The 54,590-nt window shown below is 72.2% G+C and carries 58 protein-coding genes, 1 tRNA gene and 1 pseudogene (1 of these 60 running past the window's edge); 41 read left to right on the forward strand and 19 right to left on the reverse strand.

The window, feature by feature from the left end:
• Positions 1 to 145: 145 nt before the first annotated feature.
• On the reverse strand, positions 146 to 388 hold the full coding sequence (locus tag P3T35_RS35380) for a chaplin (protein WP_101381306.1): 243 nt from the start codon (positions 386 to 388) through the stop codon (positions 146 to 148).
• 277 nt (positions 389 to 665) lie between these two features.
• Between P3T35_RS35380 and P3T35_RS35385 the strand changes: the two genes are divergently transcribed.
• The 3 genes from P3T35_RS35385 (at position 666) to P3T35_RS35395 (ending at position 1,863) form a co-directional block, all read left to right on the forward strand.
• Positions 666 to 905: a chaplin gene (locus P3T35_RS35385; protein ID WP_101381307.1), complete on the forward strand. Its 240-nt coding sequence runs from the start codon at positions 666 to 668 to the stop codon at positions 903 to 905.
• A gap of 149 nt (positions 906 to 1,054) precedes the next feature.
• A complete protein-coding gene (locus P3T35_RS35390; protein WP_101381308.1) occupies positions 1,055 to 1,333 on the forward strand; it encodes an RICIN domain-containing protein in 279 nt (92 codons plus the stop codon).
• Between the two features lie 41 nt (positions 1,334 to 1,374).
• Positions 1,375 to 1,863 (forward strand): GNAT family N-acetyltransferase, encoded by a 489-nt coding sequence (locus P3T35_RS35395; protein WP_101381309.1) that lies wholly within the window; start codon positions 1,375 to 1,377, stop codon positions 1,861 to 1,863.
• 70 nt (positions 1,864 to 1,933) lie between these two features.
• Here the strand turns inward: P3T35_RS35395 and P3T35_RS35400 are convergent, their stop codons facing one another.
• Positions 1,934 to 2,086, reverse strand: coding sequence for a LuxR C-terminal-related transcriptional regulator (locus P3T35_RS35400; protein ID WP_101381310.1), 153 nt, complete (start codon positions 2,084 to 2,086; stop codon positions 1,934 to 1,936).
• Positions 2,087 to 2,124: 38 nt separating this feature from the next.
• On the opposite strand from P3T35_RS35400, the pseudogene P3T35_RS35405 reads away from it, so the two are divergent.
• Positions 2,125 to 2,736 (forward strand): annotated as a pseudogene (locus P3T35_RS35405) (CapA family protein); the annotation flags it as partial.
• Positions 2,737 to 2,773: 37 nt separating this feature from the next.
• On the opposite strand, the gene P3T35_RS35410 reads toward P3T35_RS35405, so the two are convergent.
• Positions 2,774 to 3,256 carry a hypothetical protein gene (locus tag P3T35_RS35410; protein WP_101385127.1) on the reverse strand — a complete coding sequence of 161 codons (483 nt, stop codon included), beginning with the start codon at positions 3,254 to 3,256 and terminating at the stop codon, positions 2,774 to 2,776.
• 402 nt (positions 3,257 to 3,658) lie between these two features.
• Here P3T35_RS35410 and hemL point away from each other — a divergent pair, with 402 nt between their 5' ends.
• The 7 genes from hemL to P3T35_RS35445 all read left to right on the forward strand — a co-directional run bounded on the left by hemL (position 3,659) and on the right by P3T35_RS35445 (position 10,573).
• Positions 3,659 to 4,981, forward strand: coding sequence for a glutamate-1-semialdehyde 2,1-aminomutase (gene hemL / locus P3T35_RS35415; protein WP_101381312.1), 1,323 nt, complete (start codon positions 3,659 to 3,661; stop codon positions 4,979 to 4,981).
• An 11-nt stretch (positions 4,982 to 4,992) separates the two neighbouring features.
• Positions 4,993 to 5,670, forward strand: a complete 678-nt coding sequence (locus P3T35_RS35420; protein ID WP_101381313.1) for a histidine phosphatase family protein — start codon at positions 4,993 to 4,995, stop codon at positions 5,668 to 5,670.
• 110 nt (positions 5,671 to 5,780) lie between these two features.
• Positions 5,781 to 6,377 (forward strand): TlpA disulfide reductase family protein, encoded by a 597-nt coding sequence (locus P3T35_RS35425; protein ID WP_101381314.1) that lies wholly within the window; start codon positions 5,781 to 5,783, stop codon positions 6,375 to 6,377.
• Complete coding sequence (locus P3T35_RS35430) at positions 6,374 to 7,138, forward strand: cytochrome c biogenesis protein CcdA (protein WP_101381315.1); 765 nt, start codon at positions 6,374 to 6,376, stop codon at positions 7,136 to 7,138. The genes P3T35_RS35425 and P3T35_RS35430 overlap by 4 nt, the downstream gene beginning before the upstream one ends.
• A gap of 2 nt (positions 7,139 to 7,140) precedes the next feature.
• Complete coding sequence (locus P3T35_RS35435) at positions 7,141 to 8,847, forward strand: cytochrome c biogenesis protein ResB (protein ID WP_180356528.1); 1,707 nt, start codon at positions 7,141 to 7,143, stop codon at positions 8,845 to 8,847.
• Positions 8,848 to 8,850: 3 nt separating this feature from the next.
• Positions 8,851 to 10,005, forward strand: coding sequence for a c-type cytochrome biogenesis protein CcsB (gene ccsB / locus P3T35_RS35440; RefSeq protein ID WP_280709187.1), 1,155 nt, complete (start codon positions 8,851 to 8,853; stop codon positions 10,003 to 10,005).
• Positions 10,006 to 10,168: 163 nt separating this feature from the next.
• Positions 10,169 to 10,573 (forward strand): hypothetical protein, encoded by a 405-nt coding sequence (locus tag P3T35_RS35445; RefSeq protein WP_101381316.1) that lies wholly within the window; start codon positions 10,169 to 10,171, stop codon positions 10,571 to 10,573.
• A gap of 140 nt (positions 10,574 to 10,713) precedes the next feature.
• Here the strand turns inward: P3T35_RS35445 and P3T35_RS35450 are convergent, their stop codons facing one another.
• Complete coding sequence (locus P3T35_RS35450) at positions 10,714 to 10,917, reverse strand: acyl-CoA carboxylase subunit epsilon (protein WP_101381317.1); 204 nt, start codon at positions 10,915 to 10,917, stop codon at positions 10,714 to 10,716.
• A 71-nt stretch (positions 10,918 to 10,988) separates the two neighbouring features.
• Positions 10,989 to 12,575 (reverse strand): acyl-CoA carboxylase subunit beta, encoded by a 1,587-nt coding sequence (locus P3T35_RS35455; RefSeq protein ID WP_101381318.1) that lies wholly within the window; start codon positions 12,573 to 12,575, stop codon positions 10,989 to 10,991.
• 485 nt (positions 12,576 to 13,060) lie between these two features.
• Here P3T35_RS35455 and P3T35_RS35460 point away from each other — a divergent pair, with 485 nt between their 5' ends.
• The 3 genes from P3T35_RS35460 (at position 13,061) to P3T35_RS35470 (ending at position 15,952) form a co-directional block, all read left to right on the forward strand.
• Positions 13,061 to 14,518 carry a menaquinone biosynthesis decarboxylase gene (locus P3T35_RS35460; RefSeq protein WP_101381319.1) on the forward strand — a complete coding sequence of 486 codons (1,458 nt, stop codon included), beginning with the start codon at positions 13,061 to 13,063 and terminating at the stop codon, positions 14,516 to 14,518.
• Between the two features lie 67 nt (positions 14,519 to 14,585).
• Positions 14,586 to 15,494, forward strand: a complete 909-nt coding sequence (mqnP, locus tag P3T35_RS35465) for a menaquinone biosynthesis prenyltransferase MqnP (protein WP_101381320.1) — start codon at positions 14,586 to 14,588, stop codon at positions 15,492 to 15,494.
• Between the two features lie 68 nt (positions 15,495 to 15,562).
• Positions 15,563 to 15,952, forward strand: a complete 390-nt coding sequence (locus tag P3T35_RS35470; RefSeq protein WP_101381321.1) for a VOC family protein — start codon at positions 15,563 to 15,565, stop codon at positions 15,950 to 15,952.
• Here P3T35_RS35470 and P3T35_RS35475 read toward each other — a convergent pair.
• Both P3T35_RS35475 and P3T35_RS35480 read right to left on the reverse strand, forming a co-directional pair.
• Positions 15,938 to 16,648 (reverse strand): MOSC N-terminal beta barrel domain-containing protein, encoded by a 711-nt coding sequence (locus P3T35_RS35475; RefSeq protein ID WP_101381322.1) that lies wholly within the window; start codon positions 16,646 to 16,648, stop codon positions 15,938 to 15,940. The two genes, P3T35_RS35470 and P3T35_RS35475, sit on opposite strands and share 15 nt — an antisense overlap.
• Before the next feature lie 72 nt (positions 16,649 to 16,720).
• Positions 16,721 to 17,476, reverse strand: a complete 756-nt coding sequence (locus tag P3T35_RS35480) for a cyclase family protein (protein WP_280709188.1) — start codon at positions 17,474 to 17,476, stop codon at positions 16,721 to 16,723.
• Between the two features lie 61 nt (positions 17,477 to 17,537).
• On the opposite strand from P3T35_RS35480, the gene P3T35_RS35485 reads away from it, so the two are divergent.
• The 6 genes from P3T35_RS35485 to P3T35_RS35510 all read left to right on the forward strand — a co-directional run bounded on the left by P3T35_RS35485 (position 17,538) and on the right by P3T35_RS35510 (position 23,032).
• The gene (locus tag P3T35_RS35485) at positions 17,538 to 18,191 is read left to right on the forward strand and encodes a UbiX family flavin prenyltransferase (RefSeq protein ID WP_101381323.1); all 654 of its coding nucleotides are present in this window, start codon (positions 17,538 to 17,540) and stop codon (positions 18,189 to 18,191) included.
• 63 nt (positions 18,192 to 18,254) lie between these two features.
• Positions 18,255 to 18,713 (forward strand): Lrp/AsnC family transcriptional regulator, encoded by a 459-nt coding sequence (locus P3T35_RS35490; protein WP_101381324.1) that lies wholly within the window; start codon positions 18,255 to 18,257, stop codon positions 18,711 to 18,713.
• 34 nt (positions 18,714 to 18,747) lie between these two features.
• Positions 18,748 to 19,710, forward strand: a complete 963-nt coding sequence (locus P3T35_RS35495) for a threonine/serine dehydratase (protein WP_101381325.1) — start codon at positions 18,748 to 18,750, stop codon at positions 19,708 to 19,710.
• 54 nt (positions 19,711 to 19,764) lie between these two features.
• Entirely contained in the window at positions 19,765 to 20,928 is a 1,164-nt protein-coding gene (gene mqnE, locus P3T35_RS35500; protein ID WP_101381326.1) for an aminofutalosine synthase MqnE, read from the forward strand.
• 94 nt (positions 20,929 to 21,022) lie between these two features.
• Positions 21,023 to 21,970, forward strand: coding sequence for a hypothetical protein (locus P3T35_RS35505; protein ID WP_101381327.1), 948 nt, complete (start codon positions 21,023 to 21,025; stop codon positions 21,968 to 21,970).
• 117 nt (positions 21,971 to 22,087) lie between these two features.
• A complete protein-coding gene (locus P3T35_RS35510; protein ID WP_101381328.1) occupies positions 22,088 to 23,032 on the forward strand; it encodes a beta-ketoacyl-ACP synthase III in 945 nt (314 codons plus the stop codon).
• Positions 23,033 to 23,236: 204 nt separating this feature from the next.
• Here P3T35_RS35510 and P3T35_RS35515 read toward each other — a convergent pair whose 3' ends face one another.
• Positions 23,237 to 23,884: a TetR family transcriptional regulator gene (locus P3T35_RS35515; protein WP_101381329.1), complete on the reverse strand. Its 648-nt coding sequence runs from the start codon at positions 23,882 to 23,884 to the stop codon at positions 23,237 to 23,239.
• A 405-nt stretch (positions 23,885 to 24,289) separates the two neighbouring features.
• Between P3T35_RS35515 and P3T35_RS35520 the strand changes: the two genes are divergently transcribed.
• Both P3T35_RS35520 and P3T35_RS35525 read left to right on the forward strand, forming a co-directional pair.
• A complete protein-coding gene (locus P3T35_RS35520; protein ID WP_280709189.1) occupies positions 24,290 to 26,752 on the forward strand; it encodes a serine/threonine-protein kinase in 2,463 nt (820 codons plus the stop codon).
• 133 nt (positions 26,753 to 26,885) lie between these two features.
• Positions 26,886 to 28,013, forward strand: a complete 1,128-nt coding sequence (locus tag P3T35_RS35525) for a trypsin-like peptidase domain-containing protein (RefSeq protein ID WP_280709190.1) — start codon at positions 26,886 to 26,888, stop codon at positions 28,011 to 28,013.
• 66 nt (positions 28,014 to 28,079) lie between these two features.
• Here the strand turns inward: P3T35_RS35525 and P3T35_RS35530 are convergent, their stop codons facing one another.
• Positions 28,080 to 29,255 carry a sensor histidine kinase gene (locus tag P3T35_RS35530; protein ID WP_101381331.1) on the reverse strand — a complete coding sequence of 392 codons (1,176 nt, stop codon included), beginning with the start codon at positions 29,253 to 29,255 and terminating at the stop codon, positions 28,080 to 28,082.
• Between the two features lie 249 nt (positions 29,256 to 29,504).
• Between P3T35_RS35530 and P3T35_RS35535 the strand changes: the two genes are divergently transcribed.
• The 12 genes from P3T35_RS35535 (at position 29,505) to P3T35_RS35590 (ending at position 40,762) form a co-directional block, all read left to right on the forward strand.
• Positions 29,505 to 29,921 carry an NADH-quinone oxidoreductase subunit A gene (locus tag P3T35_RS35535; RefSeq protein WP_101381332.1) on the forward strand — a complete coding sequence of 139 codons (417 nt, stop codon included), beginning with the start codon at positions 29,505 to 29,507 and terminating at the stop codon, positions 29,919 to 29,921.
• On the forward strand, positions 29,912 to 30,553 hold the full coding sequence (locus P3T35_RS35540; protein ID WP_101381333.1) for an NADH-quinone oxidoreductase subunit B: 642 nt from the start codon (positions 29,912 to 29,914) through the stop codon (positions 30,551 to 30,553). The genes P3T35_RS35535 and P3T35_RS35540 overlap by 10 nt, the downstream gene beginning before the upstream one ends.
• Positions 30,550 to 31,584: an NADH-quinone oxidoreductase subunit C gene (locus tag P3T35_RS35545; RefSeq protein WP_101381334.1), complete on the forward strand. Its 1,035-nt coding sequence runs from the start codon at positions 30,550 to 30,552 to the stop codon at positions 31,582 to 31,584. Before P3T35_RS35540 ends, P3T35_RS35545 begins: the two co-directional genes overlap by 4 nt.
• 47 nt (positions 31,585 to 31,631) lie before the next feature.
• On the forward strand, positions 31,632 to 32,540 hold the full coding sequence (locus P3T35_RS35550) for an NADH-quinone oxidoreductase subunit H (RefSeq protein WP_280709198.1): 909 nt from the start codon (positions 31,632 to 31,634) through the stop codon (positions 32,538 to 32,540).
• Positions 32,541 to 32,593: 53 nt separating this feature from the next.
• Positions 32,594 to 33,076 (forward strand): 4Fe-4S binding protein, encoded by a 483-nt coding sequence (locus tag P3T35_RS35555; protein ID WP_101385133.1) that lies wholly within the window; start codon positions 32,594 to 32,596, stop codon positions 33,074 to 33,076.
• Positions 33,073 to 33,735 carry an NADH-quinone oxidoreductase subunit J gene (locus P3T35_RS35560; protein ID WP_101381335.1) on the forward strand — a complete coding sequence of 221 codons (663 nt, stop codon included), beginning with the start codon at positions 33,073 to 33,075 and terminating at the stop codon, positions 33,733 to 33,735. The genes P3T35_RS35555 and P3T35_RS35560 overlap by 4 nt, the downstream gene beginning before the upstream one ends.
• A gap of 6 nt (positions 33,736 to 33,741) precedes the next feature.
• Positions 33,742 to 34,113 carry an NADH-quinone oxidoreductase subunit NuoK gene (gene nuoK, locus P3T35_RS35565; protein ID WP_101381336.1) on the forward strand — a complete coding sequence of 124 codons (372 nt, stop codon included), beginning with the start codon at positions 33,742 to 33,744 and terminating at the stop codon, positions 34,111 to 34,113.
• On the forward strand, positions 34,110 to 36,071 hold the full coding sequence (locus tag P3T35_RS35570) for an NADH-quinone oxidoreductase subunit L (RefSeq protein ID WP_101381337.1): 1,962 nt from the start codon (positions 34,110 to 34,112) through the stop codon (positions 36,069 to 36,071). The genes nuoK and P3T35_RS35570 overlap by 4 nt, the downstream gene beginning before the upstream one ends.
• Positions 36,072 to 36,194: 123 nt before the next feature.
• Complete coding sequence (locus tag P3T35_RS35575; protein ID WP_101381338.1) at positions 36,195 to 37,754, forward strand: NADH-quinone oxidoreductase subunit M; 1,560 nt, start codon at positions 36,195 to 36,197, stop codon at positions 37,752 to 37,754.
• A 182-nt stretch (positions 37,755 to 37,936) separates the two neighbouring features.
• Positions 37,937 to 39,451, forward strand: coding sequence for an NADH-quinone oxidoreductase subunit N (locus P3T35_RS35580; RefSeq protein WP_101381339.1), 1,515 nt, complete (start codon positions 37,937 to 37,939; stop codon positions 39,449 to 39,451).
• Between the two features lie 141 nt (positions 39,452 to 39,592).
• Positions 39,593 to 40,450 (forward strand): zinc metalloprotease HtpX, encoded by an 858-nt coding sequence (gene htpX / locus P3T35_RS35585; RefSeq protein ID WP_101381340.1) that lies wholly within the window; start codon positions 39,593 to 39,595, stop codon positions 40,448 to 40,450.
• A 15-nt stretch (positions 40,451 to 40,465) separates the two neighbouring features.
• The gene (locus P3T35_RS35590) at positions 40,466 to 40,762 is read left to right on the forward strand and encodes a YciI family protein (protein WP_101381341.1); all 297 of its coding nucleotides are present in this window, start codon (positions 40,466 to 40,468) and stop codon (positions 40,760 to 40,762) included.
• Between the two features lie 126 nt (positions 40,763 to 40,888).
• Here the strand turns inward: P3T35_RS35590 and P3T35_RS35595 are convergent, their stop codons facing one another.
• Together P3T35_RS35595 and P3T35_RS35600 are read right to left on the reverse strand one after the other, a co-directional pair.
• The gene (locus P3T35_RS35595; RefSeq protein ID WP_101381342.1) at positions 40,889 to 41,905 is read right to left on the reverse strand and encodes an MASE1 domain-containing protein; all 1,017 of its coding nucleotides are present in this window, start codon (positions 41,903 to 41,905) and stop codon (positions 40,889 to 40,891) included.
• 54 nt (positions 41,906 to 41,959) lie between these two features.
• Positions 41,960 to 42,775 carry a PP2C family protein-serine/threonine phosphatase gene (locus P3T35_RS35600; protein ID WP_101381343.1) on the reverse strand — a complete coding sequence of 272 codons (816 nt, stop codon included), beginning with the start codon at positions 42,773 to 42,775 and terminating at the stop codon, positions 41,960 to 41,962.
• Between the two features lie 131 nt (positions 42,776 to 42,906).
• Between P3T35_RS35600 and P3T35_RS35605 the strand changes: the two genes are divergently transcribed.
• A complete protein-coding gene (locus tag P3T35_RS35605) occupies positions 42,907 to 43,311 on the forward strand; it encodes a YccF domain-containing protein (protein ID WP_101381344.1) in 405 nt (134 codons plus the stop codon).
• A gap of 10 nt (positions 43,312 to 43,321) precedes the next feature.
• Here P3T35_RS35605 and P3T35_RS35610 read toward each other — a convergent pair whose 3' ends face one another.
• A complete protein-coding gene (locus P3T35_RS35610) occupies positions 43,322 to 44,473 on the reverse strand; it encodes a citrate synthase/methylcitrate synthase (protein WP_101381345.1) in 1,152 nt (383 codons plus the stop codon).
• 173 nt (positions 44,474 to 44,646) lie between these two features.
• Here P3T35_RS35610 and P3T35_RS35615 point away from each other — a divergent pair, with 173 nt between their 5' ends.
• Entirely contained in the window at positions 44,647 to 45,876 is a 1,230-nt protein-coding gene (locus P3T35_RS35615) for a citrate synthase (protein WP_101381346.1), read from the forward strand.
• Between the two features lie 147 nt (positions 45,877 to 46,023).
• On the opposite strand, the gene mug is transcribed toward P3T35_RS35615, so the two are convergent.
• The 4 genes from mug to P3T35_RS35635 form a co-directional block, all read right to left on the reverse strand.
• Positions 46,024 to 46,581, reverse strand: coding sequence for a G/U mismatch-specific DNA glycosylase (mug, locus tag P3T35_RS35620; RefSeq protein ID WP_101381347.1), 558 nt, complete (start codon positions 46,579 to 46,581; stop codon positions 46,024 to 46,026).
• Positions 46,578 to 47,624 carry a phosphatase PAP2 family protein gene (locus P3T35_RS35625; RefSeq protein ID WP_101381348.1) on the reverse strand — a complete coding sequence of 349 codons (1,047 nt, stop codon included), beginning with the start codon at positions 47,622 to 47,624 and terminating at the stop codon, positions 46,578 to 46,580. The genes mug and P3T35_RS35625 overlap by 4 nt, the downstream gene beginning before the upstream one ends.
• Positions 47,625 to 47,895: 271 nt before the next feature.
• Positions 47,896 to 48,576, reverse strand: a complete 681-nt coding sequence (locus P3T35_RS35630; protein WP_101385134.1) for an alpha/beta hydrolase — start codon at positions 48,574 to 48,576, stop codon at positions 47,896 to 47,898.
• A gap of 306 nt (positions 48,577 to 48,882) precedes the next feature.
• Positions 48,883 to 49,341: a MarR family transcriptional regulator gene (locus P3T35_RS35635; protein WP_101381349.1), complete on the reverse strand. Its 459-nt coding sequence runs from the start codon at positions 49,339 to 49,341 to the stop codon at positions 48,883 to 48,885.
• 94 nt (positions 49,342 to 49,435) lie between these two features.
• On the opposite strand from P3T35_RS35635, the gene P3T35_RS35640 reads away from it, so the two are divergent.
• Entirely contained in the window at positions 49,436 to 50,695 is a 1,260-nt protein-coding gene (locus P3T35_RS35640; RefSeq protein WP_101381350.1) for an alpha/beta hydrolase, read from the forward strand.
• Positions 50,696 to 50,815: 120 nt separating this feature from the next.
• On the opposite strand, the gene P3T35_RS35645 is transcribed toward P3T35_RS35640, so the two are convergent.
• A complete protein-coding gene (locus tag P3T35_RS35645) occupies positions 50,816 to 51,304 on the reverse strand; it encodes a YajQ family cyclic di-GMP-binding protein (protein ID WP_101381351.1) in 489 nt (162 codons plus the stop codon).
• A gap of 189 nt (positions 51,305 to 51,493) precedes the next feature.
• Here P3T35_RS35645 and P3T35_RS35650 point away from each other — a divergent pair.
• A tRNA-Tyr gene (locus tag P3T35_RS35650) sits at positions 51,494 to 51,574 on the forward strand.
• A 232-nt stretch (positions 51,575 to 51,806) separates the two neighbouring features.
• Here P3T35_RS35650 and P3T35_RS35655 read toward each other — a convergent pair.
• Positions 51,807 to 52,430, reverse strand: a complete 624-nt coding sequence (locus P3T35_RS35655) for a hypothetical protein (RefSeq protein WP_101381352.1) — start codon at positions 52,428 to 52,430, stop codon at positions 51,807 to 51,809.
• Between the two features lie 435 nt (positions 52,431 to 52,865).
• Between P3T35_RS35655 and P3T35_RS35660 the strand changes: the two genes are divergently transcribed.
• Complete coding sequence (locus P3T35_RS35660; RefSeq protein ID WP_101381353.1) at positions 52,866 to 53,360, forward strand: universal stress protein; 495 nt, start codon at positions 52,866 to 52,868, stop codon at positions 53,358 to 53,360.
• A gap of 3 nt (positions 53,361 to 53,363) precedes the next feature.
• The gene (locus P3T35_RS35665; RefSeq protein ID WP_143676860.1) at positions 53,364 to 53,816 is read left to right on the forward strand and encodes a hypothetical protein; all 453 of its coding nucleotides are present in this window, start codon (positions 53,364 to 53,366) and stop codon (positions 53,814 to 53,816) included.
• Here the strand turns inward: P3T35_RS35665 and P3T35_RS35670 are convergent.
• The gene (locus P3T35_RS35670; RefSeq protein ID WP_143676861.1) at positions 53,806 to 54,294 is read right to left on the reverse strand and encodes a hypothetical protein; all 489 of its coding nucleotides are present in this window, start codon (positions 54,292 to 54,294) and stop codon (positions 53,806 to 53,808) included. The genes P3T35_RS35665 and P3T35_RS35670 overlap by 11 nt on opposite strands.
• A 185-nt stretch (positions 54,295 to 54,479) precedes the next feature.
• Here P3T35_RS35670 and P3T35_RS35675 point away from each other — a divergent pair, with 185 nt between their 5' ends.
• On the forward strand, positions 54,480 to 54,590 hold the start of the coding sequence (locus P3T35_RS35675) for an APC family permease (protein WP_101381356.1). The gene runs 1,770 nt beyond the window's last position; only the first 111 of its 1,881 coding nucleotides appear in the window; the start codon lies at positions 54,480 to 54,482; the stop codon falls past the right edge of the window.

The raw sequence follows: 54,590 nt of genomic DNA on the forward strand, positions 1-54,590 counted from the left end.
ACGCCCTCGGCGCCCGCGCTGGCCAGCGCCGAGCCGGCGGAGCCGAGCACGATGCCGACGGCGGCGGTGGACAGGACCGCGATCTTCTTCGCGTTCATGGGGGACCTCCTGTGGATCTGAACTGTGGAGCCGAACTGAGGCCGGCTCAGTCGTTGTTGATGCAGGTGTTGCCGAACGCCGGGTTCAGGACGCCGACCACGTCGACGGTGTCGCCGCAGATGTTGATCGGGATGTGGATCGGAACCTGGATCAGGTTGCCGGAGAGCACACCCGGGGAGCCGACCGCGGCGCCTTCGGCACCCGCGCTGGCGGCGGCCACACCGGCGCCGCCGAGCAGCAGGCCGGCAGCCGCGGCGGACATGACCAGAGTCTTCGAGAACTTGCGCATGGGGGTATTCCTCCGTTGATTGCCCAGGTCGGATATCCCGGGGCCTCTTTCCCGAGCGGGAAGGTTTCCCGAGGCGGTTCGTGAAAGCGCTTCGGGAAGGAGAACGATGATGCGGCGGCGCGGAAACGGGTCGCGGTCAGGAACATCACCCGATCGCTACCGAAAGGCCCTCGGTTCGTACGAACGGGTGGTTGCGGACAGCCGACCCGCAACCAGCTTGCCCGGCAATCGTTTTGCCGGTCACGCACGCATCGTGCTCAGCAACAAGGAGACTGAAATGAGCGTCAAGAAGGCTGCCGCTGTCGGCGCCGCCGTGGTCGGCATCGTCGCCGCGGGTGCCGGTTCCGCCATGGCCAGTGCGGGTGCCGAGGGTGCCGCGGTCGGCTCCCCCGGCGTGCTCTCCGGCAACCTGATCCAGGTTCCGGTGCACATCCCGATCAACATCTGCGGCGACAGCGTCAACGTGATCGGTCTGCTGAACCCGGCGTTCGGCAACACCTGCATCAACAACGACTGAGCCGGCCGCGCGCAAGCCGCCGTCCACCGCTCCTCCTCCTGAGGCGGCCCGGGCGGCGGCTTCGCGATGCCCGGCAGATGTGAGGGGATGCGAGACAACCTCAACTCTCGCTACCGGAAGCCTTGTTGATCTACTTGTCAGTACCTGGCATGTGGCTTCGCTCATTCGCACCACTCCGACCCCCACACACCCCCGGCACCCGGCTGGAGCAGTGGGGCTGCGACGGCGGCGCCAACCAGCACTGGCTGGTCGAGCCCGCCGGCAACGGCAGCTACAAGCTGGCCGACTCCCAGGACCCGACCGAGGTGGCCACCCTGAGCGGCGACCACGACGCCCAGGGCAACCCGCTCGTCGAACTGGCCGCCGACAGCGGCTCGGCCGCCCAGCAGTGGCAGCTGACCAAGCTCGGCATCGTCTACCTGGGCTGACCCCGCATCATCCCGTCGAACGGGGGCGCTACCGTAGGCCGGTGATCACGACAGCACGCCTGCGGTTGCGCCCCCTCACCCTCGCCGACACCGACTGGTGGGTGGAACTGCACAGTGACCCCGAGGTCAACCGGTTCGTCGGCGCCTACACCCGCGAGCAGGCCACCGCCCGGCTCACCGCCATCGAGGAGCAGTGGCAGACCCGCGGCCACGGCCTGTGCGCCGTCGAACTCGCCGCCACCGGCGAGCAGATCGGCCGCAGCGGTCTCAACCACTGGTCCCAGTTCGACGAGGTCGAGGCCGGCTGGACCTTCGCCCGCGCCCACTGGGGCCAGGGCTACGCCGTCGAGGCCGCCCGCGCCGTCGTCGACTGGGGCTTCACCACCCTCGCCCTCCCGCGCATCACCGCCATGATCCACCACGGCAACACCGCCTCCACCGCCGTCGCCGCCCGCCTCGGCTTCACCGTCCTGCGCGAGGACACCCTCGCCGGCTGCCCGATCACCGTCCACGCCCTGGACCGGGACTGAGCAGCGTCCCGGAGGAACGGCCTTGCGCCGCAGCGGACCTGAGCGCTGATCAAGGCGGCACCGACGGACTTCACCGCACCCGCGTGCCGAGGTCGACCGCGCCGAGGCCGGCGTCGCGGGCCTGGACGGCCACGGCGGTGCGGTCGTGCACGTCGAGCTTGGTGAAGATCCGGGAGACGTAGTTGCGGACGGTCTTCTCGGCGAGGAGGAGCCGGTGGGCGATCTGCTGGTTGCAGCACCGAGTGCGACCCGAGGGACCTCGACGGGATCGCCGGCTGGGTGGCCGAGGCCCGCCGCCGGGCGGACGTGGTCGTGGTCAGCGTGCACTCCCATGAGCCCGGCGAGTCCCGGCGGGACCCGGCCGAGTTCCTGCGGGCCTTCGCACACCGGATGATCGACGAGGGCGCCGACGCGGTGGCCGGGCACGGCCCGCACTTCCTGCGCGGCGTGGAGCTGTACCGGGGCAGACCGATCTTCTACAGCCTCGGGAACGTCGTCAGCCAGCTCGAACTGTCCGACCACGTCCCGGCCGAGGACTACGCGAGGCTCCCGCTCCCCGGTCCGGTCACCCCCGGGCGCTACTTCGACGAGTTCGGCGGCCACGGCCGCCGCCTGTTCGCCCCGCACCGCGAGTACTGGCAGTCCGTGGTCCCGCTGCTCACCTTCCTCGACGGCGACCTGGTGGACGTCCGGCTCCACCCGGTCTCCCTCGGCTTCAGCCAACCGGTGCACCGCCGCGGCCGCCCCCGCCTGGCCGACCGGGGCGAGGCCGCGGAGATCCCCACCGACCTGGCCCGCCTCGCCGAGCCGTACGCCACCACCGTCACGGTGCCGGACGCCGGCCCGGGCGAGCTGCTGCTCGACGGGCCGTGAGATCCGACCCCCCGCCAGGAAGTGACCCGCACTCAGCTCAGGGCCACACCAAGCAGTACAGCTGGTGCCCCGCGTCGTGCAGGCGGTTGGCGAAGTCCTGCCACTCGTGGAGCATCGTGTAGATGACGAAGGCGTCGCGCGGGCCGCGCCGGTCGGGGACGGTCGACCAGATGAAGGCGGCGGCGCCGAGTTCGGTGTCGTCGGCCTTGCGGAGGGGTTCGACGACGGTGTGGGGCAGCTGGACCACGGCGTAGTCGGGGTGCAGGACGACCAGTTCGAGTGGCGGGACCTGGTGCAGCGGCACGCCCTCGATGCCGGTGAGCACCATGGCGCTCATGGTCTCCGGCTTGATCTTGGTGGAGAGGTGGCCGTTGGGGGAGCCGCTGGTCTCCATGAGGTCGCCGAGCCGGCCGAGCGAGCCGAGCTCGCCGGCGTCCAGGCCGAGCCCGCCCGGGCCCAGCGCGGTGGGGACTCTCGCGGCGGTGGCCCGGTCGGGTGCGCCGAAGTATTTGTACGTCACCCCCACGCGACCTTCACCCCGCCTTCCCCTTCCCGCGCGGGCCGCCTTGTGGCCTGCCCCCGCGGCCTCCTCGAAGCCGTCCTGCTCCTCGGACACTCGGACCATCCTCACCGGAATTCGCCGGAATCGACAGACCCCCGGGCCTGCCGGTGTCCCGCCGGAGGCCCCATTTTCCCGTTATGTCACTCTTGTCACGACTGTTATGACCGAAATCAGACACGACCGACCAGATCGCGTCACATCGCGTCACGCCCGCGCCGGGATGCGGTGGTCGTGACCTCCAGTGTGCGGGATGAATCGACCGGCAACCGCACACGGATCATCGTTCCAGATGATCGGGTCCGACATGCAGAGGTAAAGGACACGATTTGAGACCGGAGCGGTTTGAGAGGATGGAGCCTTGTGAGCTACCCGTATGAAGCCCCCCAGTCCCAGTCGCTCTTCGAGCGCGCCTCGGTCGTCACCCCCGGCGGGGTCAACTCGCCGGTGCGAGCCTTCCGCGCGGTCGGCGGTACCCCGCGGTTCATGGTCTCGGGCAGCGGCCCGTACCTGACCGACGCCGATGGGCGCGAGTACGTCGACCTGGTCTGCTCCTGGGGTCCGATGATCCTGGGCCACGCGCACCCGGCGGTGCTCGAGGCCGTGCGGCAGGCGGTCTCCCACGGCACCTCGTTCGGCACGCCCGGCCAGGGCGAGGTGGAGCTGGCCGAGGAGATCGTGGCCCGGGTGGCCCCGGTCGAGCAGGTCCGGCTGGTCTCCTCCGGCACCGAGGCCACCATGTCCGCGATCCGGCTGGCCCGCGGCTTCACCGGCCGCGCCAAGATCGTCAAGTTCGCCGGCTGCTACCACGGCCACGTGGACGCCCTGCTGGCCGCCGCCGGCTCCGGGCTGGCCACCTTCGCGCTGCCGGACACCCCCGGCGTGACCGGCGCGCAGGCCGGCGACACCATCGTGCTGCCGTACAACGACCTGGCCGCCGTCGAGCAGGCCTTCCGGGCGCACCCGGGCGAGATCGCCGCGGTGATCACCGAGGCCTCGCCGGGCAACATGGGCGTGGTCCCGCCGCTGCCGGGCTTCAACGCGGGCCTGGCCAAGCTCTGCGGGGAGAACGGCGCGCTGTTCATCTCCGACGAGGTGATGACCGGCTTCCGCGTCTCCAAGGCCGGCTGGTACGGCCTGGAGGCGGCGCACGAGGGCTGGGCGCCCGACCTGCTCACCTTCGGCAAGGTGATGGGCGGCGGCTTCCCGGCCGCGGCCTTCGGCGGGCGGGCCGACGTGATGGCCCACCTGGCCCCGGCCGGCCCGGTCTACCAGGCCGGCACCCTCTCCGGTAACCCGATCGCCACCGCCGCCGGCCTGGCCCAGCTGCGGGGCTGCACCGACGAGGTCTACGCCACCGTGGACCGGGTCGCCGACACGGTCTCCGGCCTGGTCACCGACGCCCTCGCCAAGGAGGGCGTGGCGCACCGCGTGCAGCGGGCCGGCAACATGTTCTCGGTCTTCTTCACCGACCAGCCGGTCACCGACTACGACGCGGCGAAGCGTCAGGAGTCGTTCCGCTTCACCGCGTTCTTCCACAGCCTGCTGGCCGACGGGGTCTACCTGCCGCCGTCCGCCTTCGAGTCCTGGTTCGTCTCGTCCGCCCACGACGAACGCGCGATCGATAGGATCGCCGCCGCGCTGCCGGCCGCCGCCCAGGCCGCCGCGCGCGCGACCGCGAGCTGAGAGGACGCCAGATGACCGAGACCACGGTGGTGCACCTGATGCGCCACGGCGAGGTGCACAACCCGGAGGGCGTGCTCTACGGCCGGCTGCCCGGCTACCACCTCTCCGAGCTGGGCCGGCAGATGGCCGACCGGGTCGCCGAGCACCTCGCCGACCGGGACATCACCCATGTGGTGGCCTCCCCGCTGGAGCGGGCCCAGGAGACCGCCGCGCCGATCGGCAAGGCGCACGGCCTGGACATCGCGGTCGACGGGCGGCTGATCGAGGCGGGCAACGTCTTCGAGGGCAAGGTCTTCGGCGTCGGCGACGGCGCGCTGAAGAACCCGTCCGCCTGGAAGTACCTGACCAACCCGTTCCGCCCGTCCTGGGGCGAGCCGTACATCGACCTGGCGGTGCGGATGATGGCCGCGCTGGCCGCCGCCCGGGACGCCGCCCGCGGCCACGAGGCGGTGGCGGTCAGCCACCAGTCGCCGATCTGGATCGCCCGCTCGTTCGCCGAGAAGCGCCGGCTCTGGCACGACCCGCGCAAGCGGCAGTGCTCGCTGGCGTCGCTCACCAGCTTCACCTACGAGGGCGACAAGCTGGTCTCGATCGGCTACTCGGAGCCGGCCCGCGACCTGCTGCCGGCCCACCTGGCCGGCAAGGGCAAGCGCGGGGACGCGCCGGTGGCCAAGAGCTTCGGGGCCTAACCACCGGCGCTGCGTCTTAGAAGTTCTTTACAGCCACAGGTCAGCGGGGGTCCGACACACAAGGGCGGACCCCCCTGAACCGGCTGAAAGTGCCATGCGAAACTTTTCACATGTCTGGTACGCCTCGCCTCCGCATGGCCGCCGTGCTCACCGCGGCAGCCGCCCTGACCCTCGCCGGTTGCAGCTCCTCGGGCTCCGGCGGAAGCGGTGACGCCCAGGCCGGGTTCGTCATGGGCAGCGGCGGCATCGCCACCGTGCCGGTGACGGCCCGCACGGCGGCACCCGCGATCAGCGGCAACGACCTGGAGGGCAAGCCCACCGCGTTGTCCGACTTCCAGGGCAAGATCGTGGTGCTCAACATCTGGGGCTCCTGGTGCTCGCCCTGCCGGGCCGAGGCCAAGGGCCTGGAGCAGGTCTACGAGAAGTACAAGGGCCAGGGCGTCCAGTTCCTCGGGATCAACACCCGCGACACCGACGTGACCAACGCCAAGCGGTTCGAGGACCTCAACGGGATCAGCTACCCGAGCATCTACGACCCGGACGGCACCCAGATCCTCAAGTTCCCCAAGGGCAGCCTCAACCCGCAGTCGATCCCGACCACCGTGGTGATCGACCGCCAGGGCCGGCTGGCCGCCCGCGCGATGAAGGGGCTCACCCCGGACGAGCTGGACTCGATGGTCTCGCCGATCCTCGCGGAGAAGTCGTGATCCTCGCCGACGACGTCAACCAGACGGTGCTCAGCGGCCCGCTGCTGCTCGCCGTGCCGGTGGCGGTCGCCGCCGGGTTGGTCTCGTTCTTCTCGCCCTGCGTGCTGCCGCTGGTGCCGGGCTACCTCTCCTACGTGACCGGCTTCTCGGCGGCCGACCTGGCCGATGCCCAGGGGCGCAGGCGCGGCCGGATGCTGCTCGGCGCGCTGCTCTTCATCCTCGGCTTCACCGCCGTCTTCGTGTCGTTCGGCGCGGCCTTCGGCGAGTTCGGCCAGACTCTGCAGGAGTACCGGCACACCATCAACATCGTGCTGGGGTGCTTCACCATCCTGATGGGCCTGGCGTTCGCGGGCGTGCTGCCCGGGTTCTCCACCAGGGAGGTCCGCTCGCACCGGCGCCCCGCGGTCGGCCTGATCGGTGCACCACTGCTCGGCGTGGTCTTCGGGCTGGGCTGGACCCCGTGCATCGGGCCGACCATGGCCTCGCTCCAGGCGCTCTCGTTCAACCAGGCCAGTGCCGGTCGTGGCGCGTTCCTGATGGCGGTCTACTGTGTGGGCCTCGGCCTGCCGTTCGTGCTGGCGGCGCTCGCCTTCCGCAAGGCGGTCGGCGCCTTCGGCTTCATCAAGAAGCACTACCAGTGGGTGATGCGGATCGGCGGCGCGATGCTGGTCGTCGTCGGTGTGCTGCTGATCACCGGTGGCTGGGACTACCTGGTCAACCAGCTCCAGTACCTGGCCCCCAGCGGCGAGATCGGAATCTGATCGTGAGTGACACCGAGCTGCGCACCGAGCAGCCCGAAGACGCAGCCGCCGAGCGGCTGACCAGCGCCCCGGTGGAGTCGGACGGCCCCACCGGGATAGGGGTGCTGGGCTGGCTGCGCTGGATGTGGCGTCAGCTGACCTCGATGCGGGTCGCGCTGATCCTGCTCTTCATGCTGTCGCTGGCAGCCATCCCGGGCTCGCTGATCCCGCAGACCAGTGAGAACGCCTTCAAGGTGCAGACCTGGAAGGCCACCCACAAGGGGCTGGCCCCGCTCTACGACAAGCTCCAGCTGTTCAACGTCTACAGCTCGGTCTGGTTCTCCGCGATCTACATCCTGCTCTTCATCTCGCTGGCCGGCTGCATCATCCCGCGCACCTGGCAGTTCGTCGGCGTGCTGCGGGCCAAGCCGCCGGCGGCGCCGGCCAACCTGACCCGGATGCCGGTCTACGCGGCCTGGCGCACCGACGCCGACCCCGAGGCCGCGGTGGCGGCGGCGCAGCGGCTGCTGCGCAAGCGGCGGTTCCGGGCGCACGTGTCCGGTGGCGCGGTGGCGGCCGAGAAGGGCTATCTGCGCGAGGTCGGCAACCTGCTGTTCCACCTCTCGCTGTTCGCCCTGCTGGCCGGTTTCGCCTGGGCCGCCCTGGCCAGCGGCCAGGGCGGCAAGCTGGTGGTCGAGGGCGACGGCTTCTCCAACACCATGACCCAGCTGGACGACTTCTCCGGCACGGCCTTCTACACCTCCCAGGACCTGGACCCGTTCGGCTTCAAGCTGGACGGCTTCACCGACACCTACCAGCTCACCGGCCCCCAGATCGGCCAGCCCCGGGAGTTCACCGCCCACATCCACTACTGGCAGGGCGAGGACCCGACCAAGCTGAAGGCCGGCGACATCTCGGTCAACAACCCGCTGGAGATCGGCGGCAGCAAGGTCTTCCTGATCGGCCACGGCTACGCGCCGGTGGTCACGGTCAAGGACGGCAGCGGCAAGGTGGTCTACCACGACGCGGTGCCGTTCCTGCCCCAGGACAGCAACCTGACCTCCACCGGTGTGGTCAAGGTCGGCGACTACGGCCAGAAGGACGGCAAGAAGGTCGAGCTCGGGTTCTCGGGCTTCTTCCTGCCCACCCCGCCGGCCAACTTCGACGCCACCACCGGCCCGCGCTCGCTCTTCCCGGGCGCCACCGAGCCGGCGCTGGTGCTGACCGCCTACTCGGGCGACCTGGGCACCGAATCCGGCGTGCCGCAGAACGTCTACCAGCTCGACATGAGCCACCTGACCCAGATGGTCCAGGACGGTCAGCCCGCCAAGGTCAAGCTGGCCGTCGGCCAGGGCTGGACCCTGCCGGACGGCTACGGCTCGATCAGCTTCGACGGCTACAAGAAGTGGGCCACCTTCTCGGTGTCGCACCGCCCCGGCAACTCGGTCGCGCTCACCGGCGCGGTGCTGGCGATCGTCGGCCTGGTCGGCTCGCTCTTCGTGCAGCGCCGCCGGATCTGGGTGCGGGCCGTCGCCACCCCGGACGGCCGGACCCTGGTGGAGCTGGCCGGCCTGGGCCGCAGCGAGTCGGCGAAGATCGCCGAAGAGCTCGCCGAACTCGCCGTCGACCTGCAGGACGATGCCCCGGCGCTAGAGGACGATGCCCCGGCAGACGACGAATCCGAACCGGCTGACGCCGTGTCAGCCCCGGTCGATGAAACCAAGGAGTAGACGGTGTCCCTCCTCGCCTCCGGGGTGAACTCCCATCTGGCTGACCTGTCCAACAAGTGCATCTGGTCGGCCATGGGCGTGTACGTGCTGGCCATGTTCGCGCACATGTTCGAGTGGACCTTCGGCAGCAAGGGTGCGGTGGCCCGCCGCTCGGTCGAGCAGGCCAGCCTCGCCGACGCCGCCGCCGCGGCGGCCTCGCCGACGGCAGCCGCCAAGAAGGCCAAGAAGGTCACCGTCACGGTGGCCGCCGCCGGCGGCGGCACCACCACGCTGACCCGCACCGCGCTGGCCGGCGAGGGCGCCACCGTGGTGACCAGCGGCCGCGGCGACGGCGAGCAGGCCGTGGACGGCCCGGGCGCCGCCGGCAGCAGCGAGCGGGCCGACATGTTCGGCCGGATCGCCATCTCGCTGACCGTGCTGGGCGCGCTGCTGAACGTCGCCGGGGTGGCCTTCCGCGGCTTCTCGGTGATGCGTCCCCCGTGGGGGAACATGTACGAGTTCTCCTGCGCCTTCGCGCTCACCACGGTCGGCGCGTACCTGATCCTGCTGGCCCTGGGCAAGAACGTCCGCTGGCTCGGCCTGCCCGCCGTGCTGGCCGCCGCCCTCACCCTGGGCCTGGCCACCAGCGTGCTCTACACCGACTCCGAGCAACTGGTGCCGGCGCTGCACTCCTACTGGCTGGCCATCCACGTCAGCACCGCGATCATCTGCGGTGGTGCCTTCTACGCGGCCTTCGCCAGCACCGCGGTCTACCTGGCCCGGGAGTCCTACGACAAGCGCAAGGCGGCCGGGCTGCCGAACGGCCCGTTCAAGATCCCGGCCTCGGTGTTCGAGCGGATGCCCGCCACCCCGACCCTGGACAAGCTCTCCTACCGGATCAACGCGATGGTCTTCCCGCTGTGGACCTTCACCATCATCGCGGGCGCGATCTGGGCCGAGGCGGCCTGGGGCAAGTACTGGGAGTGGGACCCGAAGGAGACCTGGTCCTTCATCACCTGGGTGGTCTACGCGGCCTACCTGCACGCCCGCGCCACCGCCGGCTGGAAGGGCCGCAAGGCGGGCTACCTGGCGCTGCTGGCCTTCGCCTGCTTCCTGTTCAACTTCTACGGCGTGAACATCTTCATCACCGGCAAGCACTCCTACGCCGGCGTGGGCTGACGGGCCGCCAACGGGCGGCACCTGCACTGGTGCCGCCCGGCGTTGCCCCGAAGTGAGTGAGAGTCGGCACAGTGCGGCATGGCGGCCGCCGAACTGGGCAGGGTCACAGCGTTTGCAGCGGCCGCGCCGAAGCAGAACGTACCGGAGTGAGGAGGACCGCGCCGTGGACGGCGACGAGATCATGCTGACGGTCCGGATCACGGTGGCGGAGCGCCGGCTGCTGCGCAGCCTGGCACAGGGCCACCGCAGCGACCTCTCCGAGGTGGTCGCCGACGGACTGCTGGACATCCTGCCCACCCTGCACGGCACGGCCCGCGCCTACCGGCTGCTGGCCGCGCTGACCGAGCCCGCGCCGTGCGCGCTGACCGTCTGGCTGCCCGGCCCGCTGGCCGACCTGCTGGTCCCGGCGGCCGACGCGGTGGCCGGCGCCACCGGGGTGCGGCTCGGCTCCGGCTGCGCGATGCTGGGCGCCGCGCTGCGGCTCTGGCTCGACCAGGACCCGCACCTGCTCGCCGCCCACCTGCAGCTGATGCACGCCGGGCGCTCCTCGGCCCTGGTCGCCGCCTGACCGGACGGCCGCCTGACCCAAGAGGGATAGCCGCCCGACCCGAAGGGCCAGCCGCCCGACCGGGAAAACGGTGCCGCCCGCCGCGATCGAGGGCCGCGGCGAGCGGCTGGGGCACGGCCCCGTGTCGAGATGGGCGCCGGCTACGCGGCCTGCTGCCAGCTGAAGGGCGAGAAGTACGCCGGGCGGCGCTCCAGGCGCTGCCAGCGGGCGATCGGCTCGACCACCGGGGAGGCGGCGGGCACGGCCTGCACGGCGGCGGCCCGGGCCATCAGTACGGCGGTCAGGGCGGCGAGCTCGTCATCGGTCAGGGTGCCGCGGGTGATGCGGACCAGGGGCTCGGTCATCGGATGCGCTCCAGAGTGCGAGTGACTGGGGGACGGTCAGGGCGCGCCGCGGTCCGCGACGCGGCGGCCCGTCACATCGGGGGGTTGCCGTGCTTGCGGCTGGGCAGGTCGGCGTGCTTGGTACGGAGCATGGCGAGCGCGGCGGCGAGCACCTCGCGGGTCTCGGTCGGGTCGATGACGTCGTCCACCAGGCCGCGTTCGGCGGCGTAGTAGGGGTGCATCAACTCGGTCTTGTACTCCTTGATCTTCTGGGTCCGCATCGCGTCCGGGTCCTCGGCGCCGTTGATGTCGCGGCGGAAGATCACGTTGGCGGCGCCCTCGGCCCCCATCACGGCGATCTCGTTGGTCGGCCAGGCGTAGGTCAGGTCGGCGCCGATGGACTGCGAGTCCATCACGATGTAGGCGCCGCCGTAGGCCTTGCGCAGGATCAGCGAGATCCGCGGCACGGTGGCGTTGCAGTAGGCGTAGAGCAGCTTGGCGCCGTGCCGGATGATGCCGCCGTGCTCCTGGTCGACGCCGGGCAGGAAGCCGGGGACGTCGAGCAGGGTGAGCAGCGGGATGTTGAAGGCGTCGCACATCTGGACGAAGCGGGCGGCCTTCTCCGAGGCGTTGATGTCCAGCACGCCGGCCAGCGACTGCGGCTGGTTGGCGATCAGGCCGACCACATGGCCGTCGATCCGGGCCAGCGCCACGATCACATTGGTCGCCCAGCGCTCGTGGATCTCCAGGTACTCGCCGTGGTCGACGATCTCCTCGATCACCTTGTGCATGTCGTACGGGCGGTTGCCGTCCGCCGGCACCAGGTCGAGCAGCGCCTCGCAGCGGCGGGTGACCGGGTCCTCGGCCGGGGTGGCGGGCGGCATCTCGCGGTTGTTCTGCGGCAGCATCGACAGCAGGTAGCGCACCTCTTCGATGCAGGACTGCTCGTCGTCGTAGGCGAAGTGCGCCACGCCGGAGACGGCGGAGTGCACATCGGCGCCGCCCAGGCCGTTCTGCGAGATCTTCTCGCCGGTCACCGCCTGCACCACGTCGGGGCCGGTGATGAACATCTGGCTGGTCTCGCGGACCATGAAGACGAAGTCGGTCAGCGCGGGGCTGTAGGCGGCGCCGCCGGCGCACGGGCCGAGCATCACCGAGATCTGCGGGATCACGCCCGAAGCCTTGGTGTTGCGCTGGAAGATGCCGCCGTAGCCGGCCAGCGCGGTGACACCCTCCTGGATGCGGGCGCCGGCGCCGTCGTTCAGCGAGACCAGCGGGGCACCGGCGGCGATCGCCTTGTCCATGATCTTGTGGATCTTCTGGGCGTGGGCCTCGCCCAGCGCGCCGCCGAAGATCCGGAAGTCATGCGCGTAGACGAAGACCGTGCGGCCGTGCACGGTGCCCCAACCGGTGATCACACCGTCGGTGTAGGGCTTCTTGGCCTCCAGGCCGAAGCCCTGGGCGCGGTGCCGGCGCAGCGGCTCCACCTCGTGGAAGGAGCCCTCGTCCAGCAGCAGCTCGATCCGCTCGCGGGCGGTCAGCTTGCCCTTGGCGTGCTGCGCCTCGGTCGCCTTGTCGCTCGGGCCGCGCCGCACCTGGTCGCGCAGCTCCAGGAGCTCCGCCACCCGGCCGCGGGCGTCGGCCGGGTCCCCCGCCGCGCTCTCCTGCACCACCGGCATCTCGAACTCCCAACTCCCGAACGAGTGAGCAGTCGGTGTCGGTCGTAGGGCCCCGGCTGCGATTTCGTGCTTCCCCTACGACACTACGAGGCGCGGCCACCCTGATTCGGCGTTGATTCCGTACAAGGTCCAGGAGCTTTACCTGTGGGAGCCATACAGCGCACCGGCCGGGGAGCCGCTCTCGGGGCGGGCCTGGGGGTGATCGGCGCGGGCCGGCGTGAAAGGTGCCCGTCAACTGTAGGGGCGTAGTTTACTCCTCGCAGATGCCCAGCTCAGCAGGGGTATGGCAGTACCGGGGCCGATCATGGCCGGGGCAGGCGGCGGGTGCCCCCGGAACCGTACCGGCGCCGGGGCACCGCGGGCCGCGGCGGGTCGAAATCGTAGGGATGCGCCAAAAGCCGCGAACGGCCGCTAGCGCGGCGCGAAAGCCGGCCGCGGGCGGGGCTGGCGCCGGAGCCGTTCACCAGGTGCCCGATACTGCTGCCATGGCATACGACGATCTCCGCTCCTTCCTGCGGGCCCTGGAACGCGAAGGCGACCTCAAGCGCATCAAGGCCGAGGTCGACCCCCATCTGGAAATCGGGGAGATCGTCGACCGGGTGCAGAAGGCCAAGGGCCCGGCGCTGCTCTTCGAGAAGGTCAAGGGCGCCTCGATGCCGCTGGCGATGAACGTCTTCGGCACCGAGCGCCGACTGGCCAAGGCGCTCGGCCTGAAGTCCCCCGACGACATCGCCGACAAGATCGCCGGGCTGCTCAAGCCAGAGCTCCCGCACGGCTTCACCGGCGTCCGGGACGCCTTCGGCAAGCTCGCCTCGATGACCCACGTGCCGCCGCGCAAGGTCAAGCCGGGCGAGGCGCCGGTGCAGGAAGTGGTGCTCAGCGGCGAGGACGTCGACCTCGACCAGCTGCCCGCGCTGTTCACCTGGCCCAAGGACGGCGGCTCGTTCTTCAACCTGGGCCTGACCCACACCAAGGACCCGGACACCGGGGTCCGCAACCTCGGCCTCTACCGGCTGCAGCGGCATGACAAGCGCACCATCGGCATGCACTGGCAGATCCACAAGGACAGCCGCAACCACGCCGCCGTGGCGGCCAAGCGCGGCGAGAAGCTGCCGGTGGCGATCGCCTTCGGCTGCCCGCCGGTGGTGACCTACGCGGCCACCGCCCCGCTGCCCGGCGACATCGACGAGTACCTGTTCGCGGGCTTCGTGGCCGGTGAGCGGGTCCGGATGGTCGACTGCAAGACGGTGCCGCTGCAGGTGCCCGCCGACGCCGAGGTGGTCCTCGAAGGCTGGCTGGAGCCCGACCAGCTGCTGCCGGAGGGTCCGTTCGGCGACCACACCGGTTTCTACACCCCGCAGGAGCTCTTCCCCGCGCTCAGCATCGACTGCGTCACCATGCGCCGCCGCCCGCTGCTGCAGTCCATCGTGGTCGGTCGGCCGCCGACCGAGGACGGGCCGCTGGGCAAGTTCACCGAGCGGTTCTTCCTGCCGCTGCTCAAGGTGATCGTGCCGGACATCGTGGACTACGACCTGCCGGAGGCCGGCGGCTTCCACAACTGCGTGATCGTCTCGATCGACAAGAAGTACCCCAAGCACGCCCAGAAGGTGATGCACGCGATCTGGGGCGCCCACATGATGTCGCTGACCAAGCTGATCATCGTGGTGGACGCCGACTGCGATGTGCACGACTACCAGGAGGTCGCCTGGCGGGCCCTGGGCAACGTGGACTACAGCCGCGACCTGAGCGTGGTCGAGGGCCCGGTGGACCACCTGGACCACGCCTCGTACCAGAAGTTCTGGGGCGGCAAGGCGGGCATCGACGCGACCCGTAAGCTCCCCGAGGAGGGCTACACCCGCGACGGCGGCTGGCCCGAGATGATCACCTCGGACCCCGCCACGGCGGCCCTGGTGACCAAGCGCTGGAAGGAATACGGGCTGTGATGGATGACAAGCTTGGAGTGAGGGGCGGTCGCCGTGCCCCCCGCTCGCGCGGGGGTGTTCCCGGGCTGTGACCACTGCCGAGCTCTTCGAGGCGCCGCCCCCAGGCAAGATCAAGTCCTTCCTGCGCCTGGTGATGATCGAGCACTCGGTCTTCGCCCTCCCGTTCGCCTACATCGCCTCCTTCACCGCGATGTTCCTGGCGAACAAGCGGATCCACTGGGGCGAGCTGCTGATCGTCACCATCGCCATGGTGAGCCTGCGCACCTTCGCGATGGCCGCGAACCGGATCATCGACCGCGAGCTGGACGCCCGCAACCCGCGCACCGCGGGGCGCGAGCTGGTCACCGGCACGGTCTCGCTGCGCACCGCCTACACCGGTTCGGCGGTGGCGCTGCTGGTGTTCCTGGGTGCGGCGGCGCTGCTCAACCCGCTCTGCCTGGCGCTGGCGCCGGTCGCGGTGGTGCCGATGGTGGTCTATCCGTACGGCAAGCGGTTCACCGACTTCCCGCAGGCGATCCTCGGCCTGGCGCAGGCGATGGGCCCGGTCGGCGCCTGGCTGGCGGTCACCGGCAGCTGGTCCTGGGAGGCCGTGGTGCTGGGCCTGGCGGTCGGCGTCTGGATCGGCGGCTTCGACCTGATCTACGCCTGCCAGGACGTGGACGCGGACCGCGCCGAGGGGGTGCGCTCGGTGCCGGCCAGGTTCGGCATCGCGGGCGCCCTGCACGGGGCCCGGGCCTGCCACGCGATCACCACCGCCCTGCTGCTCTGCTACGCGGTGCTGACCCACGCCGGTCCGGCGTTCTACGTCGGCCTCGTCATGGTGGCGGTGGCCTTCGTCTACGAGCACTCGATCGTGCGGCCGCACGACATCTCGCGGCTGAACCGGGCGTTCTTCAGCATCAACGGCTTCGTCGGCATCTCGCTGTTCGTCTTCGCCCTGCTGGACCTGATCCTGCGCGGCTTGCGGTTCAGCTGAGCCGTGGTGCGGCATGCTGGCCGCACGAAGACCGGCCGCAACACGTCGATCGCGAGGAGGCGCCCGTCATGCTCGGCACGCTGGAGTGCGTGGTCCTGGACTGCCACTACCCGCCGGCGCTGGCCCGGTTCTACGCGACCCTGCTCGGCGGGGAGGTGGACCGTCCGGACCCGCGCTGGTCGCTGGATGAGGACTGGTCGACCCTGCACACCCCGGCGGGCCTGGTGCTGTGCTTCCAGCGGGTGGTGGACTACCACCCGCCGCAGTGGCCGGACCCGGCCCACCCGCAGCAGGTGCACCTGGACGTGAAGGTGCCCGACCTGGCCGTCGCGGAGCGCGAGGTGACCGCCCACGGCGCGGCCTTCCTGCAGCGCCAGGGCGGCTGGGTGATCTACGCGGACCCGGCGGGGCACCCGTTCTGCCTGCTGCCCGCGCGGGGCGGTTCAGCGCAGCCGTAGCCGGTCGCCGACCCGGACCGGCCCGGGCGCGCTGACCGCGGCCAGCGCGTCCAGCCGGTTGCCGTGCTCGGCGGCGATCAGCTTCAGCAGCTCGGGGGCGTGCGGCAGCCCCGGCTGGGCCGTGGTGGCCATCACGCACCGCTCGCTGGAGCGGACGAAGGCCAGCCGGGCGCCGGAGCCGAACCCGCCCTCGTGGCCGAACCAGTCGTCCTCGCAGAACGGGCGGGTGCCGGGTGGGGTGCGCAGCACGATGTTGGGGCGGAACCGCCGCTCGTCGACCAGGGTGCCGGGCAGGGTGTCGCGCAGCCAGTCCAGGGTGGCGGTGCTGACCACGCTGACCGGCAGCTGGTCGAAGTGCGAGACGGTGTCCTCGCGGGCCAGCGCCACGTCGTCGCGCTGCAGGTAGGCGCGGAGGAACGCGGTGGGGTCGGCGACGGCGCGGCCGAGCGGGTCGAGCAGCTCGGGGCGGTCGAGCCGGTGGCCGAGCCGGGAACCGAGCCGCAGCAGGCCGTCCATCCGGCGGAACCGGCGGGTGCTCTTGCCCGAGCCGAACTTGCCGTCGCCGTCGCGCACGGCGTAGAGCCGGTCGCCGGCCAGGCCGCGTTCATCGATGGCCACCTGCCCGAGGCGTTCCCCGCCGGTGGACTTCACGGGGTAGCGCCAGAGCCGCTCGACGACACCGATGATCTCTGCCATGGCTGGTCAGCCTAGCGGGGCGTCACAAGTTGGTCTAGACCAAGAGGCGGGACTGCCGTAGCCGAACACCCGTCAGCCGACCTCGGCCACCGCCCGGATCGGGGCGCCGTCGGCGGCCGCCAGCCGCAGTGGGAAGAGACTGAGCCGGATCGGCTTGTCCCGGGCCTGGGCCTCCAGCAGGGCGGTCAGGTCGGTGAGGTTCTCGGCGATCACCCCGCCGCCCTCGGCGCCGAGCAGGATCCGGTGGGCGGCCAGCGCCGGCGGCTCGGCCGACTCCCCGGCACCGGGGTCGTGATCGTCCGTCAGGTCGGCGAGCAGCGCGGCCACCGCGGGGTCGCCGGGGCCCGGGTCGGGGGTGGGGTCGATGCTCAGCGCGTCCACACCGACGGTGCGCACCCCGGCGTCGACGATCGCCTGCGCCGCCTCGGGGGTCAGATACGGGTGCGCCAGGTAGCGTTCGGTGCCCCAGAACCGGGGCCAGCCGGTGGCCAGCAGCAGGATCGCCCCCGGGGTCCAGCGCTCCAGCGCGGGCGCCAGCTGCTCGGCCGTCACCGCGCTGCGGGCCGGCAGCGCCCGCAGGTCGGCGAGGACGGCTGGACCGGTGAAGCGCTCCAGCGGCAGCCCGTCCAGGGTCGGCCAGGTGACGTCCACGTGGTACGGCGCGTCCACATGGGTGCCCGACTGCGAGCCGAGGTGGACCGAGAGCACGTTGACGCCGGCGGCGTCGGTGGTCAGCGCCGGGCGCAGGGCCACCACGGGATCGCCCGGGTAGACGGGCATGCCGGTGGTGACCTGATGGGTGAGGTCGTGCAGAACCGGAGCAGTCACGGAGCCATCCTGCCCCGCCCGGCCCCGCGGCAGGCCCTAGGGTGACCGGGTGGCTCACGAAATGGACGAGAAGCACGGTGTACGGCGGCCCTGGGTGGTCGCGGTCTCCGGGGCCTCCGGCACGCCGTACGCGGCGTCGGTGATCCGGGCGCTGCTGGCGGCCGGCGAGGCGGTGGACCTGGTGGTCAGCCGGGCGGCCCGGCTGACCATCCTGGACGAGACCGGGATCTCGTTCCGGGACGCGCACTGGCAGACCGACCTGGCGGCCTGGATCGGTGCCGAGGTGGACCTGGGCAACGTCCGCTACTGGGCGGCCGGTGACTTCGCGGCGGGTCCGTCCAGCGGCTCCTATCCGGCCAAGGGGATGCTGGTGGTCCCGGCCACCACCGGGGCGGTGGCCGGGATCGCGCTGGGGCTGAGCAAGGACCTGCTGCAGCGGGCGGCGGCGGTGACGCTCAAGGAGCGGCGGCCGCTGGTGGTCTGCGTCCGGGAGACCCCGCTGGACTCGGTGACGCTGCGTCACCTGGTGGAACTGGACGCGGCCGGCGCGGTGGTCCTGCCGGCCTCACCGGGCTTCTACGCGGGCGGCTCGACCGCCCAGGAGCTGGTGGACTTCGTGGCGGGGCGGGTGTTGGACGCGGTCGGCGTGCCGCATCGGCTGTACCGGCGGTGGGCGGGCGAGCTGGGTGCGGCCCGAGCGGCGCGGGGGGCGTAAGAAGCCTCCGGCCGGGAGAGTATGTTCTGTGCGATATCTGCTCGGAAGGACGCGGGACGGTACATGGACACGGTGGACAGACAGCTCATCCAGGCGCTCCGCGAGAACGGGCGGGCCTCCTACGCGGAACTGGGCCGTCTGGTGGGCCTGTCCGGGCCGAGCGTCACGGACCGGATCAACCGGCTGGAGCAGGCCGGTGTGATCACCGGCTACCGGGCGACGGTCAATCCGGCCTCGCTCGGCTTCGGCGTGACGGCGCTGATCGGTCTTCAGCTGACCGACGCGGCCGACCACGAGGACGTGGCGCACCGGTTGAAGGACCTCGGCGAGGTGGAGGACTGCTGGTTCATCGCGGGCGACGACTCGTACATGCTCAAGGTGCGGGTGTCCGATGTGGAGGGCCTGGAGTCGGTGGTGAAGCGGCTCTCCGGCACCAAGGGCGTGGCCCGCACCAGGACCACGGTGGTGCTCTCGACCAAGTGGGAGAGCCGGGTCAGCGACCTGCCGCTGGCCGGCGACTGAGCACCGGGACGATCGAGAAGGGGGCGTGGCACCGATGGCGCTGGTGAGTCTGGAGGAGCTGCGGGCGGCCCAGCGGCGGATCGCCGGGGTGGCGGTCCGCACCCCGCTGATGCCCTGCCCGTGGGCGGCAGCGGGCACCCGCCGGCTCTGGCTGAAGCCGGAGAACCTCCAGCCGACGGGCGCCTTCAAGATCCGCGGTGCCTACAACCGGCTGGCCGCGCTGACCGAGCGGGAGCGGGGCCGCGGGGTGGTCGCCCAGTCCAGCGGCAACCACGCCCAGGCGGTCGCCTACGCGGCCGAACTGCTCGGGATCAAGGCCGTGATCGTGATGCCGGAGGGCTCCCCGGCCGTCAAGGTCGAGAGCACCCGCTCCTACGGCGCCGAGGTGATCATGGTGTCGCCCGAGGAGCGGGAGAGCGTGCCGGCCGAGCTGAGCGAGCGCCACGGCTACGTCTGGGTGCCGCCGTTCGACGACGCGTACATCATCGCCGGGCAGGGCACGGTCGGCCTGGAGATCGGCGAGGACGCCCCCGACGAGCTGGACACCGTGCTGGTGCCGGTCTCCGGCGGCGGGCTGATCAGCGGTGTCGCGGCGGCGATCAAGCTGACCACCCCCGGGGTGCGGGTGATCGGGGTGGAGCCGGAGCTGGCCGCCGACGCCCAGGCCAGCCTGCGGGCCGGCGCCCGGACGCCCTGGCCGGTCGCCGACACCTACCGGACGATCGCCGACGGGCTGCGCAACGTCTGCGTCGGGGTGCTGCCGTTCGAGCACCTGCAGGCCTATGCGGACGACATAGTGACGGTGAGCGAGCAGGAGATCCGGGACACCGTGGCGGTGCTGGCCCGGCGCGGCCGGCTGGTCGCCGAGCCCTCCGGCGCGGTGGCGACGGCCGCCTACCTGCACCGCGCGGACGAGCTGGGCGGCCGGGTGTTCGCAGCCGTGGTCAGCGGCGGCAACATCGAACCGACGCTGCTGTCCGAGCTGCTGACGGCATAGGCGTAGTCTCGTGTCCGGACTTTGAACGGCAGGACACAGGAGGCGGGGCACCGCATGGACGCAGGGCTGAAGCGCGAGCTGGAGGCGAAGGTCTACGCGGGCGAGCGCCTGACCCGCGAGGACGGCATCGCGCTCTACGAGAGCGACGATCTGGCCTGGCTGGGCGGCCTGGCCCACCACGTGCGGACGCGGAAGAACGGCGACGTCGTCCACTTCAACGTCAACCGCCACCTGAACATGACCAACGTCTGCGCCGCTTCCTGCGCGTACTGCTCGTTCCAGCGCAAGCCGGGCGAGAAGGACGCCTACACGATGCGGATCGAGGAGGCGGTGCGGCTCGCCAAGGCGATGGAGAGCGAGTCGCTGACCGAGCTGCACATCGTCAACGGCCTGCACCCCACGCTGCCCTGGCGCTACTACCCGCGCAGCCTGCGCGAGCTGAAGGCGGCGCTGCCGAACGTCTCGCTGAAGGCGTTCACCGCCACCGAGATCCACTGGTTCGAGAAGATCAGCGGGCTGAGTGCCAGTGAGATCCTGGACGAGCTGATCGACGCCGGCCTGGAGTCGCTGACCGGCGGTGGCGCGGAGATCTTCGACTGGGAGGTCCGCCAGCACATCGTCGACCACGAGACCCACTGGGAGGACTGGTCGCGGATCCACCGGCTGGCGCACAGCAAGGGCCTGAAGACCCCCTGCACCATGCTCTACGGGCACATCGAGGAGCCCCGGCACCGGGTGGACCACGTGCTGCGGCTGCGTGAGCTGCAGGACGAGACCGGCGGTTTCCAGGTCTTCATCCCGCTGCGCTACCAGCACGACTTCCACGACTCCAAGGACGGCGTGGTCCGCAACCGGCTGATGGCGCGCACCGAGATGGCCACCGGCGCCGAGGCGCTGAAGACCTTCGCGGTCTCCCGGCTGCTCTTCGACAACGTGCCGCACGTCAAGGTGTTCTGGGTGATGCACGGCGTCACCACCGCGCAGCTGGCGCTCAGCCACGGTGCGGACGACATGGACGGCTCGGTGGTCGAGTACAAGATCACGCACGACGCGGACAACTTCGGCACCCCCAACAAGCTGGGCCGTGACGACCTGCTCGACCTGATCCGGGACGCCGGCTTCCGGCCGGTCGAGCGCAACACCCGCTACGAGGTCATCCGGGAGTACGACGGCCCGGAGCTCGGCCGCCGTGATGTTCCGCAGGCGATGCGTCTCTGAGTCCCACCCCTGTGACCTGCCCTGATGTCGTTTCACAAGGATTTAGGGCAGGCCGGGTTTACCGATCGGTTATCGGTTTGGGATGATCTCCGACATGTCCGGATCCCATCGTGCAGCCGGCCGACGCCGAACCAACGCCCCCTCGGGGGCCGACCAGGCGGGCGCGGCCCCCGGACCGCGGGCGCGGGCCGGCGGGCGCCGGCGCAAGCCGAAGCGTCGCAGCCGGGCCCTGCCGGGCACCGCGGTGGTGCTGGCGGCGGCCGCCGCGGGCTGGTTCGTGCTGGGGCCGGGCGGCGCGTTCGCCGCGCACGGCCGTCCGTCCGCGCTGCCGCAGGCCGCGCCCCAGCAGCCGGGGCCGGGGCAGTCCGCGGCCGGGCCGACCGCGGCCGCCTCGCCCGACCCGCACACCGAGACCCCGGCGGCGGACCGCTCGGACCGCGCGGACGGCACCTTCGCGGCCATCCCCGGCCTGGGGCCGACCTTCGCCGCCAAGATCCCGGCCGAGGCCAACCAGGTGGTGCTGGCCTCCGGCTCCGACAAGAACTCCTCGGCCACCACCGTGACGCTGTGGAGCCGCACCCCGGACGGCCGCTGGCGCCCGGGGGTCAGCTGGCCCGCACACAACGGCGACCAGGGCTGGAGCACCGACAAGCGCAACGGCGACCTGCGCAGCCCGATCGGCGTCTTCACCCTCAGCGACGCGGGCGGCCTGAAGTCGGACCCGGGCAGCAAACTGCCCTACCACCAGGACAGCGACTTCGTGGCGGGTGGCACCGGCTTCAACGGCGAGTCGCTGGCCGGCGCGTTCGACTACGTGGTGGCGATCGACTACAACCGGGTCACCGGCAGCTCCCCGCTGGACCCGCGCGAGCCGCTGGGCACCGCCAGGGGCGGCGGCGTCTGGCTGCACGTCGACCACGGCGGCCCGACCCACGCCTGCGTCTCGATCGCCGAGGACCACATGGCTGAGCTGGTGCGGACCCTGGACCCGGCGGCCCACCCGGTCATCGTGATGGGGGACACGGCCTCGCTCGCAACCTGAGGAATCGGACGGCCCAGGCGCGGCAAGGGGTGTTGTTCGCCTTCTACAGCCCTGGCCACCGGAACTTGTCACTGGCGCTGACCGGCTGACGCGCGAGTAACCGGGTTGAGTGGGATCATGACCGGTTCCCGCATCGTCGCGCTTGGCCACTACCAGCCTCCCAAGGTCGTCACCAACGACGACCTCGCCGCGGTGCTGGACACCAACGACGAGTGGATCCGCAGCCGGGTCGGGATCCGGCAGCGGCACATCGCCCAGGACGAGACCCTGGTCGACCTGGCCACCGAGGCCGCCCAGAAGGCGCTGGCCGCGAGCGGGCTGACGCCCGCCGAGATCGACCTGGTGGTGGTCGCCACCTGCACCGCCTTCGAGCGCAGCCCCAACACCGCCTGCGCGGTCGCGGCCCGGCTGGGCATCAGCACGCCGGCCGCCTACGACATCAACACGGTCTGCTCCGGCTTCTCCTACGCGCTGGCCACCGCCGACCACGCGATCCGGGCCGGCGCGGCCACGCGGGCGCTGGTGATCGGCGCCGAGAAGATGAGCGACACCATCGACTGGACCGACCGCTCCACCGCGGTGATCTTCGCCGACGGCGCGGGCGCGGCGGTGGTCGTGGCCCAGCCGGAGTGGGCGGAGCCGGGCATCGGCCCGGTGCTGTGGGGCTCGGAGCCGGAGAAGGGCGACGCGGTGACCATCACCGGCTGGCAGCCGGTGATCGCCCAGCAGGGGCAGGCGGTGTTCCGGTGGGCCACCACGAAGATCGCGCCACTGGCCCGGCAGGCCTGCGAGCGGGCCGGGATCGAGCCGAGCGAGCTCAAGGGCTTCGTGGCGCACCAGGCCAATCTGCGGATCATCGACGCGATCGCCAACAAGCTGGGGGCCACCGACGCGGTGATCGCCCGCGACGTGGTCGACTCCGGCAACACCTCGGCGGCCTCGATCCCGCTGGCGTTCAGCAAGCTGGCCGAGCGCGGCGAGCTGACCACGGGCGACCCGGTGCTGCTCTTCGGCTTCGGCGGCGGCCTCGCCTACGCCGGCCAGGTGGTGCGCTGCCCCTGACCGGGGCGCGGACAATGCGACGGCGGTGCGGGGCCCTGCCAGGGCCTCGCACCGCCGTCGTCTGCCGGCGCGCTGCGGTACGTCGGCGAACCTCCCCCGAGGACACGGCCGCCGCCCGACGTTCCACCGGACAGGAGGCCGGGGCCACGCGCGAGCACGATGTTCGGTTGGTACTGCTCGGTTCCGTTCGGATGGTGGGCCGGACTACCGGGGCGCCTTCTTGCCGGTGATGCCCAGGTAGACCAGCGGGGCGAGGGTTGGCTTGAGGTCCTTGACCTTGACGCCCCAGGAGGTGAAGGCCTTCTGGTGCTCGGCCGCCGAAGCGAGCAGCGAGATCAGGGACCCGGCCACGGCCGCGGCGTCCTGCGCCTTGTCGGCCTGGCCCTTGGCCTGGAGTTCCTTGATGGCATCCGCGAGCGGCTTGGCGACCGAGTTGAGGACGGTCATGCGGATCTTGAAGAACCGCTTGTCCCCTTCGGCGGCACCGAGCGTGACCACTCGCAGAATGGCATCGTTCTTGCGCCAGAAGGCGAGGAATCCGTCCACCAGTTCTTCGGAGGTGGTGGCGCCGGACTTTCCTGCCCAGGACTTTCCGTCGATGAGCTCTTTGAGCTCGACGCTGTCCTTGGCCATTTCCTCGGCGATCTCGAGGACGGCGCCCTCGACATCCGGGAAGTACTGGTAGAAGGTCGCGGGGGAGGTACCCGCCATACGGGCGACGTCGATGACCTTGACGTCCCGGTACGGCGACGTGCTGAGCATCTCGCGGAGGCAGTCGAGCAGCTTCTGCCGCGTCTCCTGTCCGCGTCGCCCGGCGACGCGACCGTCGACGGTGCGAACTTGTCCTGTCATGCCGTCAGCTTACCGCGCACCGATCATGGCGCGATTCGGTGATGCGACTATTAGTCCGCCCGGGGGGTGGTTATCGGGTAGGTGATAGGGATATTCGAAGCCCCCCCGTGTGCTGATGGCGGCACAGAGTGACGGCGTGTGGGCTGAAGGGGACTCGGGTTGCTCTGAGTAGCGCGGCACATGAATGCGGTGACGCCGGAAAGCCCGTCAGATCCGGCCGGGTGCCATCGAGCTGACGAGGTGGCCGGAACGCGACGGCGGTACGCGACACGGCGGGGCCGCAGCGGTGGGGGGAGATTGGCTCAGACGGCGGGGGCATTGGAGAATCGGTCCCGGCCCCACTGGGGGCACCTCCCGGCCGAAGGCTGGGGGAGGGTGGCGCGCGGACGGGGAGGTGGCAGCCGAGTGGACCAGCTGACGGCGCAGGATCCGAGACGGATCGGGCCCTTCGAGGTGCTCGGGCGGCTCGGCGCCGGCGGGATGGGGCTGGTGTATTTGGCACGGTCCGCCTCCGGCCGCCGGGTGGCGATCAAGACGGTGCGCGGCGAACTGGCCGAGGACGAGCTGTTCCGGGTCCGGTTCGCCCGGGAGATCGCGGCGGCCAAGACGGTCGGCGGTTTCTACACCGCGGCCGTGGTGGACGCCGACGCGGACGCCCGGGTGCCCTGGCTCGCCACCGCCTACGTGCCGGCCCCCTCGATGGAGGACCTGGTCGAGGAGAGCGGGCCGCTGCCGGTCGACGCGGTGCGCTGGTTGGTCGCCGGCATCGCGGAGGCGCTGCAGTCCATCCACGCCGCCGGCCTGGTGCACCGCGACCTCAAGCCGTCCAATGTGCTGGTGGTGGAGGACGGCCCGCGGGTGATCGACTTCGGGATCGCCGCCGGCGTCTCGACCAGTCGCCTGACCATGACCAATGTGGCGGTCGGCACGCCCGCCTACATGTCGCCGGAGCAGGCCAAGGACAGCCGCAGCGTGACCGGCGCCAGCGATGTGTTCTCGCTCGGCTCGCTGCTGGTCTTCTGCGCCACCGGGCATCCGCCGTTCCGCGGTGGCAACCCGGTGGAGACCGTCTTCAAGCTGCTGCGCGAGGAGCCCGACCTGACCGGGCTGCCGGCCGAGCTGGCCGACCTGGTGCAGGCCTGCATGCGGCCGGCCCCCGAGCACCGGCCGACGCCCGCGCAGATCCAGGCCGAGCTGGCGCCGCACCTGTTCTCCCGGGACGGCGCGGGGGAGGAGGGCGGCGACTGGCTGCCGCCCACCGCGCTGGAGCTGATCGAGCGTCGCCGGCGGCCCGCCTCCGCCCGGCCGGCCGCCCAGCCGCCCGCGCCGCCGACTCCGGCGCCCGAGGCCCCACTGCCGCCGGTGCCGAGCGCCCCGCCGGTGGTGCCCGCGCCCTATCTGGCCAACACCCCGCCGAACGGTGCGCACGCCGGACCGCGGGCGGCCGAGAGCCAGTGGGGCGCGCCGGCGCAGCCGTCCCGGGCGCAGACGCTGGACCCGCGGACCGGCGCGCACGGCACGGCCGGCACGGCCGGGCCGGACGGCGAGCCGGTCACCGCCAAGCTGGGCGCCCGGCGGCACCGGCGCGACCCGGTCCAGGAGATCCAGCTGTCCGGCGGTCCGGTGCGGATAGGACCCGGCCCGCAGGCGCACACCGACGCCGGGCAGGCCGGTGCCCCGATCGGCACCGACTGGGTCCGCCGGGCGTCGGGGGCGACCGACGGCGGCTCGGCGCCGGCCGAACCGGCGCCGGAGCCGGCCGGCGGGCGCTGGCGGCCCTGGCGGTTCCGGATGTCCAACGACGTCTGGGGCACCCCGCTGGTGGCCGACGGCATCCTGTTCATCTCCAGCTTCGAGGTGCACGCGCTGGACATCGCCACCGGCCGGCGCCGCTACAAGACCCGCGACGTGGCCTGGGCGGTCGCGGTGGACGCCGGGCGGCTGCACGCGGCCGACGGCCCGCACCTCTACACGGTGGACGTGGCCGACGGCGCCGAGCGCTGGCGGACCTCGCTGGACGGCTGGGTCTACTCGCTGGACGCCGCCGACGGCGTGCTGCTCTGCGGGCTGCGCGGCGGCGGGGTGCAGGCGCGCTCCAGCGCCAATGGCGCCGAGCTGTGGCGGGCCGAGGACGCGCAGCAGGACTACGAGAACCCGCAGTCCGGCCCGGCGCTGGTCGGCGGCGCGGCCTACTACTACGGCGGCGGCCGGCTGCGCTGCGTGGACGCCCGCGGCGGGCTGCCGCGCTGGAGCTTCCCGGTCGGCGAGGACGTGCCCTCGCGCCCCGCGGTGCGCGGCGGCCAGGTGCTGGTGACCGCCGGCTCCGCGGTGTACGCGCTGGACGCGGCCGGCGGCGCGCAGCGCTGGCGGTTCGACGCCCCGGTGGTGCTGTTCACGCCGCCGGTGCTGGACGACGGCCCGTCGCCCGCCGTCTACGTCGCCGACTACCTGGGCACCCTCTACGCGCTGGACGCGGCGACCGGCCGGGTGCGCTGGCAGGCGCGCACGGCCAGCCGGCAGGGGGCCGAGCCGGTGGTGCTGGCCGGGCGGACCGCGCTGATCGCCAGCGGGGACACCCTCTACGCCTTCGACACCGCGGACGGGCGGGAGCTGTGGCGCTACTCGGCGCGCGGCGAGGTGGTCGGCGCGCCCGCGGTGGCCGACGGCCTGGTGCACCTGGGCAGCCGGGACCACTCGCTGCACACCGTGGACCTGGCGACCGGCCGGCTGCGCTGGGAGCTGGGCACCAAGGGCGAGCTGACGGGGTCTCCGGTGGCCGCGCTGGGCCGGGTCTTCGTGAGCAGCAAGGACCGCTGCGTCTACGCGCTGGACGCGGTCTACGGGACGGCCGTTCCGGAGCAGCGGTAAGGCCGTTCGGGGCGGTGGCCGGCCGGGAGGGCGGCGTGCCCTGCCGAGGAATCGGACATATCGGTGAAATGCTGACAAAGCCCGGCTTTGGCCGGGCCAGCACGCCGTATGTCCGGAACCGGAGGCAGTCCAGGTGCAGCCCACGAAGGATCCCACCCGCCCGAGCCCGTCCGGCCCCCGCCCCACCGGCCCCAGGGCCGCGCTGCCCGCGGCCGTGCTGGCCCTCAGTGCCGTGCTGGCGCTCGGCGGCTGCACCAGCTCCAGCAAGTCCTCGTCCTCCACGGCCAGCACCGCCACCCCGAGCGGCGGCTCCTCGCCGGCGCCCACCGCCAGCAACCAGCTGCAGAACGACTACGAGCAGGTGATCGCCCAGGTGCTGCCCTCGGTGGTGCAGATCACCACCGCCTCCGGGCTGGGCTCCGGGATCATCTACGACAGCAAGGGCGACATCGTCACCAACGCCCATGTGGTGGGTAGCGCCAGCAGCTTCCAGGTGAGCCTGGCCAACAGCACCAGCCTGCTGGACGCCACCCTGGTCGGCAGCTACCCCGACGACGACCTCGCGGTGATCAAGCTCAGCAGCCCGCCGAGCGGCCTGAAGCCCGCCGTCTTCGGGGACAGCGGCAAGGTCCAGCTCGGCCAGATCACCCTCGCCATGGGCAGCCCGCTGGGCCTGTCCAGCAGCGTCACCGAGGGCATCGTCTCCGGGACCGGACGGACCGTCACCGAACCCAAGACCACCGATTCGCCCGGCGCGACCATCGGCAACATGGTGCAGACCTCGGCCGCGATCAACCCCGGCAACAGCGGTGGTGCGCTGGTGAACCTCTCCAGCCAGGTGATCGGCATCAACACGCTGGCCGCGGTGGACGAGCAGCTGAACGGCAGCGCGGCCCCCGGGATCGGCTTCGCGATCCCCAGCGCCACCATCACCAGCATCGCCGACCAGCTGATCGCGAACGGCAAGGTGACCAACTCCGGCCGGGCCGCGCTGGGCATCAGCGCCCGCACCTACTACACCAACGAGTTCAAGCCGGCCGGCGTGCTGGTGGTCAACGCCGCCTCGGGCGGGCCGGCCGCCAACGCCGGCATGCAGCCCGGCGACGTGATCACCAAGGTCGGCGGCACCCAGATCACCGACCTGAGCGACCTGACCACCGCGCTGGCCTCGCTGACGCCGGGCTCCAGCGTCACCGTCACCTACACCCGGAACGGCCAGACGATGACCGCGAACATCACCCTGGGGACGCTCGGTTCCTGAGCCCCCGTCGGAGCAGGTCCGGCGGCGTACCGCGCAAGGGCGGCCGCCGGACCGTGGTACGCCGGGTCAGCGGGCGGCGCGCGCCGCCCGGGTGCGCCAGGGCAGCTCCACGGTCACCGTGGTGGGGCCGCCCGCCGGGCTCTGGACCAGGAAGACCCCGTCCACCGAGCCGACCCGCTCGGCCAGACCGGCCAGCCCGCCGCCGGGCCGCGGATCGGCCCCGCCCCGGCCGTCGTCGCTGACCTGGAGCATCAGCCGGTCCGCCGAGCGCCACACGTCCACCGCGGCGTGCCGGGCGGCGGCGTGCTTGGAGGTGTTGGTGAGCAGCTCGCTGACGGTGAAGTAGGCGATCCCCTCGACCGCCGAGTCCGGGCGCTCGGGGGTGCCGTCCGGGCCGGACAGGTCGACGTTGACCCGCACCCCGCCGGGCACCGTGCAGCGGGCCGCCACCGAGGAGAGCGCCGCGTCCAGGCCGCGGTCGGTGAGCACCGCCGGATGGATGCCGCGGGCCAGATCGCGCAGCTCCTGCAGGGCCAGCTTCACCTCGCCGTGGGCGGAGCCGACCATCTGCGCGGCCGAGGCCTGCTCCGGCGACAGCTCGGTGTCCAGCAGCTTCTCCTTGGCCAGGCCCAGGTCCATGGCCAGCGCCACCAGGCGGGCCTGGGCGCCGTCGTGCAGGTCCCGCTCGATCCGGCGCAGGTCGGCGGCGGCGGTGTCGACCACCGCGCCGCGGTCCTCCTCCAGCTCGCGCACCCGCGCCGTCAGCGCGCTCGGCGCCAGCAGCAGCTCCACCAGCACCCGGTGGGCCACCGCCAGATAGCGCACGGCGAACGGCAGCAGCGGGAAGCACGCCACCAGCAGCGTCAGCGTGACGGTGAAGCTGATGATCCCCCAGGGCAGCATCAGCAGGCAGTAGAGCGCCGAGCGCCAGCTCAGGCCGTCGGCCAGCGCGGCGATCACCCGGCCCGCGGTGCCGGGGCGGGACGGCGGCCGCAGCGGCTCCGGCTCCTCGACCCGGGCGCCGAGCGCGACCCGGGCCCGGCGGCGGGCCACGGCGCCGAGCCGTCGGCAGCCGCGCAGACCGGCCGCGAGGATCGGCAGCCCGATGACGGTGACGCTCAGCGAGGTGCCCACCGAGAAGGTGACCACGGTGAACAGGAAGCCGGCGATGCCGAAGGGCAGGCCGAGCAGGTGGTGGCGGGCCTCGCGCCACATCTGCGCACCGTAGAGCGGTCTGGCCATCGTCTGCCGTCCATTCGTTCGTATGGCTGAGGCAGCCAAGCTTGGCGGGTCCCGGCCGCCCGGCGCACGGGGGTCGGCGCCCGAAGTTGTGGGGGGTTAACCCCACCGCGCCGGACTTGACGGGACATGGAGATCGTCTTGCGGATCGTCTCGCAGGTCGGGCAGGGTGCCGAGGGACCATGGCAGTGGTCATAGACTCACGCCATACCGAAGGTTATGGATCAGGTAAAAACCGCTGGAGGCGTACGCATGGAGGGGCCACGGGCCGCCGCCCTCGCGGCCGACCCCACGCTGGGGAGCGGGTACTACGACGCCTATGCGGCGATCGGCCTGCTCGCGGTGGTCGGAGTGCTGTTCGTGGCGGTCGCGTTCAGCGCCAACCGGCTGCTGCGCCCGGTGATCTACTCACCGGAGAAGCTGCTCACCTACGAGTGCGGCGTGGACCCGGTCGGTGAGGGCTGGGCGCACACCCAGATCCGGTACTACATCTATGCCTTCCTCTATGTGATCTTCGCGGTGGACGCGATCTACCTGTTCCCGTGGGCGACGGTGTTCGCCGCCGCGGGCTACGGCGCGGGGACGCTGGTGGAGATGTTCGTCTTCCTCGGCTTCCTCGCGGTGGGGCTGCTCTACGCCTGGAAGAAGGGCGTTCTGGAATGGACGTGACCCACAGCCACAGCCACAGCCACGGCTCGGCGGACGGCCCGGTGCCGCTCGGACTGCCGGACCCGGCCCGGCCCGGCCCGGGGGCGCTGGAGCAGCGCCGGCTCGGCCCGCTGGCCCGGCTCGCCCCGGACCCGGTCAAGATGGTGCTCAACTGGGGGCGCCGCTACAGCCTCTGGGTTTTCAACTTCGGCCTGGCCTGCTGCGCGATCGAGTTCATCGCCGCCTCGATGGCCAAGCACGACTTCATCCGGATGGGCGTGATCCCGTTCGCCCCGGGCCCCCGGCAGGCCGATCTGATGATCGTCTCGGGGACCGTGACGGACAAGATGGCGCCCGCCGTCAAGCGGCTCTACGAGCAGATGCCGGAGCCCAAGTACGTCATCTCGTTCGGCGCCTGCTCCAACTCGGGCGGGCCGTACTGGGACTCCTACTCGGTCACCAAGGGCGTCGACCAGATCATCCCGGTCGACGTCTACGTGCCCGGCTGCCCGCCGCGGCCCGAGGCGCTGCTGCAGGGCATCCTCAAGCTGCAGGAGAAGATCGCCGAGGAGTCGCTGGCCGAGCGCTACACCGGGCCCTCGACCGGTGCGCTGCGCCGCCCGCTGCTGCCCGGCCCCGGGGGTGCGCAGTGACCGCCGCACTGGATCCGGAGCGGACCGCCGCCGCCGTCGGCCCGTGGGCGACGGCCGCCGAGGCATATGAGCTGCTCACCGTCGATGTGCCCGCCGAGCACTGGATCGAGGCGCTGACCGCGGCCCGGGACGGCTTGGGGCTGGCCTTCTTCGACTGGCTGAGTGCGGTGGACGAGCTGGCCGAGGGTTTCTCGGTCAGCGCCCACCTGGCCGCCGTGGGCGAGCCCGGGACGGTGCGGCACCTGCTGCTGCGCACCCGGGTGCCGCGCGACGGTGCCGCGCTGCCGACCGCCGTCGGGGTCTACGCCGGGGCCGGCTGGCACGAGCGCGAGACCTTCGAGATGTTCGGCATCGAGTTCACCGGGCATCCGCACCCGGCGCCGCTGCTGCTGCCGGACGGCTTCGAGGGCCACCCGCTGCGCAAGGAGTTCGTGCTGGCGGCCCGGGTCGCCAAGGCCTGGCCGGGCGCCAAGGAGCCCGGCGAGAGCGATCACGGGGACGGGCCCGCGCGGCGCAAGATGCAGCCGGCCGGGGTGCCCGACCCGAACGAGTGGGGTCCGCTCAAGGGCACCCTGCCGCCGGTCGCCGAGCGCCCGGCGCGGGCGGCTCGCGGGCCGCGCGCGGCAGCGGCGGCGGGGGCGGGAGCGGCGGCCGGCGCCGAGGGCGCCCGCCCGGTTCGGGCGGACCGGCCGCGGCGCAACCGCAGCATCACCGACGGCTCGGCCAGCCAGGCCGCACCCGCCGACAAGCCCGCTGAGGCGCCCGGCACCGAGGCGCCCGCCGCCGGGGCGCCAGCGACCGAGGCGCCCAAGGTGGCCCGGACGCAGAGCGCGGACGCCCCGTGGCACTCCCCGGTGCCCGCCTACGACGAGCCCTCGACCTCGGCCAAGCCCGAGAAGTCGGCGGAGCCGACGTCCGATGCGCCGACGTCCGATGCGCCGACGTCCGGTGCGCCGGCTGCCGAACCCGAGAAGCCGACCCCCGAGGACACCCAGGCCCCCGAGGACACCCAGAACGGAGACAGCGCGTGAACCTGCTCGACACGCTGCTGCGCTGCGTCGCGGTGCTGGTGGTCTTCATGACCCTCCCGCTGGTGATCGGCCAGACCGAGCACAAGGTGATGGCCCACATGCAGGGCCGGCTCGGTCCGATGTACGCGGGCGGCTTCCACGGCTGGGCCCAGCTGGTGGCCGACGGCGTGAAGTTCGCGCAGAAGGAGGACGTGGTCCCGGCCGGCGCCGACCGCCGCGTCTTCCAGCTGGCCCCCGCGGTCGCACTGCTGCCCTACCTGGTGGTGCTGCTGGCCATCCCGGTCGGCCCGCACGGCTTCGTCGGGCAGGCGGTGGACGCCGGTATCTTCTTCGTGCTCGCCGTGATGGGCATCGGCGTGCTCGGCTCGCTGATGGCCGGCTGGGCCTCGGCCAACAAGTTCTCGCTGCTCGGCGGTCTGCGCACGGCCGCCCAGCTGATGTCGTACGAGCTGCCGATGCTGCTGGCCGCCGCCTCGGTGGCGATGGCGGCCGGCACCGTCTCGCTGACCGGCATCCTGGGCGCCTTCCACTGGTGGTGGGTGCCGTGGCAGGCGATCGGCGCCTTCGTCTTCTTCACGGCCGGCCTCGCCGAGCTGCAGCGGCCGCCGTTCGACATGCCGGTGGCCGACTCGGAGATCATCTTCGGCGCCTACACCGAGTACACCGGCATCCGCTTCGCGTTCTTCCTGCTCTCCGAGTACGGCGGCATCCTGGTGCTCTCCGCGCTCACCGCGGTGCTCTTCCTGGGCGGCTGGCACGGCCCGCTGCCGGACAGCCTCGGCTGGCTGTGGACGCTGCTGAAGACCTTCGCGCTCGCCTTCGTGGTGATCTGGGCCCGGGTCACCTTCCCGCGGCTGCGCGAGGACCAGCTGATGCGCTTCGCCTGGACCGTGCTGATCCCGCTCGCGCTCCTCCAGCTCGCCCTGACCGGCATCATTAAGGTGGCGATCTCCTAGTGAACCTCCCCGGCTCCGGCCTGGCCAAGGGCCTCGCCGTCACCCTGCGCACCATGACCCGCAAGTCCGTCACCGCGCAGTACCCGGACGCCCAGCCGCTGCTGCCGCCGCGCAGCCGCGGGGTGATCGGGCTGCTGGAGGAGAACTGCACGGTCTGCATGCTCTGCGCCCGGGAGTGCCCGGACTGGTGCATCTACATCGACTCGCACAAGGAGACCCTCCCGGCGGCCGACCCGAACGCCCGGGCCCGCACCCGCAATGTGCTGGACCGGTTCGCCATCGACTTCTCGCTCTGCATGTACTGCGGGATCTGCATCGAGGTCTGCCCGTTCGACGCGCTCTTCTGGTCCCCGGAGTTCGAGTACGCCGAGACCGACATCCTGGAGCTGACCCACGAGCGCGACAAGCTGCGCGAGTGGATGTGGACGGTGCCGCCCCCGCCGGCCCTCGACCCCGCGGCCGAGGACCCCAAGGAGATCACCGCAGCCCGCAAGGCGGCGGAGAAGGCGGCCGCCGCGGCCGGTGATGCGTCATGACCTCGCTGCTGACCGACCGGGTGCTGGCCGCCTCCGGCTCGCTGGCCCCCGCCACCCGGGGCTTCCTCTCCCCGACCGGGGTGGAGATCGTCTTCGTGCTGGTCGGCCTCGCCGTGCTGGGCGCCGCCCTGCTCACCGTGACCACCAAGCAGCTGGTGCACGCCGCGCTCTGGCTGGTGGTCGCCCTCGGCGGCCTGGCGGTGGAGTTCCTGCTGCTCACCGCCGAGTTCGTGGCCTGGGTGCAGGTGCTGATCTACCTGGGCTCGGTGGTGGTGCTGGTGCTCTTCGGACTGATGCTCACCAAGGCCCCGATCGGCCGCTCGCCGGATGCCGACTCGGGCAACCGCTGGGTCGCGCTCGGGGTCGCCCTCGCCACCGCGGCCACCCTGGTGACCCTGGTGGTGGACGCCTTCCGCACCTCCTGGATCGACCTCGGCAGCGGCGGCGGCTCGACCGCGGCCGTCGGCGCCAGCCTGTTCCGCTACTGGGTGCTGCCCTTCGAGGCGCTCTCGGTGCTGCTGCTGGCCGCGCTGGTCGGCGCCGTCGTGATCTCCCGCACCGGCAACGGCGGCGCCGCCAAGCCCCGGGCCGGGAAGCTGCGCAGCCCCCAGCTCTCGACCCGGCCGACGACCCGGCCCTCGACGCAGCAGGAGCGCTGATCGCCGATGCACCTCGCCTACCCCGTCGTCCTCGCCGCGCTGCTGTTCGGCATCGGCGTCTACGGTGTGCTGGCCCGGCGCAACGCCGTGCTGGTGCTGATGTCGGTCGAGCTGATGCTCAACACCGTCAACCTGAACCTGGTCGCCTTCGACGCCTGGCTGCGCGACTCGCTGCACGCCGGGCAGGCGCTCACCCTGTTCACCATCACGGTGGCGGCGGCCGAGATCGGCCTCGGCCTGGCCATCGTGCTGCTGGTCTTCCGGACCCGCGGCAGCGCCGACGTGGACCGGATCACCGCGCTCGGCGACCGCGCCGCCGAGATCCCGGCCCAGGCCGAACCCGCACCTGACGCCGTGTCGAAGGGCCAGGCTCTGTGAACATCGCCGTCCCCGCGCTCGTTCCGGCGCTGCCCGCGCTCGGTGCTGCCGCGATCTTCGCCACCGGCCGCCGGGCACCCGGCTGGACCCGCCCGCTGGCGATCCTGCCGGTGCTGGCCGCCGCCGTGCTGGCCCTCATCGCCGCGCTGCAGCTGGGCACCGGCCGGACCTTGAACGCCGCCACCCTGCTCACTCCGACCGGCGGCCCGGGCATCTACCTGGCCCTGCACCTGGACGGCTACACCTCGCTGATCACCGTGCTGGTCGGCCTGGTCGCGACCTGCGTGCAGATCTACTCCACCGCCTACCTCAAGGCCGACCCGCGCTACCCGTCCTACGCGGCGCTGGTCTCGCTGTTCACCGCCGCGATGTTCCTGGTGGTCTACTCGGGCGACCTCGTGGTGCTGCTGGTCGGCTGGGAGGTCATGGGCATCTGCTCGTACTTCCTGATCGGCCACCACTGGGAGACGTCGGACGCCCGGGCCGCCTCGCTCAAGGCCTTCCTGGTCACCAAGCTGGGCGACGTGCCGTTCCTGTTCGGCATCTTCCTGCTGGCCGGCGACGCGCACACGTTCCAGATCTCCGGCGTGCTGGCCGCCGCCGCCCACGGGCAGCTGCACCACCCCACCCTGATCGCCCTGCTGCTGCTCGCCGGGGTGGCCGGCAAGAGCGCGCAGTTCCCGCTGCACACCTGGCTCCCGGACGCGATGGCCGGCCCCACCCCGGTCTCCGCGCTGATCCACGCGGCCACCATGGTCGCGGCCGGCATCTACCTGGTGGCCCGGCTGCTCCCGGTCTTCCTGCTCTCCGGCGCCGCCCTGGTGGTGCTGGCGGTGCTGGCCGCCGTCACCATGATCGGCTCGGCACTGTGCGCGCTGGCCCAGGACGACATCAAGCGGGTGCTCGCCTACTCCACCGTCGGCCAGCTCGGATACATGGCCGGCGCGCTGGCCAGCGGCGACCGCGAGGCGGCCGTCTTCCACCTGGTCAGCCACGGCGCCTTCAAGGCCCTGCTCTTCCTGTCGGCCGGCGTGCTGATCCACGCCGCCCACACCAACTCGCTCACCGCGATGGCCAGGACCCCCGGACTGCGCGACCGGGTGCCGGACGCCCGCTGGACCCTCGGCATCGGCCTGGTCGCGCTGGTCGGCCTGCCGCCGTTCTCCGGCTTCTTCAGCAAGGAGGCGGTCTTCACCGCCGCCGAGCACGCCGCCGACGGGAACGCGCTGACCAACGGCGTCGGCCCGGCGAGCGCGGTGCCGCACGCCGCCGGCTGGATCGTACTGATCGCCGCCGGGCTCACCGCGGTGCTCACCGCCGCCTACGCCACCCGGCTGTGGCTGCTGGCCTTCCCGGCCAAGGCGGTCGCGGCGGCTGCCCCGAACGGCGGCCCCGAGGCCGGCGCGCCCTACTCGCCCGAGCTCGACGAGGTCGCCCCGGGGCACGCCGAGCCCGCCGCGATGCGCTGGCCGCTCTGGGTGCTGGCCATCCCGACGATCGGCTTCGGCGTGACCGGGCTGAGCCCCCAGTGGCTGCCCAAGCTGCTGGACGGCGGCTCGCTGCGCCCCTCGCTGCCCACCGCGGTGGTCGGCACCGGGCTGGCCGTGGCCGGCGTGCTGATCTGCTGGGCCGCCTGGCGCACGGTCACCGCCCGTGCCAAGGGCGTCGCCGACCCCGGGCGGGCGCTGCTCGGCCCGCTGTACCGCCCGGCGCAGCACGGTTTCTTCGTGGACCGGCTGTACAGCGTGCTCTTCGTCCGTCCGACGGTGGCCGCCGCCGAGCTGGTGAAGTTCCTGGACCGCGAGGTGGTCGAGGGCTACGTCCAGGGTTCGGGCGGCGCGGCCAAGGTGCTCGGCTGGGTGGTGCGGCGCAGCCAGACCGGCAACGCCCAGACCTACCTGAGCGCGCTGCTGGCCGGCGTGGTGCTGATCGCGGTCTTCGTGGCGGTCGGTACATGAGCGAGCGAAGCGAGCTCATCATCGAAAGGTGCGCCCGGGCGAACGCCCCCGCCGAGCTCTGCGAGGCGGGCGCATGACCGGGCAGCCGTTCCACCGTCCGTCCCTCGCCCTCGGGAGTCCCCGATGACCGCGCTCCTCATCGCGCTCCTGCTGCTGCCGCTGCTGGGGGCCGCCGCCACGCTCGCCCCGGCCACCGCCTTCGGCCCGGACGAGGAGACCAGGGAGCGCCGCGCGCTCGGCTTCAACGCGGTGGTCACCGGCCTGGTGCTGGCCCTCGCGGTGGCGCTGGCGGCCGGGTTCGACCACGGGCACCCGGGCCGGATGCAGGCCGTCGTCGACGTGCGCTGGATCCCGGCGCTCGGGGTGCGGTTCCACCTCGGGGTGGACGGCGTCTCGCTGCCGCTGGTGGTGCTCACCGCGCTGCTGACGTTCCTCTGCGCGATCTACTCGCTCAAGCGGCGGCCGACCGCCGAGGGCACCCCGTCGGCGCGGGCCTTCACCGGGATCTTCCTGCTGCTGGAAGTGGGCATGCTGGCCACCTTCACGGTGCTGGACCTGCTGCTGTTCTTCCTGGCGTTCGAGATCGTGCTGGTCCCGATGTACTTCCTGATCGCGCGCTGGGGGAGCGGGGCCAAGGTGCCCTCGGCCAACCGGTTCATCCTCTACACGCTGCTCGGTTCGGCGGTGATGCTGCTCGGCTTCCTGCTGGTCGGGCTGAAGGCCGGCACCTTCGACATGACGGCGCTGGCCGCCGCGCACGGCCACGGCCTGTCGCACTCCACCCAGGTGCTGGCGGCACTGGCGATCGGCCTCGGCCTGGCCGTCAAGGCGCCGGCCTGGCCACTGCACAGCTGGCTGCCGGACGCGCACACCTCGGCGCCCACGGTCGGCTCGGTGCTGCTGGCCGGCGTGCTGCTGAAGATGGGCACCTACGGCCTGGTCCGGGTGCTGCTCCCGATCGTGCCGGACGGCACCGCGACCTTCGCCCCCTACCTGGGGGCGCTGGCCGCCGTCGGCATCGTCTACGGCTCGCTGGCCTGCCTGGCGCTGGCCCGGCCGGGGCGCCGGGGCGACCTCAAGCGGCTGATCGCCTACTCCTCGGTGGGCCACATGGGCTTCGTGCTGCTGGGCATCGCCTCGCTCACCCCGGTGGGCGTCAACGGCGCGCTGTTCGCCAACATCGCCCACGGCCTGATCACCGGCCTGCTGTTCTTCCTGGTCGGTTCGCTGAAGGACCGCTACCGGACGTCGGACCTGGACGCCCTGTCAGGTGAGACCGGCGCCGCGCTCTACGGCCGGGCGCCCCGGCTGGGCGCGCTGCTGGCCTTCGCCGCCGTGGCCAGCCTGGGCCTGCCGGGCCTGGCCGGCTTCTGGGGCGAGCTGCTGGCGATGTTCGGTGCCTTCCAGCCCGCTGCCGGCCTGTCCCGCTCCGCGTTCCTCACCTACATGGTGCTGGCCGGCCTCGGCACCCTGCTGACCGCCGCCTACCTGCTGCAGGTGGTGCGCCGGGTCTGCATGGGCGACCCGAAGCAGCCGACCGTCGCCGCGCCCGCCGAGCTGCGCGGCTACGAGGCGGTCAGCTGGACCCCGCTGGCCGCGCTCACCGTGGTGACCGGGCTCTGGCCGGCGCTGCTGCTCACCCTCTCCACGCCGGTGGTCAAGCAGCTGCTGGGGGTGGGCTGACCGATGACGACCACGCAGACCCTCCGGGAACTGGGGGGCGGCGTCGCGACGCCCGGACTCTCGCCTGGACGGCTTCTCCTCAGTCGCCGACGCTCCGCATGGACTCCCTCGTCGGCACCGCCCAGACTCGGCCCGGACGCCGCTCCTTCACCCACCCCCCAGTTCCCGGAGGGTCCCAGCCGATGCGCACTCATCTGATGGACCTCGCCCTGCCGCACGCCGGCTCGCTGATCCAGTCGGTCGACTGGGTGGCGATCGCCCCGCCGCTGATCGCGGCGGCGGCCGCGCTGCTGGTGCTGCTCGCCGACCTGCTGCTGCCCGAGGCCCGCAAGCGGCTGCTCGGCCCGCTGACCGTGCTGGGCCTGCTGGGCTCGCTGGTGGCGCTGCTGCCGCTGACCGGCCGGACCAGGTCGACCTTCTGCTTCCCCGGCGCCGGCTGCTCCTACACGGCCGACCACTTCGCGCTGGCGTTCCAGCTGCTGGCGCTCGGTGGTGCGCTGATCGCCGCGCTGCTGTCGCTCAGCACGGTGGCCGACGACCGGTTGCCGGCCGGTGAGTACTGGTTCCTGCTGCTCAGCAGCGCGGCCGGGGCGGCGCTGCTGCCCGCCGCCCGGGACCTCGCGACCCTGGTGGTGGCGCTGGAGGTGGTCTCGCTCCCGTCCTTCGCACTGGTCGCGCTCAAGCGGGACGCCCGCGGCGGTGAGGCGGCGCTGAAGTTCTTCCTCTCCTCGGTCACCGCGACGGCGGTGATGCTGCTCGGCGTCGGCTTCCTCTACGCGGCCACCGGCAGCCTGCAACTGGACGCGGTGGCCCACGGGCTGACCGGGCTGCCGGGCCGGCTGAAGCCGCTGGCCGAGGCCGGGGCCATGCTGGCGCTGGTGGGCTTCGCCTTCAAGGTGGCCGCCGTGCCGTTCCACTTCTGGGTGCCGGACACCTACGCGGGCGCCCCGATCCCGGTCGCGGGCTACCTCTCGGTGGTCGGCAAGGCGGCCGGCTTCGCCGGTCTGGCGCTGGTCACCAGCATCGGCCTGCGGCCCTACGGCCACACCTGGGGTCTGCTGCTCGCGGTGCTGGCGGCGGTGACCATGACGGCCGGGAACACCGCCGCGCTGCGCCAGCGCTCCGACTCGGCGCAGGGTGCGGTGCGGCTGCTGGCCTGGTCCTCGGTGGCGCAGGCCGGCTACCTGCTGGTGCCGCTGGCGGCGGCCGGCTACGCGGGCACCCCGCACCCGCTGGGCGCGACCCTCGCCTATGCGCTGATCTACGGGCTGGTCAACCTGGGCGCCTTCGGCGTGGCCGCGCTGGTCGCCCGGACCAGCCCCGCCAACCGGCTGGACGACTACCGGGGCCTGTTCGCCCGGAACCGCTGGGCCGCGCTGGCGCTGGCCTTCTTCCTGCTCTGCCTGGCCGGGCTGCCGCCGGGCGTGGTGGGTCTGTTCGGCAAGGTGGTGGTCTTCCAGGCGGCGGTGAACGCCGGTCTGGGGTGGCTCGCGGTCATCATGGCCGTCAATGTGGTGATCGCGCTGTACTACTACCTGCTGTGGCTGGCGAAGCTCTTCGCACCGGGCCAGGCAGTCGAGCCGACCCGGGCGCCGGCGCCGCTGGCCGCCACCCTGGGCCTGACCGCCGCCGGCGCGGTGGTGCTCTCCGTCGCCCCCCAGCTGGTGCTCCAGGTGGTCAGCGGCAGCCTGTTCTGAGCCGCCAGGTGGCGGATGCTCTGCGTGCGATCCGGCTCCCGACATGCGAGGAAGGGAACCCGGGCCGTGATCTCCTCCGTTGTCGGTATGACCGAGGGATGAGACAGAGGGCTTCCCACCGCACCATCTGGAGGGGCTGCCGTGCACCGCCACCACAACGGACTCAGAACGGCCGTGCTGCTCGGCACCCTGTCGGCCCTGATCCTGGTGATCGGCAGCTTCTTCGGACGGAACGGGCTGCTGATCGGTCTGGCGGTGGCGCTCGCCACCAACGGCTTCGCCTACTGGAACAGCGACAAGATGGCGCTGCGCGCCATGCGGGCCCGCCCGGTCAGCGAGATCGAGGCGCCCGGGCTCTACCGGATCGTCCGCGAGCTCTCCACCTCGGCCCGGCAGCCGATGCCCCGGCTGTACATCTCGCCGACCCCCGCCCCGAACGCCTTCGCCACCGGCCGCAACCCGCGCAACGCCGCGGTCTGCTGCACCGACGGCATCCTGCAGCTGCTGGACGAGCGGGAGCTGCGCGGGGTGATCGGCCATGAACTCAGCCATGTCTACAACCGCGACATCCTGATCTCGTCGGTGGCCGGAGCGCTGGCCTCGGTGATCATGTTCCTGGTGAACTTCGCCTGGTTGATCCCGTTCGGCCGTGACGAGGACGACAACGGGCCCGGGCTCTTCGGCATACTCGCCATCATGATCCTGGGTCCGATCGCCGCCACCCTGATCCAACTGGCCGTCAGCCGCTCCCGGGAGTACCAGGCCGACGCCGACGGAGCCCGGATCACCGGCGACCCGCTGGCCCTCGCCAGTGCGCTGCGCAAGCTGGAGATCGGCACCCAGCGGCTGCCGCTGCCGCCCGAGCCACGGATCCAGACGGCCAGTCATATGATGATCGCTAGCCCGTTTCGCCCGGGGGAGGCCGGATCCCGGCTGTTCTCCACCCACCCCCCGATGCGCGAGCGCATCGATCGGCTGGAGCGGATGGCCGGCCGCTGACCCCTGGAGTCCGACGTGTTCATCGTGACCCTGACCTACACCGTGCCGCTGGACATCATCGACGAGCTGCTGCCCGAGCACGTCTCCTGGCTGGAGCAGCAGTACGCGGCGGGCACCCTGCTGGCCTCCGGCCGCCGGGTGCCGCGCACCGGCGGGGTGCTGCTGGTCCGGGCCGCCGACCGGGCCGCGCTGGACGAGGTGCTCGCCACCGACCCCTTCCACCGGGCCCAGGCCGCCGAGTACCAGGTGGTGGAGTTCACTCCGACCATGACCGGGCCGGGCCTGGAGGCGCTGCGCGAGCCGGTGGTGTAGCCCGTCCGGTGAAACGGTCACACCATGGGGCCGAGCCTGCCCTGGGGGCCGATGGCGGCGCTGACCGACCCGATCGTGCTCGTGGCCTCGTGGCCTCGTGGCCTCGTGGCCCCGCGGGCTCGGGGGCTACCGCCGGCTGCCGTCCTCGGGCGGCAGCCAGCGGGCCGTGGCCTCGCTCGGGGCCAGCCGGTGCACCACCTCGGCCAGCTGGATGCAGGCCTGCTCGATCCGCTGGTAGGTGTTGCGCTGCTCGGCGATGATCGCGGACAGCAGCAGCCCGGTGAGCGCGGCACAGCCGTTGAGCAATTGCAGGATCACCATGTCGGCGACCAGCCCGTGGTGGGCGAACGGCCCGGCGTGGTCGGTGGCCGCCGCGACGGTGAGCACCGAGACCAGCAGGACGCAGGGTGCCGCGCCGATCAGCTGGAACCGCAGTGCGGCCCAGATCAGGAACGGGAAGACCAGGAAGAGCAGGCCCAGGGTGGTGGAGGTGGCGATCACGGTGACGGCGGCGGTGCCCGCCAGCAGCAGGGTCGGCTCCACCCAGTCCCACGGTCCCGGTGCGGTGGGCAGCCGCACGGTGCGCAGCGCCAGCAGCAGTGGGGTGAACACCAGCACGCCCATCGCGTCGCCGGTCCACCAGGCCGACCAAGTGGACCAGAAGTCGGCGGCCGGCAGCGTGCCGTCGAGGATCAGCGAGGCGGTGCCGACGCTGGAGCTGATCAGCATCGCACCGAACGCGCCCAGGAAGACCAGCGCCACCCCGTCGCGCAGCCGGTCCAGCTCGATCCGGAACCCGGCCCGGTGCAGCATCAGGCAGGCGGCCACCGGAGCCAGGGTGTTCCCGGCCACGATGCCGATGGAGCCCAGGTGCGGCGGGCCGCTGGAGATGATCACCAGGAAGGCGCCCAGCGCCACGCCCGGCCACATGCCGAGCCCGAACAGCAGCAGGCAGGTGACGGCGATCCCGGTCGGCGGCCAGAGCGGGGTGACCTTCGCCCCGGCGACCACCACCTGCAGCAGCAGGCCCAGCCGACCGGCGGCGAGGTAGACCGCGGCCACCGCGAGCAGGCGCACGGCGGTCACGGCCGGCTGGCGGAGGTCGCGGTAGCTGGGCGCGGTGATCGGCGGCACAGCAGTCATCAGACTACGTCCGGGCGGCGATGGCGGCCGTGACACGCGCGGCCCGCGGTGGCGCTAGTCGTCGTAGCGCAGCACCAGCACGGCGGCGTCGTCGGTGTGCCCGGTCAGGTCGGCCACCCGCAGCAACTCGGTGGCCAGCTCACCGGGCTCGTCCGCCACCCGTGCCCGCAGCACGGCCGCCACCCGGTCCAGGCCCGCCTCGATCGGGAACGCGGGCCCCTCGATCACCCCGTCGGTGACCAGCACGAAGACCCCGCTCCCGGCCAGCCGGTGGTGGGTCACCGGGTACTTCTCGCCGGGCAGCACGCCGAGCGGCGGGCCGCCCTCGTCGGTGCAGTGCCCCCAGCGGCCGTCGGTGTTCGCCCAGACCGGCGGCACGTGCCCGGCCCGGGCGTGCGCCAGATCCCGGTTGGTCGGGTCGTAGCGCAGGAAGCTGCAGGTGGCGAAGAGCCGGCTGTCCAGCGATATCAGCAGGTCGTTGGCCCGGTCGAGGACCTCGCCCGGGTCGGCGGCCATGGTCGCCACGGCCCGCAGCCCGACCCGGACCTGGCCCATGAAGGCCGCCGCCTCCACGTCATGGCCTTGGACGTCACCCAGCGAGAAGGCGACCGAGCCGTCCGGGAGCCGGAAGCCGTCGTACCAGTCACCGCCGATGCTCAGGCCGTGCCGGGCCGGCGCGTACCGGGCGGCCGCCCGCAGCCCGGGCAGCTGCGGCAGCGCGGACGGCAGCAGCTCCCGCTGCAGCGCCTCGGCCAGCTCCACCCGGGCCTGCTGCAGCTCGGCCTGCTCCAGCGCTTGCGCGGTCAGCCGACCGAGTTCGGTCAGCAGATCGTCGGCGCTCGGGTGGCTGGCGGGGCGGCGTCGGCTCATCGACCCTCCGACGGCGGGCGGGGCGGGGTGGTCAGAGCCAGCGTATGTCCGCTGCCCGGGTGACGGCTGCCTGAGCGGGACTCGCCGCCGAAACCGGTCCGCGCGGCCCCTGCGCGTGCGAGGGTGGGGGTATGAAGCTGGTCAACTTCCTGCTCAATGTCATCTGGCTGGTGTTCTGCGGCTTCTGGATGGCGCTCGCCTACCTGCTCGCCGGGATCGTCTGCTGCATCTTGATCATCACCATTCCGTTCGGCATCGCGGCGTTCCGCCTGGCCGGGTTCATGCTCTGGCCGTTCGGGCGGACCACGGTGGTGCGGGCGGACGCGGGGGCGCCGTCCTGCGTGGGGAACGTGATCTGGCTGGTGCTCGCGGGCTGGTGGCTGGCGCTGGGGCACCTGGTCACCAGCATTCCGCTCTTCCTGTCGATCATCGGGATCCCGTTCGGCTGGGCGAACCTGAAGATGATCCCGATCTCGCTCACCCCGTTCGGCCGCGAGGTCGTCAGCACTGAGCACGGGGCGTTCGCCGCGCGCTGAGGCCCGCTGGTCAGGCCGCCGGCAGCGGCTGCGGGGCGGCCGGACCGGTGTAGCGCGCGGCCGGGCGGATGATCTTGGAGTCGGCGGCCTGCTCCAGGATGTTGGCGCTCCAGCCGATCACCCGGGCCGCGGCGAAGGTGGGGGTGAACATCTCCCTGGGCAGACCGCACAGGTGCATCACCACGCCGGCGTAGAACTCCACGTTGGTGTGGAGCTCGCGGCCCGGCTTCAGCTCGGCCAGGATCGCCTCCACCCGGGCCTCCACGGCGACGGCGAAGTCGACCAGCTCGCCGCCGAACGACTCCGCGACCCCGCGCAGCATCCGGGAACGCGGGTCCTCGGTGCGGTAGACCGGGTGGCCGAAGCCCATGATCCGGTCGCCGGCCAGGACGTGCTCCCGGATCCAGCCGTCGATCCGGTCCGGGGTGCCGATCTCGTCCAGGGTGTCCAGCGCCCGGCTCGGCGCGCCGCCGTGCAGCGGCCCGGAGAGCGCGCCCAGGCCGCCGACCAGGCAGGCCACCAGGTCGGCGCCGGTCGAGGCGATCACCCGGGCGGTGAAGGTGGAGGCGTTGAAGCCGTGGTCCACCGTGGAGATCAGGTAGCGCTCGATCGCCCGGGCCTTGGCCGGCTCCGGCTCCTCGCCGGTGAGCATGTAGAGGTAGTTGGCCGCGTAGCCGAGGTCCTCGCGCGGTTCCACCGGCTGCTCGCCGTGCTGCAGCCGGTGCAGCGCGGTCAGGATGGTGGGCACCAGCGCGGTGGCGAACAGCGCGTCCTCGAGCCGCTGTTCGGGCGCGGTGTCGTAGAGCGGCCGGATGCCGCGGTCGGCGGCGGCGACCGAGAGCGCGGCGCCCAGGGCGGCGAGCGGGCCGCCGTCCGCAGTGCTAGCGGCCAGCGCGGGCAGCAGCGGGCGCAGCGCCTCGGGCAGGCGGCGCAGCGGTGCGGTGCGGGCCAGGAAGGCGGCGCGGCGGGCCTCGTCAGGCAGGTCGCCGAGCAGCATCAGATGCCAGACGTCCTCCAGGGTGCGCTGCTCGGCGAGGTCGATCGCCGAGTACTGGCGGTAGTGGTAGAAGCCCTCCAGCCCGCGGACGTCGCTGAGTTCGGTCTCGGTGACCACGACGCCCTTGAGGCCGCGCGGGACCTCGATCTCGGTGGTGCTCGGCATGGCGGCAGCCCTCCTCTTGGGTGCTCCGGTTGACGTTCTGTACTCTCCGAGCATTGATCTACATTGTCAATGTTGATTGAAATCAATGTGGAATACTGCACGTCATCGTCAAGGAGCGGTGAACCATCAAGGCGCGGTGAATCGTCAGGCGCGCTGAGGAGGACGAGGGGTCCATGGCCGAGATCCGCAGCGAACGGCTGACCACCCAGCAGGTCGCCGAGCAACTCGGCGTCAAGGTGGAGACGGTGTACGCCTACGCCAGCCGCGGCCAGCTCAGCAGTGAACGGGCCCCGGGCGGCAAGGGCAGCACCTTCGACGCCCGCGAGGTGGCCGAGCTGGCCGCCCGCGGCCGCCGCACCCCGGTGCGCCCGCCGGCCGGCGAACCGGTCACGGTCCACACCGGGCTGACCCTGATCGAGGACGGCCGGCTCTACTACCGCGGCCGGGACGCCGTCGAGCTGGCCGCCCGGTACGGCTTCGAGGCGGGGATCGGCTGGCTGTGGGGCCTGGGTGGCGACGCCCCGGTGACGCTGCGGGTGCCGCCCGCCACCGCAGAGGCGCTGGCCCGGGCCGCCGCCGCACTGCCCGACGGGATCCGGCTGCCCGACCGGCTGCGGATCTCGGCCACCGTCGCCGCCGCGCTCGACCCGCTCCGCTTCGATCTGCGCGAGCAGACCGTGCTGGCGGCCGGGGCGGCGCTGATCGCCGGGATGGTGGAGGCGCTGCCGCGCACCGGGCCCGACCCCGGCCCGGACGCCCCCCTGGCGGCGCGGCTGTGGAGCCGGCTGGCCGCCGCGGCGCCCCCGCCCGAGGCGCTGGCCTGCCTGGACCGCGCCCTGGTGCTGCTGCTCGACCACGAGCTGGCGGTGTCCACCGTGGCCGCGCGGGTGGCGGCCTCGGCGCGCGCCCATCCGTATGCCGTTGTCTCCGCCGGGCTCGGCGCCACCGACGGCCCGCTGCACGGCGCGGCCAGCTCGCTGGCCCACCGGATGCTCGGCGAGGTGCTGGCCGGCGGCGCCGTGCCGGTGGTCTCCGACTACCTGCGCACCGGTCGGCCGATTCCGGGGCTGGGGCACCGGCTCTACCCGGAGGGCGATCCCCGGGCCGTGGCGCTGCTGGACGCGGTGGGCCGGCTGGACGGCGGGGCACGCGTGGTGGCGGCGGTCGCCGAGGTGGAGGGGGCCGCGGGCCCGGCGGGCCGGCCGGCGCTGCGGGCCAACATCGACCTGGCACTGGCCGCGCTGGCACTGGCCGCCGACCTGCCGTCGGAGGCGGGTGAGGTGGTCTTCGCGGTGGCCCGTACGCCGGGCTGGCTGGCCCACGCGGTGGAGGAGTACCGCGAGGAGCCGCTGCGGATGCGGGCCCGGGGCAGCTACACCGGGCCGCGCCCGCAGGCGGACTGACGCGCCGAACGGCTGACGCGCCGGCGGCAGGCGTGCCGGCGAGGGGTGTTCTGGCGACGGACGCGCTGGCGACTGGCGTCTGATGTGCCGGCGACGGACGCGCTGGCGACTGATGTGCCGGCGACTGGTGTTCTGGCGACTGACGCGCTAGCGCTCGACGGCCTCGCGCAGCGTGCGGAACTCCTCGGCCAGCGCGTCCAGGGTGTAGTGCGCGTTCAGTCCGCTGGGGTTGGGCAGCGCCCACACCTCGGTGTCGCCCAGCCGCTCGGCCTGCCGCCCGATCACCGCCTTCGGCTGCCCGAAGGCCATGCGGTAGGCGCCGATGCCGAGGACGGCCAGCACCCGCGGCCGCAGCCCCGCCACCCGCTCGCGCAGCGCCTCGCCTCCGGCACGCAGTTCCGCCCGGCTCAGCTCGTCCGCCTTGGCCGAGGCCCGGGCGACCACATTGGTGATGCCCAGGCCCAGCGCCGGCAGCTGTTCCTGCTCGTGCGGGGCCAGCCGGCGCGGGGTGAAGCCGGAGCGGTGCAACGCCGGCCAGAACCGGTTGCCGGGCCGGGCGAAGTGGTGTCCGGTGGCGCCGGACCACAGGCCCGGGTTGATGCCGCAGAACAGCACCCGCAGTCCGGGGCCGGTCACATCGGGGATGGTGCGGTCCTGGGCGGCGGCGAGTTCGGCGGGCGTGGGGCGCGGCGGAGGAGTGGTCACCCGGCCAGTCTGCTATCCGCCAGCGCACCGCCGGTCGCGAGGGCCGATTGGCGGGCACTCTCGCGGGCCGTCTTGCGGACCGCGAGACGGGTGGCCCGGCGGTCCAGCAGCCGGCCCAGGCCCAGCACCACGACGGCCGCGTACGTCCAGCCGAACAGGATGTCGATCACGAAGTGCTCGGCGCCGTAGACCAGGGTGAACGCCATCGCCAGCGGATAGAGCGCCAGCAGCACCCGCAGCTTGCGGCCGGCGGTGGGCCAGAAGAACAGTGCCAGCAGCATCGGGTAGGCGGCGTGCAGCGAGGGCATCGCGGCCACGTCGTTGTCGAACCGGCTGCCGTTCTCGAAGATCGAGCCGGCCCGGGGCAGGCCCGACTGCGTGAGCACGTCCGAGACCACCCGGGTCAGCTGCGGCAGGTGCCCGTTCTGCGCGGTCAGCCACGGCGGGTCGGCCGGGTAGAGCACATAGGTGGCGAAGGCGGCGAAGGTCAGGGCCAGGTAGAGCGCGACCAGGCGGGTGAACCGGTCGTGCCGCCGCTTCCACAGCCAGGCCATCACCACGAAGACCGCGAAGAAGTGCGACATGTAGACGGCCGTGCAGAGGTAGTCGTACCAGTGCGGATGGCCCGGGGTGTACAGCCAGTGCTGCAGTCGGACGGACCACACCTGCCCGAAGCCCACCGCCTTGTCGAAGGCCAGCTGGGGTGCCCAGTGCACCTTCCACGGGGTGTGCGCACCGTAGCCGCGCAGCAAGGAGTACGCATAGACGGCGGCCATCACCGGCACCCAGTCGCGCAGCACCTTCAGCCAGCCGAACCAGTGCCCGCTGTGCAGGCAGGCGGCGATCAGCGCGCCCATCAGCCAGCAGAACACCAGGTCGTTCTGGAACGGCAGCCCGTACAGCTGGTAGCAGTGCCAGAACAGCCAGAAGTACGTCGGCCAGGCTAGCCACCGCAGGTGTCTGACGTGCCGGAGCCGCCCCAGCAGCGCCGCCCGGGCGCGGCGGTCGGGGGCAGGACGTGCGGACTCGAGCAGGCTGGTCACCGGTGGCGTCCCCTTCGAGAGATGCTGGTGGGGCAAGCCGGGTCAACCTAATGCCCTATTTTTAATATTTACTGAGCACGCCTCCTCCGCATCCGCAGGCCTTCGGCCCTGGGCCGCCGCCCGGGCCCGCACCAGGGCGGACGCCTCCGCGACAGGCACACACCGAACTCTCATAAACTCACAGCTGACGCGGAAATAGCCCGCTGCCTTTCGCTACGGCCTGACCTTACCTTTGCTCGGTCTTTACATCCGATGGGCGGGCCGTGGTGGCTCAGAGCGATTCGAGCAGCAGCCGGGCCAGCTCCTCGGGGGCGGTCAGCATCGCGTCGTGCCCTGTGGCCAGCTCCACCTGCTCCCAGCCGAACTCGGTGGCCGTCGCGGCGAACGGCAGCCGGGCCGGCACGCACAGGACCGCCCGGCACGGGATCTCCTCGACCGCACCGGTGAGCCGGGTCGGCTCGCTGAAGGTGCGCCGCGGCTGCGGGGTCAGCAGTGGCTCCAGCCAGGCCGCCGTCGCCGGGTCCGTCACCCCGACCGCGGCCGGGTTCGGCACCCGCAGCACCTCGCCCTCGGTGGCGGCGTCGAGCCACTGCCGGAACCGCTCCGGGGCCCGGTCGTAGAACGACTCGCCGTCCCGTCCCGCCCAGGCGTCCACCATCACCAGCCGCCCCACCCGCTCGGGCATCCGGTCCGCGGCCTCGCGCACCACGAACCCCGCGTAACTGTGGCCCACCAGCACCACGTCCCGCACCTCCTCGTACCGGAGCACCCCGCACACGTCAGCCACATGCGTCGACAGCCCGGTCCCGGCCGACCGCAGATGCGCCCGCTCACCCAGCCCGGTCAGCGTCGGCGTGAACACCCGGTGCCCGGCCGCCCGCAGTCGATCGGCCACCGGGCGCCAGCACCAGCCGCCGTGCCACGCCCCGTGCACCAGCACGAACGTCGCCATCTCGTCTCTCCTGTCGATGAGTTGGGGTGATGAGGCTTCGGAGAAACGGTCGATGTCGAGCTCCACCCGGCTGCGCAGGTGTGCCAGCGGGACACAGGCGTCCATGCCCAGCTCGGTGAGGCTGTATTCGACTCGCGGCCGGCACCTCGGCCGATCTACGTGCCCACCGAGGCGGTTGCCGAGGTGGCCGACCTCGGCAGGCTCGAACCGGCCCGCCGGATGACCTGGTTATCGACGGCGTCAACCCGGGTGCCGGCATCAGCCCGGTTCTCCGCCACCCGCCGTCGGGCACACCGGCCTCCAGGCTCACAGCCGGTCGTAGACGGCGGACAGTCGTTGCAGCACCTCGGCGGCACTGTCGAGGGCGGCGTCGTCGTAGTCGGCCAGGTCGGCGTGCAGGGCTCCGCTCAGCACTTGCTGGCGCTGGCGGTGCCGCGACCACCCGGCCTCGGTGAGGGCGACCTGCACGGACCGCTTGTCCTCGGGAGCGCGCTCGCGAGTGACGTAGCCCGCCGCGACCAGTCCGTTGACCAGTTGGGTGGTGGCGGCGCCGGTGGTCTCGGTGCCGGAAGCGAGTTGACTGATGGTCAGCGGCCCCTGCTCGGCCAGGGTGCGCAGCGCTCGGGCGTGGGTGAGGGACAGGGCTCCGGGGGTGCGGGTGGCGCGTCCGCGCAGCCGCGCGTCCGAGGCGCTGAGTCGGTAGGCGGCTCGGGCGAGCCGATCGAGCGCCTGGGCGCGGTCGGGGGTGAGCGGCGGCTCGGTCATGTCGGTGCTCCTCGCGTCGGTCGACTTGACATCAGATTAGCCTAAGTACTTAATAGCTAAGTACTTACTGAAGTGCCTCTAGAGAGGAACCGTCATGACGATCCGTTCGGCAGGCCAGAGCTGGGCGCTGGACATCGCCCTCGCCCAGGGTGGTTTCGACGCGCTGCACCCCGAGGCCGTCGGGACGATGGAGCAGCTCGGCCACGACCACACCGACTTCGCGAAGGTCTTCGCGCTGGTCAAGAGCGGTGCGATGCTGCCCAAGGCGTGGGCGACGGTGGCCGCCCAGGCCGAGCAGCGCGCCGCGCACCACGACCAGGGTGGATTCGCGCAGACCGCCGCCGACCTCTACCTCCGGGCCGCGGTGATGTGGGGACGCGCTCAGTACTCGATCTTCGATGCCGCCGACCCCCGCAAGGCGGCCATGCGCGGACGCGCCGACCACTGCGTGGCCCGCCTGGGTGCGCTGCGCGACGACCGGGTCCGCCGGGTGATGCTGGACTTCGAGGGCGGGAGCATCCACGCGCTCCTGCACCTGCCGGCCGGCGAGGTCCGGAACGCGCCGGCCGTCATCCTCGGCCCGGGGATGGACATGATCAAGGAGGACTACATCTGGGCCGCCGAGCGCTACTACACCTCTCGGGGGATGGTCGCGCTGTCCATCGAGGGACCGGGCCAGGGTGAGAGCCGATCCGGCGGACTCACCGTCGACCTGACCAACTACGAGCGGGCGATCGGCCGTTACCTCGACTACTTGGCCGGGCTGCCGGAGGTCGACGCGGACCGGATCGGCATGTTCGGCATCTCGATGAGCGGTTACTGGGGCTCGCGGGCCGCTGCCACAGACCGCCGCCTGGCCGCGCTGGCCGCTTTCGAGGCGGTCACGGGCGACTTCACGACCATCTTCGAGCGCGCCCAGCCGACGTTCAAGAACAACTACATGTACATGTCCGGGTACACCGACGAGGACGCCTTCGACCGGGACCTGGCCCAGCGGATGCCGCTCGGCGACCTGGTCGCCGAGATCACCTGCCCGGTGCTGTACGGCATCGGCGAGTTCGACGAGCTCACCGACCTCGGCCAGGCGCTGGCGAACTTCGAGAAGGTTCGCGCCCCCAAGGAACTGCGGGTCTACGAGGACGAGTTCCACCCCCTCGGGGGCGTGGCGGCCGAGGCATTCCGGTTCGGCGCCGAGTGGCTGGAGCGGGCCCTCGACGGCGAGTTCGGCGCCCCCGGGCGAGACGTGCGGCACTACGTGCACCGCGACGGTCGCACCACCGATCACAGTGCCGACCCCGCCTGGTGGCTCGGCGCCGCCCCGACGCACCTTGCCGAGGTCCGGCGCGGCGCGTAGCTCCCGTGGTGAGCCGGGAGGGCAGGACGAAGGCGGCGAGTGAGGGTCTCCTCAGCGCGCCGCCTTCGATCTGCCCTCCCGGCTCAGGGGCCTAGCGTTTCCGCAGGTCGGAGCGGTTGGCTAGCGGTAGTTCACGTACTGCACCGCGAAGTCCAGGTCCTTGTCGCGGAGCAGCGCCTGCACGGCCTGCAGGTCGTCCCGGCTCTTCGAGGAGACGCGCAGCTCCTCGCCCTGGATCTGGGCCTTCACGCCCTTGGGGCCCTCGTCCCGGATGATCTTCGAGATCTTCTTGGCGTTCTCCTGGGAGATGCCCTCCTTGATGGTCGCGAAGATCTTGTACTCCTTGCCGGACAGCTGCGGGTCGCCCGCGTCCAGCGCCTTGAGCGAGACCTTGCGTGCCACCAGCTTGCTCTGGAAGACGTCGAGGATGGCCTTGACCCGCTCCTCGCCGTCTGCCTTCAGCTCGATCTTCTCGCCCGACCAGGCGATGGAGGCCCCGACGTTCTTGAAGTCGTAGCGGGTGGCGATCTCCCGGCCAGCCTGGTTGATCGCGTTGTCGACCTCCATCCTGTCGACCTTCGAGACGATGTCGAAACTGGAGTCGGCCATCTGTCGTCGTCTCCTTGACTCGGCGCCTTTCCCCGCCACTGCGGGGTCTTCACGAGCCCACAGCCTATCCAGCGCCACCCCGCCCACCGGCCTTGATCATCACGTGACCAACCGAGTGGCGGAGCACCCCCTGCCATCAGGTATCGTTTACCCAGTCGAACGGGGCAAGCCCCGGGAGGCAAACATCCTGGCTGGTTGCCCGAGCGGCCAAAGGGAGCAGACTGTAAATCTGTCGCGCAAGCTACGCAGGTTCGAACCCTGCACCAGCCACAGGATAAAGAGAAGGCCCCTGATCTGCGGAAACGCGGATCAGGGGCCTTTTTCTTGTATTCGAACGGCGGGTTGCGCCGGATGGTCGATCTGGGTGGTTCGTCTCACCTTGATTCGCGCTGATCCCAGTCCTGACCAGCAGTTCCGGACCAGGCGCGGACCAAACTCACGCGCCCTCGGCTCGGAGCTGTCCGGCCGAGCAAGTGGGGATCAGCCAGGGCCTTGCACGTCGTCAGCGACCCGGAATGGTCCCCGGACGGTCGGCGAGCCAGACGGCGACCCGCTGCTTGAGCTCGCGGTTGTAGGGATCGTCATGACGGGCGATCCACTCCAGGCGTCGCAGGACGTTCTCCGGGCGGTCTGGGCGGCGCACCGCGAGCACATCGACGCCGATCTCGCCCGTCGACGCACAGACGAACACGCTGCCGTCCAGAGCCATCATGGCGAAGCCCGGGTGGCCCGCATGAACGCCGAGGAACGCCGATCCCGCACCCCGGCCCATGATGTCCCAGCGCTCCAGGAGCCGGACCCGGGTCCAAAGCGCCGGCGCATCGTTGCCACTGTGCAGGTGCTGCAGAGCGGCCCGGTGCGAACGGGTGCCCTGTGGAAGCTGCACGAGGAACTCGCGCTGATGGTCGAGAAGGCCCGAGGAGACGGCGAGGTCGTACCAGTCCGCATTGAGTCGCTCGACCAGCCGTGGGGTGTCGTACCGGTGGAAGAAGCCGTCGGCTACGTCCTCGGCACCGTAACCGCAGACACACGGCATCGTGCCGTCCGGTACAGCGTTCGGGATCACCTTGAGGCCAGCCCGCCTTAGCGGTTGGTGCACCTTGCGGTCACGCTCCTGGATACCCATCGGCCCATGTTCTACCAGGAGCCAGCGGCCTCCGGCCCGCCCTTTTCCTCCACCTTCACGTGATCGGCCGGACGGCTCCGAACGGCGGGGGAGCGGTCCGCCGCTGGAGCCGTTCGGTGATCAGCCGGTTGGCGTGGTCCTCGTCGCCGTGGATGCACTTCGCATGGACGCGGAGCAGGACGGCGATGCTGTGCCCCGCGCGTCGGGCGCACCCCGCCGCCGGCACAGCGCGGCCAGCGGCCTACCACCACTGGGTAGCGAAGCGGCCTCCGATCCACTGAGTGGATCGGAGGCCGCTTTTGTTTGCCCTGGCTGGGTGTCAGGGGTGCGTTGGGACGGCGGGTGGGGGCGTCAGGGAAGCGTCAAGGGCGGGGGTGCGGGGTGCGGGGTCCGGTTGGGTGGGGGAGGAAGCCGGCGGACGAAGGGGTGCGGGCGATGGGCGGGCGGATCGTCGCGGGGGTCAGCGGGTCGCTCGGCAGTCTGGCCGCGCTGCACCGGGCGGTGGGGCTGGCGCGGCAGGCCGAGGCGGAGCTGCTGGTGGTGCTGGTGTGGACGCCGCCGGGCGGGGAGTACGGCTTCCGCCGTGCGCCCTGCCCGCCGCTGCTGTCCACCTGCCGGGACGCGGCGGTGCAGCGGTTGCGGGAGGCGATGGCGCAGGCGTTTCCGACCGGTGGCGTCGGGGTGCGGCTGAGCTGCGTGGCGGTGCGGGGCGAGCCGGGGGCGGCGCTGGTCGCGGCGGCGGACCGGCCGGACGACCTGCTGGTGATCGGGGCCGGCGGGCGCCGATGGTGGCGGCGGCTGTGGCCGTCGGTGGCGCGGTACTGCCAGCGGCGCGCGGGCTGCCCGGTGCTCACCGTGCCACGGCCCGAGCTGCAGCGGGAGTTGGACCGGTTGACCCGGCGGCTCGCGCTCGCGCACGTCGGGTACTGAGCCGTGCGGTTGTATCAAGTCCGGCCCGGTGGGCGGTTGTTCCACCCGGTGGTGGACCGGTTGGCGGTGTCGATGGCGGGCGCGCTCGCGGTGCCCGCGGGGGCGGCGCTGGCCGCCGGGCTGGCCGTGGTGGGGGAGTTGCGGGCCGGCTGGTTCGCGCTGGGGGCCTTCGCGACGCTCTGCGCGCTGCTCGGGGCCCTGGCCCGGCCGGCCGCGGCGCCCGTGGTCGGCGGGGTGGGGTGGCTCTTCTACAACGGGTTCGCCGTGCACCGGTTCGCCACCGTGGTGTGGGCGGGCGCCGGGGTGGAGCTGGGCCGGATCGGGCTGCTGGCCGGGGCGGCGCTGCTCGCGGCGCTGCCGGGCACGCTGCCGCGCCGCCGGATCCGGGTGGAGCGGCTGGCGCCGTACCACCCGGGCGGGGCCGGGCCGGCCGGCCGATGGGGCGTCAGCCGGTGATCTCCACGGTGACCGTGAAGGTGCGCTGGTCGGGGCTGCAGGCCATGGCCTCCCCGCAGACGTGCCGATCGGCCGTCAGCTGGGCGCTGCCCGCGGCCTTGGCGACGAAGCTGCTGGGTTGCGCCCCGCAGCCGCCGCCGGGCGGGCAGAACGACGGGCTGGTGCCGGTCATCGGGTGGGACTGGGCGACCCGCTGGAGGAGCTGCGGCGCCGAGCTGGTGACCTCGGACCAGTAGCTGCTGCCGAGGGCGACCACGACCGTCTGCCCGACGGCGGCGTGCACGGTGGTGTTGTTGGCGCTGTCCGTCAGCCGGAGTGCCGCCGTGCTGGGGGACGCGGAGACGCTGATCGCGCCGCCCGGCGTGGTGGCCTTGGTCGCGCCCGACCCGCACCCCGCGACCGCCACTGCTACCCCAAGTATCGCCACACCGGCCAGAATCCCTCTGCGCATGACCACCTCGCCTGCCTTCCCGCTCATGTTCCACAGCCTGGACCCCGGTCAGACGCACGCCGCCTCGAAACGGATCCACCTCGCGTGAACGGCGCGTCAGGGATCCCTCTGATGGCGTATCGAACGCGTATGGATCGCCGGCCCGGCGCCGGCCGCCCGGGGACGATGCATCGAGCGCCAGCCCGGCGCACCGAGCGTTAAGGACCACCGCGATGCCACTGACTCCCCGGGCCGCCCAGGCCGCCGAGCCGACCGATCCTCCTGAACCCGAGGCCGCGTCACCAAGCGGGCAGGACAAGCGCCGTGACCGGGACAAGCGCCAT

The organism is Kitasatospora sp. GP30 (assembly GCF_029892145.1).
Classification (GTDB): domain Bacteria; phylum Actinomycetota; class Actinomycetes; order Streptomycetales; family Streptomycetaceae; genus Kitasatospora; species Kitasatospora acidiphila.

Bases quoted from the DNA above. Each gene is read 5' to 3' on its own strand.
- P3T35_RS35510 (WP_101381328.1), top strand. From the start codon at position 22,088: ATGACCGGTTCCCGCATCGTCGCGCTTGGCCACTACCAGCCTCCCAAG.
- P3T35_RS35495 (WP_101381325.1), top strand. From the start codon at position 18,748: ATGGCGCTGGTGAGTCTGGAGGAGCTGCGGGCGGCCCAGCGGCGGATC.
- P3T35_RS35455 (WP_101381318.1), bottom strand. From the start codon at position 12,575: ATGCCGGTGGTGCAGGAGAGCGCGGCGGGGGACCCGGCCGACGCCCGC.
- mqnE (WP_101381326.1), top strand. From the start codon at position 19,765: ATGGACGCAGGGCTGAAGCGCGAGCTGGAGGCGAAGGTCTACGCGGGC.
- P3T35_RS35385 (WP_101381307.1), top strand. From the start codon at position 666: ATGAGCGTCAAGAAGGCTGCCGCTGTCGGCGCCGCCGTGGTCGGCATC.
- P3T35_RS35595 (WP_101381342.1), bottom strand. From the start codon at position 41,905: ATGACTGCTGTGCCGCCGATCACCGCGCCCAGCTACCGCGACCTCCGC.
- nuoK (WP_101381336.1), top strand. From the start codon at position 33,742: ATGCACCTCGCCTACCCCGTCGTCCTCGCCGCGCTGCTGTTCGGCATC.
- P3T35_RS35460 (WP_101381319.1), top strand. From the start codon at position 13,061: ATGGCATACGACGATCTCCGCTCCTTCCTGCGGGCCCTGGAACGCGAA.
- P3T35_RS35390 (WP_101381308.1), top strand. From the start codon at position 1,055: ATGTGGCTTCGCTCATTCGCACCACTCCGACCCCCACACACCCCCGGC.
- P3T35_RS35560 (WP_101381335.1), top strand. From the start codon at position 33,073: ATGACCTCGCTGCTGACCGACCGGGTGCTGGCCGCCTCCGGCTCGCTG.
- P3T35_RS35575 (WP_101381338.1), top strand. From the start codon at position 36,195: ATGACCGCGCTCCTCATCGCGCTCCTGCTGCTGCCGCTGCTGGGGGCC.
- P3T35_RS35380 (WP_101381306.1), bottom strand. From the start codon at position 388: ATGCGCAAGTTCTCGAAGACTCTGGTCATGTCCGCCGCGGCTGCCGGC.
- P3T35_RS35600 (WP_101381343.1), bottom strand. From the start codon at position 42,775: ATGAGCCGACGCCGCCCCGCCAGCCACCCGAGCGCCGACGATCTGCTG.
- P3T35_RS35630 (WP_101385134.1), bottom strand. From the start codon at position 48,576: ATGGCGACGTTCGTGCTGGTGCACGGGGCGTGGCACGGCGGCTGGTGC.
- P3T35_RS35535 (WP_101381332.1), top strand. From the start codon at position 29,505: ATGGAGGGGCCACGGGCCGCCGCCCTCGCGGCCGACCCCACGCTGGGG.
- P3T35_RS35640 (WP_101381350.1), top strand. From the start codon at position 49,436: ATGACGATCCGTTCGGCAGGCCAGAGCTGGGCGCTGGACATCGCCCTC.
- P3T35_RS35485 (WP_101381323.1), top strand. From the start codon at position 17,538: ATGGACGAGAAGCACGGTGTACGGCGGCCCTGGGTGGTCGCGGTCTCC.
- P3T35_RS35490 (WP_101381324.1), top strand. From the start codon at position 18,255: ATGGACACGGTGGACAGACAGCTCATCCAGGCGCTCCGCGAGAACGGG.
- P3T35_RS35645 (WP_101381351.1), bottom strand. From the start codon at position 51,304: ATGGCCGACTCCAGTTTCGACATCGTCTCGAAGGTCGACAGGATGGAG.
- P3T35_RS35550 (WP_280709198.1), top strand. From the start codon at position 31,632: ATGACCCTCCCGCTGGTGATCGGCCAGACCGAGCACAAGGTGATGGCC.
- P3T35_RS35670 (WP_143676861.1), bottom strand. From the start codon at position 54,294: ATGAGCGGGAAGGCAGGCGAGGTGGTCATGCGCAGAGGGATTCTGGCC.
- P3T35_RS35635 (WP_101381349.1), bottom strand. From the start codon at position 49,341: ATGACCGAGCCGCCGCTCACCCCCGACCGCGCCCAGGCGCTCGATCGG.
- P3T35_RS35615 (WP_101381346.1), top strand. From the start codon at position 44,647: ATGGCCGAGATCCGCAGCGAACGGCTGACCACCCAGCAGGTCGCCGAG.
- P3T35_RS35505 (WP_101381327.1), top strand. From the start codon at position 21,023: ATGTCCGGATCCCATCGTGCAGCCGGCCGACGCCGAACCAACGCCCCC.
- P3T35_RS35540 (WP_101381333.1), top strand. From the start codon at position 29,912: ATGGACGTGACCCACAGCCACAGCCACAGCCACGGCTCGGCGGACGGC.
- P3T35_RS35470 (WP_101381321.1), top strand. From the start codon at position 15,563: ATGCTCGGCACGCTGGAGTGCGTGGTCCTGGACTGCCACTACCCGCCG.
- P3T35_RS35450 (WP_101381317.1), bottom strand. From the start codon at position 10,917: ATGACCGAGCCCCTGGTCCGCATCACCCGCGGCACCCTGACCGATGAC.
- P3T35_RS35555 (WP_101385133.1), top strand. From the start codon at position 32,594: ATGACCCGCAAGTCCGTCACCGCGCAGTACCCGGACGCCCAGCCGCTG.
- P3T35_RS35475 (WP_101381322.1), bottom strand. From the start codon at position 16,648: ATGGCAGAGATCATCGGTGTCGTCGAGCGGCTCTGGCGCTACCCCGTG.
- P3T35_RS35580 (WP_101381339.1), top strand. From the start codon at position 37,937: ATGCGCACTCATCTGATGGACCTCGCCCTGCCGCACGCCGGCTCGCTG.
- P3T35_RS35660 (WP_101381353.1), top strand. From the start codon at position 52,866: ATGGGCGGGCGGATCGTCGCGGGGGTCAGCGGGTCGCTCGGCAGTCTG.
- P3T35_RS35655 (WP_101381352.1), bottom strand. From the start codon at position 52,430: ATGGGTATCCAGGAGCGTGACCGCAAGGTGCACCAACCGCTAAGGCGG.
- P3T35_RS35610 (WP_101381345.1), bottom strand. From the start codon at position 44,473: ATGCCGAGCACCACCGAGATCGAGGTCCCGCGCGGCCTCAAGGGCGTC.
- P3T35_RS35530 (WP_101381331.1), bottom strand. From the start codon at position 29,255: ATGGCCAGACCGCTCTACGGTGCGCAGATGTGGCGCGAGGCCCGCCAC.
- P3T35_RS35515 (WP_101381329.1), bottom strand. From the start codon at position 23,884: ATGACAGGACAAGTTCGCACCGTCGACGGTCGCGTCGCCGGGCGACGC.
- P3T35_RS35605 (WP_101381344.1), top strand. From the start codon at position 42,907: ATGAAGCTGGTCAACTTCCTGCTCAATGTCATCTGGCTGGTGTTCTGC.
- P3T35_RS35425 (WP_101381314.1), top strand. From the start codon at position 5,781: ATGTCTGGTACGCCTCGCCTCCGCATGGCCGCCGTGCTCACCGCGGCA.
- P3T35_RS35420 (WP_101381313.1), top strand. From the start codon at position 4,993: ATGACCGAGACCACGGTGGTGCACCTGATGCGCCACGGCGAGGTGCAC.